Here is a 57,671-nt window from a genome sequence, read left to right on the forward strand (position 1 = left end):
TGTCGAAGGGCATGGGCTCCAAGTGAACATAAGCAAATTTTTCAAGCCCGAGTTTCGAGAATATCCAGCCTAGTATCTCGGTGTACTCTTCGTGGCTTTTTCCTGGAATATTATTCTCCACCTCTTGAATTAAATTGAGCAGTTGGCTTGAAATGGGCTTGAGCATAGTAGGCGCGCTCGAAAAATATTAATGTGAATACCTGTAGGTAGCAAAGGCTTCACCTTGATATTCGCCAAGCGGAGGAGGGAAGTTTTATAACGTTGCCATCAACATCCGCACGCTGCTTTGTGACCGCTATCGGGGCTGTGAAAGGGGCTGGAGTATCGGGCGGGGTTTTCCTGTTCATCGGGGTTCGCTTCAGGGCGCGATAATTACCCCTCATGCCGCCGTGTAATGCCTGCTCTCTCAATTGAGATGATGTCATTTTGCGTCCTTGCCGGTGTAACCTCAGCCCTTTGCCCCTGAGGTTGTAGTTAATTACGACTACTGAAACGATTAACTGGAGGACAGTATAGACAGCTTTTTCGCAACAGCGAGAAACATTAAAAAACCTTTATTTTTCACCGTGCAAAGCCCTTTTCAGGAAGGCTGCCGTTCGACTCTCCTGGCATTTCGTCACCGTTTCCGGAGCCCCGCAAACCACCACGTTTCCGCCCTGGGTGCCAGCCCCCGGGCCGATATCGATGACCCAGTCACTCTGCGCTACCACTCGCATGTCATGTTCCACCACAACCACCGTATGACCTTCCTCCACCAGGCGATTCAACTGCACCAGCAAGCGATCCACGTCCTGGGGATGCAGCCCATTGGTCGGCTCATCCAACACATACAAGGTTGCGCCCCGGGCCTTGCGCTGCAGTTCTGTCGCCAGCTTGATCCGCTGGGCTTCGCCGCCGGACAGCTCCGTGGCCGGTTGCCCCAGGCGCAGGTAGCCCAGTCCAATATCTTGCAGCACTTGCAACGAACGCCTGGCCGCCGCTTGTTCGGCAAACACCTCGAGTGCCTGGTTCACGGTCAGCTGCAACACCTGGGAAATGTCCAGGCCCTGCCAGCGAACTTCCAGGGTCTGTGGGTTGTAGCGGGCGCCGTGGCAGGTGGGGCAGGGGGCGTACACGCTGGGCATGAACAACAACTCCACGCTGACGAAGCCTTCACCTTCGCAGGTTTCGCAACGCCCCTTGGCGACGTTGAAGGAAAACCGCCCGGCATCGAATCCCAGTGCCTGCGCCTGTTCTGTGGCGGCAAACAGTTTGCGCACGTGGTCGAACAAACCGGTGTAAGTGGCGAGGTTGGAGCGCGGGGTACGGCCAATGGGTTTCTGGTCCACCTGGACCAACCGCTTGACCGCATCGAGCCCGGCAACAACGCGCCCGGCACTGGTTTGCACGGGTTCGTCTTCCAGGCTTTGCTCGTCGGGTTCGGCGTTGGGGCTGGCCTGGCCCAGGTGCGCGCCGACCAGATCCAGCAGGGCTTGGCTGACGAGGCTGGATTTGCCTGAGCCAGAGATGCCGGTGACGGCGGTGAAGCAGCCCAACGGGAAGGCCGCGTTCAGGTTGTCGAGGTTGTTGCGGGTGATGCCTTCCAGGCGCAGCCAATCCTTGGGTGCTCGTGGACTGCGTATCGCAGTGTTTTCTTCGCCAAAAAGATAGGCACGGGTGCGTGATTCCGGCACCTGGCCAAGGCCTGCCGGCGGACCGCTGTAGAGGACTTTGCCGCCTTGTTCGCCTGCGTCCGGGCCCACGTCGATGAGCCAGTCGGCGCGGCGCATGGTATCGAGGTCATGTTCGACCACAAACACAGAGTTGCCCGCTGCCTTGAGGCGTTGCAGGGCGCCAAACAATGCTTCGCTGTCGGCCGGGTGCAGGCCGGCGGAGGGTTCGTCCAGCACATAGATCACGCCGAACAACTGGGAATTTAGCTGGGTCGCCAGGCGCAGGCGTTGCAATTCGCCGGACGAAAGCGTCGGCGTGCTGCGTTCCAGGGCGAGGTAGCCGAGGCCCAGGTCGATCAGCGTGACGATCCGCTCCAGCAACTCGGCGGCGATGCGTTGGGCAGCCAGCCGTTTCTCCAGGGAGAGGTTGGGTGTGTGGCGGGCGTCGGGCCCGCCCGCATGGGGATTGTCGCCCCTGGCGGCGCGCTGCTCACGGGCCTCGCGGGTTTGCCGATGACTGAGGACTTCTCCCGTTTCTTCGGCCTGTGCAAGGTAGTCGGGCGCCAGGACCTGCTTGAGCACCTCGGCCAGTTCGAGCAGCGGCAGGTGCGACAGCTCGGCGATGTCCAGGCCGGCAAAGGTCACGGTCAGCGCCTGGCGCTTGAGGCGTTTGCCCTCGCACACCGGGCACGGGCTGGCGCGCATGTATTGCGCCACGCGTTTGCGCATCTGGGCACTTTGGGAATGCATGAAGGTGTGCAGCAGGTAGCGCCGGGCGCCGCTGAACGTGCCTTGGTAACTGGGTTCGAGCTTGCGCTTGAGGGCGGCGCGGGTCTGGGCCGGCGTCAGTCCGGCGTAGACGGGAACGGTGGGAGTTTCTTCGGTGAAGAGAATCCAGTCCCTTTGCTTTTTCGGCAGGTCGCGCCACGGGATGTCGACGTCATACCCCAGGGTCACCAGGATGTCCCGCAGGTTCTGGCCTTGCCAAGCCATGGGCCAGGCAGCCACGGCGCGTTCGCGGATGGTCAGCGATGGGTCTGGCACCATGGAGGCTTCGGTCACCTCATAGACCCGGCCCAGGCCGTGGCATTCCTGGCAGGCGCCCTGGGGCGTGTTGGGCGAGAAGTCCTCGGCGTAGAGCATGGGTTGGTCGGCCGGGTAGCTGCCGGCGCGGGAGTAAAGCATGCGAATCAGGCTCGACAAGGTGGTGACGCTGCCCACGGATGAACGTGCGCTGGGGGTACCGCGTTGTTGCTGCAAGGCGACTGCCGGCGGCAGGCCCTCGATGCTGTCCACGTCCGGTACGCCCACCTGGTCGATCAGGCGCCGCGCATAAGGCGCGACGGATTCGAAGTAGCGACGCTGGGCTTCGGCATAGAGCGTGGAGAAGGCCAGCGACGACTTGCCGGAACCCGATACGCCAGTGAATACCACCAGGGCATCGCGAGGGATGTCCACGTCGACATTCTTGAGGTTGTGTTCGCGGGCGCCACGCACTCGGACGAAACCGGTGGCGTGCGGCAATGAAGAGACGGTGGCGGGGCCGGAGCTTGCGGGCATGGAGCGTTCCTTGTGGGCGTCTGCTTAACGCGTTGGGGCTTTCAGGTGAAGCGGCGTCACGCAGAGAATGGAAGCTGGGTCACAGCGTTGACAATTATGCGACCGGGTTCGTCCATTCTCGTGCGATAAAAATTTACTCCGGACAAAAGAGATGAGAAAAGCTTCGCAGTTTTCCCCCGGATACGGACCTCCCCATGCCTCGTTCAAAACTGCTCTCTAGATTACTTGTCGCTCTGCTGGCCGGCGCGGCGCTGTGGTACATGTGGATGATCACCAGTGCCAAGCTGGAGTGGGGTGGCGATAGCCCCGATCAGCAGCAGGTGGGCGCCGTGAAGGATACCCGCTTGCGCGCGATGACCCAGTATTGCACGGGCGTGACGGTGACTCCGCAGGGGGCTTGGCTGGTGGGACGCCTGGAGGAAGAGGCCCAGGCGCTTGAACCGTCTGCTGATGTCGTGGACCTGGATGCGGTGGTCTATGGCAAGCCCGCGGAGGCTGAAGAAGCGGAGGAGCCCGGGACCTTTGCCCGATTGTTCTCTCGTGCCGAAAAGGAAACTTCCTTCATTTCCCGTCTGGATGCTCAAGGGCAATTTCAGCTCGTGGCCCATGTCAGCGGCGCCGCTTGTCTTGTGGCCAGCCCCGACGGGAGCAGTGTATTCCTGCTCACGGGCCTGCGTCGGCCTGAAACGGCGAATACCCATGAGCCCGATCAAACCGTGATCCTTCGCAGTGATGATCAAGGCCAACGCTGGACTTGGTTGACCAAAGGTTGGTTTCCCGAGGCCGATTCGTTGGCCTGGAACCTGGTTCCCTATTTCCACGGCTCGAATGAAGTCTGGGCCATGGGCACACCGGACGTGGCGGATGAAGACAGCGATGAGGAAAAACCGACAGCCGTTTCCACCGGCGTCTTTTACTCGGCCGATCGCGGTGCGAACAGCTCGCCGATAATGGCGCCCGAGTCGCTGCTGGTGTCCGCCGAATATGCCCGCGGCAAACGTCCTGACATCACTGATTGGGGCACGAACGCAGGCGAACAGGGGGAAACCCAGACCCATGTCCTGCAGCTCGATGCACAGACGGCCTTTATCTGGGTGTCCCAACGCTTCTGGGGTGGCCATCCCGATGGCGTCAGCCACAATATCGCGGTCAATGTCACGACACGGGCCCGATTGCAGGCCAAGGCAGGGCAGTGGCAGGTGGTGGACAAGCAGCGCCATGACAACTTGTTCGTGAGCAAGCTGCTACAGAACGATGCCGGGCGTGTGATTGGACTGATTGACCAGGGGGAGCGCGGGCAAGATGTGGTCGCCGAACTGGATACCGCCGCGCTGACCTGGACGCCCTTGAGCGACCTGCCCAGTGTGTTCGCGCCATTGGCGTCGGATAGCCAGGTGCGTGGCAGCAATTTCTGGATGGGGCAAAACACCCTGCTGATCAACACCACCAGCAATCACCATCCACCGCGCTGGCTCTACTGGTGGTCGGACGCGAACATCTCCGCCGATGGGGTGTTTTATTCCAAGGATTGGGGCCGCTCCTGGCAGCGCCTCGCCATCGGCGGTTACCTGGGCATCCTCGGTTTTCAAGCAGAGCAGGATCGGGTGATCTGGGCCAAGGGCAACTGGTACGACAATCATGACGGTCGCATCTATTCCTATGGGTTGCGCTGAGCAAAGATAGTCCCGGACACATTGCTGAACTGCTTGTGTGGCGAGGGAGCTTGCTCCCTCGCCACACAAGATGTCTTCATCTGTCTGCTCACGGATTCAGGGTTAAGTCTTCCAAGTTGATTTCAATCAAGGGGCCAAGCCAGGGACAGCCCCCACAATGACCGCCAAGATCCTGTCTTCAAGCCCTGGCGCTCATGACCCGTTCCTCTGCGATGTTGCACCCATCCCGCTCCTGGCTCCCCGGGCTGTTCGTTCTCCTGCTGATGTTCGCCGGAATCGCCCAGGCCAAGGACTACGGTGACATCCCGCAACAGCGTATCCACCACGTCCTGAACCAGACCGACTCGATCTCCGAGCCCGAAGGCTCCTTCAAGGTTCGCAAACTGTCCGCCGCCGGCAAGGTCGTGGGCTATGTGTTCCAGAGCCTGGATGTGGTGGACATTCCCGCTTATTCCGGCAAGCCGATCAATGTCCAGGTCATTCTCGATCCCGCTGGCGTGATCCTCGACGCCTATGTGCTGGAACACCACGAACCGATTCTGCTGATCGGCATCGCCGAAGAAAAACTCCACGCGTTCAGTGCGCGCTACAGCGGCATCAAGGTAAACCAGCGGGTGGTGGTGGGCCATTCCAGCGACCCGAATGCGGTGACTGTCGATGCGATCGCCGGCGCGACCGTGACGGCGATGGTGGTCAACGAAGTGATCATGCGCGCCGCCCACGATGTCGCGGTGTCCCTGGGCCTGGTCAAGAGTGACGCAGGCTTGGCTGTGGCGCCGGCGCGCGTGCGCGCGGATATCTACGAGCCCGCCGACTGGAAGACCCTGACCGGCAACGGCGCTATTCGTCGCCTGCACCTCACCCGCGGCCAGGTCGATGCGTCCTTCAAGGGCACTGAAGCCGAGCAGGTCGAAACCGCCAGCGGCGACCAAGTCAACGACACCTTCATCGACCTCTACACCACCCACCTCAACCCTCCCACCATTGGCCGCAACCTGCTGGGCGAGGCGCAATACCGCACGCTGATGGCCGAGCTCAAGCCGGGCGAACAGGCCATCGCAGTGATGGGCAGCGGGCGTTATTCCTTCAAGGGCTCGGGATACGTGCGTGGCGGTATTTTCGACCGGGTGCAGCTGCGCCAATCGGGCGACACCATCAGCTTTCGCGACCTGGATTTCCAGCGCCTCGATGATGTGGCCCTCGACGACATGCCGGACTTTGATGAAATGGCGATTTTCATCATCCGCGCCTCCCACCGTTTCGACCCCGGCTCGCCCTGGAACCTGGAGCTGCTGGTGCGCCGCCAGACCGGCCCGGTCAGCGGTACCTTCAGCAGCTTCGAGTTGGCCTATCAATTGCCCGAACCGTACCTGGAACGGCCATTGCCCACCGCCGAGCAACTGGCAGCCGCCGAGGAGGCCAGCCGGCCGATGTGGCTGACGCTCTGGTACCAGAAAGGTGTCGAAATCAGCGTGCTTGGCACAGCCTTGCTGGTGCTGACGGCCATCCTGTTTTTCCAGGACTCACTGGCCCGGCGGCCCAAGCTGCTGCACTGGGTTCGCCGCGGTTACCTGCTGTTCACCGTGGTGTTCCTGGGGGGCTATGGGCTGGCGCAGTTGTCGGTGGTCAATGTACTGACCTTCGTCCACGCACTGTTCGAAGGCTTTCGCTGGGAGCTGTTCCTCACCGATCCGCTGATCTTCATTCTCTGGGTGTTCACCGCCGGCAGCATCCTGTTGTGGGGACGTGGGGTGTTCTGCGGCTGGCTGTGTCCGTTCGGCGCGTTGCAGGAGTTGATCAACGAACTGGCGCGCAAGCTCAAGGTGCCCCAATACGAGCTGCCGTTCGCCGTTCACGAGCGACTGTGGGCGATCAAATACATCATTTTGCTGGTGCTATTTGGCGTCTCGCTGGAGTCGATGGCCACCGCCGAGCGACTGGCCGAAGTGGAGCCGTTCAAGACCGCCATCACCCTCAAGTTCGACCGCCAGTGGTGGTTCGTGGTCTACGCAGTGGGCCTGCTGCTGATCAACCTGTTTACCCGCAAAGTCTATTGCCGCTACGTCTGCCCGTTGGGCGCGGCCCTGGCGATGCCGACCCGGTTGCGGCTGTTCGACTGGCTCAAACGCCGCAAGGAGTGTGGCAACCCCTGCCAACTGTGCGCCAAGGAATGCGAGATCCAGGCGATTCATCCCGATGGCCGGATCAATGCCAACGAATGCCATTACTGCCTCGACTGCCAGATGACCTGGCACAACGAAAACAAATGCCCGCCGCTGATCAACAAGCGCAAGAAACGCGGCAGGGCGACCGTGACCGATGCGCAACTGATTCCCGTGGTGCAGGTGAACCCGGCGCCTTGAGGCACCCCAATGGCCTGTCCCTTGACCGTTTCATTCTTCATGGAGCACACAGCATGAGCGAAAAAAAAGACCAAACCCCTGACGCGGTAGAAGAACCCCGGGGTGTCAGCCGGCGCAGTTTTCTCGGCACCGGAGCGGTAACGGGGGCGGTGCTGGCCGGCGCGACGGCGCTGGGGGCCGGAACGTTCACCCGTGAGTCCTGGGCTGCGGCGGCCAAGGAAGCCAAGTCCAAGATCCACGTCGGCCCCGGTGAACTCGATGAGTATTACGGTTTCTGGAGTGGCGGCCATCAGGGCGAGGTGCGGGTGCTGGGCGTGCCATCGATGCGCGAGCTGATGCGCATCCCGGTGTTCAACGTCGATTCGGCCACCGGTTGGGGCCTGACCAACGAGAGCAAGCGCATCCTCGGTGACAGCGCCAAGTACCAGAATGGCGACTGCCACCACCCGCACATCTCCATGACCGACGGCAAATACGACGGCAAATACCTGTTCATCAACGACAAGGCCAACTCCCGGGTCGCGCGCATTCGCCTGGACATCATGAAGTGCGACAAGATCCTCACCGTGCCCAACGTGCAAGCCATCCACGGCTTGCGCCTGCAGAAGGTGCCCTACACCAAGTACGTGTTCGCCAACGCGGAGTTCGTGATCCCGCACCCCAATGACGGCCATACCTTCGACCTGCAAGACAAAAACAGCTTCACGATGTTCAACGCCATCGATGCCGAGAAGATGGAAATGGCGTTCCAGGTGATCGTCGACGGCAACCTGGATAACTCCGACGCCGACTACACCGGCAAGTACGCCGCCAGTACCTGCTACAACTCGGAGAAGGCCTATGACCTGGGCGGCATGATGCGCAACGAGCGCGACTGGGTGGTGGTGTTCAACATCCCGCGGATCGAGGCGGCGATCAAGGCAGGCAAGTTCATCCACCTGGACGGCTCCAAGGTGCCGGTGGTCGATGGCCGCAAGACCGATGGCAAGGACTCCGAGTTCACCCGCTACATTCCCGTGCCGAAGAACCCCCACGGGCTCAATACCTCGTCGGACGGCAAATACTTCATCGCCAATGGCAAGCTGTCGCCCACGGTCTCGATGATCGCCATCGACCGCCTGGACGATTTGTTCGCCGACCGTTTCAAGGACCCGCGCGAAGTGATCGTCGCCGAACCGGAACTGGGACTGGGGCCGTTGCACACCACCTTCGACGGGCGCGGCAACGCCTACACCACCTTGTTCATCGACAGCCAGGTGGTGAAGTGGAACATGGACGAGGCCATTCGCGCCTACAAGGGCGAGAAGGTCAATTACATCAAGCAGAAACTCGACGTTCAGTACCAGCCCGGCCACAACCACGCGTCCCTCACCGAAACCAGCGAGGCGGACGGCAAGTGGCTGGTGGTGTTGTGCAAGTTCTCCAAGGATCGCTTCCTGCCCACCGGGCCATTGCACCCGGAGAACGATCAGTTGATCGACATTTCCGGTGAAGAAATGAAGCTGGTGCACGACGGCCCGGCCTTCGCCGAACCCCATGACTGCATTCTTGCGCGGCGCGACCAGATCAAGACCCAGAAAATCTGGAACCGCAACGATCCGTTCTTTGCCGGCACCGTGGAGTTGGCGAAGAAAGACGGCATCAACCTGGAAACCGACAACAAGGTCATCCGCGACGGCAACAAGGTCCGGGTGTACATGACCTCGATGGCGCCGGCCTATGGCCTGACGGAATTCACCGTCAAGCAGGGTAACGAGGTGACGGTGACGATCACCAACATCGACCAGATCGAGGACGTCAGCCATGGCTTTGTCATGACCAACCACGGTGTGAGCATGGAGATCAGCCCGCAACAGACCTCATCCATCACCTTCACCGCCGATAAGGCTGGCTTGCACTGGTACTACTGCAGTTGGTTCTGCCACGCCCTGCACATGGAAATGGTCGGGCGCATGTTGGTTGAAAAGGCCTGATTCGGCTCAACAAGGAGGCAGGTGCAATGACCGGGAAAAAGCCGCAACACGCCCGCCAACCGGTCATTGCGCTGCTGCTTTGCCTGTTACCGGGCGGCGCGTTCGGCGCGCCGCAGCCGATCACCGATTTACCTCTACAGGCCGGAGGCGACCAGCAATGGCGCCTGCCTGCGGGCCAGTACCGGGGCTCGTTCAGCATCGACCAACCCATGACCCTTACCTGTGCGCCGGATGCGGTATTCCAGGGGCAGGGCGAGGGCAATGGATTGATCATTCGCGCCCCGAACGTCCAGGTCCAGGGCTGTACCTTCCTGGACTGGGGCCACGACCTCACGGCCATGAATGCTGCCGTGTTCATCCAGCCTGGGGCAAAAGGCGCCGTGGTGCGCGGGAGCCGGATGCAGGGCCAAGGCTTCGGTATCTGGGTCGATGGCACGCGGGACGTCAGCCTGATCGACAACCGCATCCAGGGCGACCCCAGCCTGCGCTCCCAGGACCGGGGCAACGGCATCCATCTCTATGCCGTGCACGGTGCCCGGGTCATCGGCAATCAGGTGCGCGAAACCCGCGATGGCATTTACATCGATACCTCCAGCGGCAACCTGCTCCAGGGCAATGTCCTGGAAGATTTGCGCTACGGCGTGCATTACATGTTCGCCAACGATAACCGCCTGCTGGACAACGTCACCCGGCGTACCCGCACCGGTTATGCCTTGATGCAAAGCCGCCAGCTGACGGTCATCGGCAATCGCTCCGAACAGGACCAGAACTACGGGATCCTGATGAACTACATCACCTATTCCACCCTGCGTGACAACTTCGTCAGCGACGTGCGCGACGGGTCCACCGGCGACACCATGATCACCGGCGCCGAGGGCAAGGCCCTGTTCATTTACAACTCGTTGTTCAACCGCATCGAAGGCAATCATTTCGAGCGCAGCGCCGTGGGCATCCATCTGACGGCCGGCTCCGAGGACAACCGCATCGCCGGCAATGCCTTCGTCCACAACCAGCGCCAGGTCAAATACGTGGCCACGCGGTTGCAGGAGTGGTCGGCGGACGGGCGCGGCAATTACTGGAGCGACTACCTGGGTTGGGATCGCAACGGCGACGGCCTGGGCGATGTGGCCTATGAACCCAACGACAACGTGGATCGCCTGCTGTGGCTGTATCCCCAGGTGCGGCTGTTGATGAACAGTCCGGGAATCGAACTGCTGCGCTGGGTACAGCGGGCTTTCCCGGTGATGAAATCCCCCGGGGTGATGGACAGTCATCCGCTGATGGAAACCCCTGTCCAGCCCCGCCACGCAACAGTGCCGAGGAGGACGCGTCTTGAACGTCGTCGAGATCGAAGGGGTCAGCCAGCGCTATGGTGATGTCGCCGTGCTGCGCGGGCTGGACTTGAACCTGGCCCAGGGCGAGGTGCTCGGGCTGTTCGGGCACAACGGCGCGGGCAAGACCACCACCATGAAGTTGATCCTAGGTTTGCTGCGGGCCAGCGAGGGCGAGGTTCGTGTCTTCGGTCGCGCGCCCAGCGACCCGAGCGTGCGGCAGATGCTCGGTTACCTGCCCGAGAACGTCATGTTTTACCCGCAATTGAGCGGGTTGGAAACCTTGCGCCATTTTGCCCGGCTCAAAGGTGCTGCCCCGGAGCAAGTGGCGCGTTTGCTGGAAGAGGTCGGGCTGGCGGGTGCCGCGACACGGCGCGTGAAAACGTATTCCAAGGGCATGCGCCAGCGTCTCGGTCTGGCCCAGGCGCTGCTCGGCCAACCGCGCCTGTTATTGCTGGACGAACCGACCGTGGGCCTGGACCCCATCGCCACCCAGGACCTCTATCAACTGCTCGACCGCCTGCGTTGGCAGGGCACCAGCATCATCCTCTGCTCCCACGTCTTGCCTGGCGTGGAAGCTCACATCAACCGCGCCGCGATTCTCACCCAGGGGCGTCTGTTGGCCTTGGGCAGCCTGGCCCGGCTGCGGGAGGACGCCGGGTTGCCGACGCTGATCCGTGCCTCGGGCCTGTCGCGGGCCGACTGGCTTCGCCAGCATTGGCGCAGTGAAGGGCACGCCACCCAAGGGTGGGGCGCCGAAGGGGTGCAAGTGTCCGCGCCGGACGGCAGCAAACTTAAACTGCTACGTCAGTTACTGGCCCAGGATGACCCGTCGGATGTCGAGATCAAGCCGCCGTCGCTGGAGGATTTGTACCGGCATTACATGCTCCGTGCCGCAGCCGAGGAGGCCAGCCTATGAACCCGGTCTGGAACATGGCCCGCAAGGAATTCAGCGATGGCCTGCGCAATCGCTGGTTGTTGGCGATCAGCCTGCTATTCGCGGTGCTGGCGATCGGTATCGCCTGGCTCGGCGCGGCGGCGTCCGGTCAACTGGGGTTTACCTCGGTGCCCGCCACGGTGGCGAGCCTGTCCAGCCTGGCGACGTTCCTGATGCCGCTGATTGCCTTGCTGCTGGCCTACGACGCGATTGTCGGTGAGGACGAGAACGGCACCTTGCTGCTGTTGCTGACCTACCCGTTGGGGCGCGGTCAATTGCTGCTGGGCAAGTTTGTCGGCCATGGCCTGATCCTGGCCCTGGCCACCTTCATCGGTTTTGGCTGCGCCATGCTGGCCATCGCCCTGTTGGTGGACGACGTCCAGTTGAGCCTGCTGCTCTGGGCCTTCGGTCGGTTCATGTTGTCCAGCACATTGCTGGGCTGGGTTTTCCTCGGGCTGGCCTATGTGCTGAGCAGCCTGTCGGCAGAGAAATCCACCGCCGCCGGATTGGCGCTGGGGGTGTGGTTTTTCTTCGTGCTGGTGTTCGACCTGGCGTTACTGGCGCTGTTGGTGTTGAGCGAGGGGCGGTTCAGCCCGGAGCTGCTGCCATGGTTGCTGTTGTTCAACCCTACCGACGTCTATCGGCTGATCAACCTGTCCGGGTTCGATGCGGCGTCCAGCGGTGCAGCGGTGCTGACCCTGGGCAGCGACCTGCCGGTGTCGGGGCCTTGGCTCTGGTTGTGCCTGGGCCTGTGGATGGCGGTCCCGCTGTGGCTGGCCTACCGGTTGTTCAATCGCCGGTGCCCATGATTTCTAAACTTGAACAAGGGAGCATGCAACGATGAACAGGGTGTCCTTCAAGGCGGGCCGTCTCTTGGCCGGGTTATTGGTGTGCCTGGCGCTGGCAGCTTGCGACAAGGCCGAGCCACCTGTGGCCAGCGAGGCGGCGCTGGCGTTCCATCCCAGTGACGAGTGCCATGTGTGCGGCATGGTCATCACTGACTTTCCCGGGCCCAAGGGCACGGCAGTCGGGGCAGGGGGCGTGAAGAAGTTCTGCTCGCCGGCGGAGATGCTGGGCTGGTGGCTGCAACCGGAAAACCATCGGGCCGACGTCAAGCTGTATGTCCATGACATGGGCCGCAGCCATTGGGATACGCCGGATGACGCTCACCTGATTGACGCCCGCACCGCCTACTTCGTCATCGGCAGTGGGCTCAAAGGCGCCATGGGCGTGGTACTGGCCTCGTTCTCCGATCCCCAGGCGGCACACAAACTCGCCAGCGATAGCGGCGGTCGGGTGCTGCGCCTGGAAGACATCGACCAGAAACTGCTGGGGCAGGCGAGCGCGATGGCGCCGATGAGTCACTGATATCGGGCAATGTTGCTTGTATGCCGAACCGCCTTTGTGGCGAGGGAGCTTGCTCCCGCTGGGCTCTGTAGGAGCTGTCGAGTGCAACGAGGCTGAGATCTTTCCCCAAACGCTTGAGTCTCAAGCGAAAGATCAAAAGATCGCAGCCTTCGGCAGCTCCTACAACCGAGCGGGAGCAAGCTCCCTCGCCACATTGCGCATCAACCTCATCCCATGGAAGCGTCCACCCACTACCCAAGTAGCATTCGTCGACTCGGCGCGGCTTCGTACACTCAGGGCTCCTATCACGCACCCGCCGGAGGCGACGATGCAGCAGGCCCAGAGCGAAGGTGTGGTGAGCGCCATGTCCCAGGCGAGCGATGTCCAGCAGGTGGCCCAGGCGCTGGCGCGGCAGTTGTTGCACCCGCACCTGGGGTTCGTGCTGTTTTTCTGTTCAGCCGAATACGACTTGCCGGCCCTGGGCCAGGCGCTGTCCCAGAGTTTCGGCGGGATTCGCCTGGTGGGTTGCACCAGTGCCGGGGAAATCACCCCCCAGGGCTACGGCCGCAACTGTGTGACGGCGGTGGGTTTCGATCATCGGCACTTTTCCATTGCCGCCGAGCTGATCGGGGAAATGGAACACTTCAGTCTGATCGACGCCCAGCAAATGGTCGAGCGCCTGGCCAGCGGTTGTCGCAGCAACGCCTTGGCGCCGATCAAGGGCCATAGTTTCGCCTTGACCCTGCTCGATGGCTTGTCCAGCCGCGAGGAAATGGTGCTGGCGGCCTTGAGCGCCGCCCTGGGGGACATCCCGCATTTCGGCGGTTCGGCCGGCGATGACAACTACCTGACCCACACCCACGTCTACTTCGAAGGCCAATTCCACAGTGGCGCGGCCGTGGTGGTGCTGATCAACACCTGGCTGGAGTTCGAAGTCTTCACCACCCATCACATCCTGCCTCGACAAGAGAAGTTGGTGGTGACCGGTGCGAACAGCGCCTCGCGACGGGTCTATGAGCTCAACGCCGAACCCGCCGCCGAGGAATATGCCCGGCACATCGGCGTGCCGGTGAGCGCGCTCGACTACCGGGTGTTCGCCGCCCATCCCTTGGCCGTGCGCATCAATGACCAGTACTACGTGCGGGCGATCCAGCAGGTGCACCCGGACTTGAGCCTGAGTTTCTACTGTGCGGTGGAGAACGGCATTGTCCTCACCGCGATGACCCCCGGTCCCTTGCTGCACAACCTGCAAACGCTGTTCGACGGTTTGCAGGCGCGCCTTGGCGACTTGTTGCTGACCATCGGCTGCGATTGCTTCCTCCGGCGCCTGGAGTTGGAAGATCGGGGCGGCCTGGAGCAGATCGGCCAGTTCCTGCGGGAACAACGGGTGATGGGGTTCAACACCTATGGAGAACAGTTCAATGGCATGCACATCAACCAGACGTTCACCGGAGTTGCCATTGCCCGACATCGCGTCCCCGGCCATCGCTGACCTACAGGCTCAGCTCGCCAGCCTGCAGCACGAAAACCGCAAGTTGCGGCGCATCAACGAGGCGCTGATCGAGCGGGTGGAGTCCGGCGTCACCCGGGGCAACGACCCCTATGCGGCATTCCAACACTCGGTGGTGCTGGCCGAGCAGGTACGTGAGCGCACCGATGCCCTGAACCAGGCCATGGCCGAACTCAAGGCCGGTAATCACTTACTGGGCGAGGCGCGGCTGCGGGCGGAAACCGCCCATCGACACCTGATCGATGCCATCGAAAGCATCTCCGACGCGTTTGTGCTGTTCGACGAGCAGCAACGCATCGTCCTGTTCAACAGCCGCTTCAAGGCCTTCTGGGCCAACAGCCGGGTACGGATCATCGCCGGCATGCGTCTGTCCGAGGTCAAGCGCCTGATGACCGCCAACGGCCTGTTCAGCGAAGAACCCCGGGGCCAGGCCGACGAGCACGTGTTGTATCGTTTGCAGAACGGGCGTTGGCTGCAAGTCAGCGAGCGGCCGACCCAGGAAGGCGGGCGGGTGATCCTGTTTACCGACATCACCGACGTCAAGCTCAGCGAAACCGTGCGCCGCGAGCAGGCCATCGCGCAGAAATCCCATCTGTTGCAGCGGGCGGTGGACAACCTGTCCCAGGGCGTGGCGATGGTCAATGCCCAAGGCGTGCTGGAGCTGTGGAACCGGCGCTTCCTCGAACTCAGCGGCCTGGCGCCGGTGGCGGCCCACCGGCCGTTCAACGAAGTGATTGCCGACAGTGAGTTGCAACTGCTGACCCCGGCCAGTCGCGACAGCAACGGCCGGCTGATCCACGAATGCGAGCAGCGCCTGTCCGATGGCCGGGTGCTGGAAATTCGCACGCATCCGTTGCCCACTGGTGGCTACGTCAACACCTTCACCGACATCACCGAGCGCTACCAGCACGCCGAGGCGTTGAGCGAAAGCGAGCGCTGGATCCGCCTGATCACCGACCATGTGCCGGCGCTGATCGCCTACCTCAACGCCGACCTGGTCTACGAGTTCACCAATAAGGTCTACGAGCAATGGTATTGCTGGCCCCGTGGCGTGATGCTCGGCCAGAGCCTGCGCGAAGCCCATAGCGAGCAGCATTACCAGCGCCTGGAAGCCTACGTGGCCCGGGCGTTGGCGGGTGAGAGCGTGACGTTCGAATTCGCCGAGACCAACATCAACAACCAGGAGCGCTACATGCTGCGCTCCTACGTGCCGAACCGTTTGGCCAACGGCGAAGTGGTCGGGATTTTCGTGCTGATCCGCGACATCACTGAACGCCGTCGCACCGCCGAAGCCTTGCACCAGGCTTACCAGAACCTGGAACAGCGGGTCCAGGAACGCACCGCCGAACTGACCACGCTCAATGACCAGTTACTGCGCGAGATCGACGAGCGCAGCCGGGTGGAATTGCGCCTGCGGGAGGCCAAGCGCGAGGCCGAGCAGGCCAACCTGTCCAAGACCAAATTCCTCGCGGCGGTCAGCCATGACCTGCTGCAACCGCTCAACGCTGCCCGGTTGTTCACCAGTGCCTTGCTTGAGCGCCGCGAGCCGGTCGCCAACGCGCAACTGGTGCGCAATGTCAGCAATTCGCTGGAGGACGTGGAGAACCTGTTGGGCACCTTGGTGGACATCTCCAAGCTGGACGCCGGGGTGATCAAGGCCGATGTCGCGCCGTTCGGCCTCAGTGAGCTGCTGGACAACCTGGCCGCCGAATACGCCCAGATCGCCCGCAGCGAAGGGTTGGAACTGCACTTTGTCGGCTGTTCGGTGCTGGTGCGCAGCGACATGCAACTGCTCGCGCGGATCCTGCGTAATCTGCTGAGCAATGCCATTCGCTACACCCCCAGCGGGCGGGTGGTGCTGGGCTGCCGCCGACATCGCCAGCGCGTGTCGATCCAGGTCTGGGACAGCGGCATCGGCATCGCCGAGAACCGCCTGGAGGAAATATTCCAGGAGTTCAAGCGCGGCGATGTGCAGCGCCCGAACCAGGACCGTGGGTTGGGCCTGGGCCTGGCGATTGTCGAGAAAATCGCCGGGATCCTCGGGCACCGGATCCAGGTGCGCTCCTGGCCGGGCAAGGGCTCGATGTTCGCCATCGACGTGCCGCTGAGCGCCACCGCGCCCAAACCGGCGCCGTGCCTGGACATGAGCGAACCAATGCTCGAACGACTGCGCGGGGCACGGGTCTGGGTGCTGGATAACGATGCGGCGATCTGCGCCGGCATGCGCACCTTGCTGGAAGGCTGGGGTTGTCGGGTGGTGACCGCGCTGTCGGAACAGGACCTGGCCCGCCAGGTGGACAACTACCACGCCGAGGCGGACCTGCTGATCGCCGACTATCACCTGGACCACGATCAGAACGGCGTCGATGCCGTGGCCCGGATCAACGCCCGCCGGGCTTCACCGATCCCGGCCATGATGATCACCGCCAACTACAGCAACGAACTCAAGCAGCAGATCCGCGAGCGCGGGCACACCCTGATGCACAAGCCGGTGCGGCCGATGAAGCTCAAGATTGCGATGAGTCATCTGCTGAATCCCCCCCGATCTTGAGCCAAACACTGTTGTGGCGAGGGAGCTTGCTCCCGCTGGGCTGCGAAGCGGCCCCAAAAGCCCGGCACCTCAGTGTGTCAGGCTCATTGAGTCAGCCTGATCGGGGCTGCTGTGCAGCCCAGCGGGAGCAAGCTCCCTCGCCACAGGATTGTCATGCCCTGATGATCAACGCCGCAAATAAGCCCCGAAATCAATATCCCCGGCACTGAGGATCGCCTGCACCCGGTTGTGCACATTGAGCTTGCGCAGGATCGCCGAGACGTGGGCCTTGACCGTGGTTTCGGCGATATCCAGGGTGTAGGCGATCTGCTTGTTCGACTCGCCCTTGGTCATGCGTTCGAGCACCAGCAGTTGCTTGCGGGTCAAGGCCTGGAGCAGTTCCGGCGGGAAGGCCGGGTTTTCGTTCAAGCGTCGGCCCACCGGGCTCTTTTGCGTGCGGATGATGTCCGGCGGCAGGTACACGTTGCCGTTGAGGATCTGCTCGATGGCATCGGTCATCTGCGAGCGTGGCGAGGATTTGGTGATGAAACCCACCGCGCCATAGGTGATGGCCTGCAACACCACTTGCTTGTCCTGCTCGGCGGAGACGATGACCACGGGAATGGTCGGGGCCTCGTTGCGCAGGTTGATCAGGCCATTGAGCCCGTGCATGCCGGGCATGTTCAGGTCCAGCAGGATCAGGTCCAGGTCGTCGTGCTCGGCGGTCAATGCCAGGGCACTGTCCAGGTCGGCGGTTTCCATGACCTCGCTGCCAGGAAAACCGTCGCTGATGACGTTGTGGATGGCTTCGCGAAACAGTGGGTGATCGTCGGCTATCAGGATTTTATACATGGCCATTCACCTCGTTATTGTCGTGTGGGGCAGGGCAGTTGCACGCATTTCTTTGCAAAATCAGGGAAAGGGTTCGGGGCGAGCCGCTTGCAGGGGCAGGTTGGCCGCCTCCCAGGCATCGAGGCCATCGCGATACCAGTACACTTGCTTATAGCCCATGGCAGCGGCGCGTTTTACCGCGTTCCAGCTCAACCAGCAATCGGCGCGGCAATAAAAGACCAGTGGTCGATCCGTCTGCCCGGCGGTGGCCTTGCGCAAGTGATAGGTGAAATAGTCTTGCCAGGCCGGCGTGAGGTCACCGTCGCCGGTATTGGCCAGCCACAGGCTGCCTGGAAGGTTGGCATGGGGTTCGTTGTCGATGAACTGCCCCTGGACCCAGGGCCGGCGGTACACGTCAATCAGCAGCGGGGGCGAGGCTTGGCCGAGCAGGCGTTGCAGGGCCTGGGTGTCGAGGGTCTGGGCGCCGTCGACGGTGACGGGCGTCGGACTGCGGTATTGGGCGATGCGGTAGCCCTGCGCGGAAAACAGCGCGGTCTCGGCCTGGGCGACATTCAGCGCCAGGCCCAGCAAGAGGATCGCCAGCAAACGGGGCATAGGATTTATCCTTTTTGTTATGCGCCCATTACATGCCAGGGTCGAGGTCTTGTGAATGCGACCATAGACAGGAAAACCGGTACTAAAGTAGTAATTTTGGATGCCTGCAAGGATGAGGACGACAGTTAACCCTGTGGGAGCCGAGCTTGCTCGCGATGGCTGCGGCACAATCAGCATCGTTGCAAGCTGATCCACCGTCATCGCGAGCAAGCTCAGCTCCCACAAAAGCTTTCTTCCAAGAGGATCGTTATCGGCAGGATCAATTGGCCTTGCGCAACGCCGCATGCTGCGGATTGAACGTCCACACCGCCAGCAGCGCGAACACCAGGGTCAACCCCACGCACACCGCCATCGCCAGGAGGTTGAACTGCTCATACAGCGCAAAGCGCACCAATTCCACGCCATGGGTGAACGGGCTCACTGCGCAGAGCCAGTACAGCCAGGGGCTGGCTTCCTGCATTTTCCACAGTGGGTACAGCGCCGAGGACAGGAAGAACATCGGGAAGATCACAAAATTCATCACCCCGGCAAAGTTCTCCAGTTGCCGGATGGCGTTGGACAGCAACAAGCCCAGGGCGCTGAGCATCAGGGCCACCAGTAGCAAGGCTGGCAAGGCCAGCAGCAGGCCCATGGTCGGTGGCTGGATGCCGTACAGCCAGGCGATGGCGAGAAACGCATAGACCTGTAACAGCGAGATCAGCGAGGTCGCCAGCAACTTGCTCGCCAGCAGGAAAGCCCGGGGCAGGGGGCTGGTGAGCAGGACGCGCATGCTGCCCATTTCCCGGTCGTAGACCATCGACAGCGAGCCCTGCATGCCGTTGAACAACAGGATCATGCAGGCCAACCCCGGCACGATGTACACCTCGTAGGGAATGTAGGTGTCATAGGGCGCGATGATGGCGATGCCCAGTGCCGCGCGAAAGCCGGCGGCGAACACCAGCAGCCACAGCAGTGGCCGGACCAGGGCGCTGAGCAGCCGGGTGCGTTGCAGCACGAAGCGCAGCCATTCGCGCACCACGATGCCGCTGAAACAGTGCCAGTAGGCGTTCATGGCCGGACTCCCGAGGCGGTCAAATGGCTGAAGGCCGAGCCGAGGGTGCCACCGTGTTCCAGGCTCACCGCGTCGGCCTGGCCGCTGGCGACCAGCCGGCCCTGGTGCACGATCAACAGGTCGTCGCTGGGTTGCACTTCGTCCAGCAGGTGAGTGGTCCATAGCACGCTGATGCCCTGTTCGCTGCACAGTTGCCGAACGTGCAGGCCGAGGGCAAGGCGGCTGGCCGGATCGAGACCGACGCTGGGTTCGTCCAGCAATAACAGGCGCGGTTCATGGAGCAGGGCGCGGGCGATTTCCACCCGGCGTCGATGGCCGCCATTGAGGTCGCGCACCCGCTCGTGGCGGCGCTCGGTCAGGTGCTGGCGGGTCAGTTCGGCATCGATGCGGGCACTGCCTTGGCGCCGCGAAAAACCATGCAGCGCCAGGTGATAGCGCAGGTTCTGTTCGATGCTCAGGTCCAGGTCCAGGGTGCTTTGTTGGAACACCACGCCCAACTGGCGCAAGGCCGGTCGTGGCGACTTGTGCAAGGAGTGGCCGCCGACGCGGATATCACCCCGTTGCAGGTCGTACAGGCGCGTGAGCAGGGCGATCAGCGTCGACTTGCCGGCGCCGTTGGGCCCCAGCAGCGCGGCGAAACGGCCGGCGGACAGGCTGAAATTCATCTGCTTGAGGGCTTCGCGTGGGCCATAGGCAAAGCTCAGGTCGCTGACTTCCAGGGCGTTCATGGCGTGACCACCACGCCCCAAGGGTAGCGCCCGACTTTCACCGACTTCAGGACTTTGCGGCTCGCTACATCGATCACCGAGACATCGCCGCTGACGCCGTTAGTCGCCAGCAGTTGCTTCTGGTCCGGGGTGAACGCCAGTTGCCAGACGCGCCGGCCCACGAGCAGGTAATCCAGCACTTCGAAGGTCTTGGCGTCGATCACCGCCACATGGTTGGCCGGGCCCAGGGCGACGAACGCCAGCTTGCCGTCGGCGCTGAGCTTGATGCCCACCGGCTGCACCTTGTCCGGATGCACGCCCTTGATCTGGAACGTCAGGGTCTTGAGCACCTGGCGCGTGGCGACGTCGAGCACGGTCAACGTGCCGCCGATCTCCGCCGAGGCCCAGAGCTGCGTTCCGTCGCGATTGAACTCGACGAAACGTGGCCGTTGGTCCACCAGGGTGTTGTCGGCCAGGGTCTGGGTGCTGGTGTCGATCCAGTGCAGCATGTTCGTGGTTTCACTGGTGTTGACCGCCCACTTGCCGTCGGGGCTGACGGCCATGCCTTCGGGCTCGACCCCCACGCCGATCTGGGCCAGCACTTCGGAGGTCTGGGTGTCGATCACCGTGACCAGGGCATCGTCTTCGTTGGAGACATACAGCCAGCGGTCGTTGGGGTGCAGGGCGAACTGCTCCGGGTCCTTGCCGGAGGGTAGCTCCTTGATGATCTTGCGGGTGGCGACGTCCATCACCTGGACCCGGTCCGAGTCGCTGGCGCAGATGTAGAGCAAGCGATTGTCATGGGACAGCAGCAGCCCCCGGGGGCGCTGGCCCACGGGTAAGGTTTCGATGACTTCCAGGCTCTGCATGTCGATCAGGCTCAGGCTGTTGTCTTTTTCGTTGGAGACCCAGGCGATGCTGGCAGCGGCAGGACCGGCAGCCAGCAGAACAGCACCCAGGGCAAGGACTTGGCAGAGCAGGGCCGGTTTGAACAGCGGGCGGCGCATGGCGGTTTTCCTTATTGTTGTTATCGATCAGGGGTAACGGCAGCTCACTTCGGGCCGGTCATAGCCCAGGCTGTCCATCTCATTGGAGGGGTGCAGAAAACCGTCCTGGGGCGAGGTGCTGACCAGGGCACGGGGCTGGACCAGGGGAATCGGTTGGCGTAGTTGGCCATTCCACGGCCGGTAGCTGAGCTTGCGGCCCTTGAAGCCGTCCAGGGGCAATTGGTCGCTGAGGGCCAGTTGGCGGATGGCGAACGGGTCGGTCTGACGCAGTTTGCTCACCGCGCTGGCGATGCTGCGCACGGCGATCCAGGCGGCGAAGTCGCGGTCGTTCATCCAGCGTCCGGCCAGGGCTTCGAAGCGTTTTTGCAACTGCGCCGCGCCGTAGGTTTCCACGGTCTTGTGCCAGCCGGTGGGTGTCAGCCCTTGGGTGCCGGCCACCGGCCGTGGGTACCAGGTCTGGTAGGGCAGGTATTCGCCGAAGTCGCCGCGCTCGTCGGCCACCAGCACCACGTCGTATTCGGCGGTCTGGGTGAACAGTGGCATGTCGGCCTGGGCGCTGCGGCGCTGGTCATTGTCGAACTGCCAGGCCTTCTCGGCGACGATCTTCATGCCGAAGCGTTTCATGGCCCGGCGCAATGCGGCGGCATAGGCCTGGTCCTCGGACGTCTGGCCGACGATCAACAGGGCCCGCTGCCATTTGCGCACCACGCTGAACTGCACCAGGGCATCGGCGAGCATGGCGCGGTCGGGCAGGCTGTGCAGCACGTTGCCCAGGCAGTCGGTGGTGCGCAGGCTGTCGTCGGGGCTGCCGGCGTTGAACAGCAGGCTGTCGGGCAGGGCGGCGCTGAGATCGCGCAGGCTGGCGGCCGGTGCATTGACCACGAACAGCCGCAGTCCTTGGTCGTGTTGGGCGCGGGCAGCCTGGAGCAGGGCTTCGGGGTTGTCGACGCTGGCACTGTCCAGGCGATAGTCGTGCTTGAGGAAGCGCCCGGTGCTGTTGCTGTCGATGATCGCCAATTCAGCGCCGCGCTGCCCGGCATCGGCAGGCTCGGCAATGACATTGGATAACAGCGGGCCGGGGTCGGGGCGATAGCCCAGGTAGCCGATGCGCACTTGCAGCGGTGTGGCATCGCCCGCGTGAGCGGTCGCCGCTGCCAGCAGAAAAACCAGGGCGTAACTGACGAGCCGGCGCATGACGTCCTCCATTGCGGGTAGCGCCAGCATAGGAAGGCTATGGCCCTGGGGAAATATGCAGAAAGTACCACCGGGGCAGTACCAAGGTAGTAACTCGCCTTGGAAGCCGGGGTTTTAGGATGCAAGGCAATCGTCATTGCCCAGGAAGGGACAGACCATGCGGATTCTCAAGACCCTGCTGCTGACGTTGCTGCTGATCCTGAGCTTGATCGGGGTGGATCGTCCCAAAGCCTGGCACTCTCCAACCCCTCCTGTGGGAGCGAGCTTGCTCGCGATAGCGGTGGTTCAGTCGGCCTCAGTACTGGCTGTGCCGTCGTCATCGCGAGCAAGCTCGCTCCCGCAGGGTGGGGGTATCAATCCAGGGGTGGAACACTAGCCATGTCAGCCCTCTGGCGCATCAACCTCTGGGTGTCAGCCTTCTTCGCCCTGGTCACCCTGGCCTGTGCCGTCCTGCTGTTGCACCAGGCCATGGCCGATGTGAAGCGAGAATTGCAATCGGCCGAGTCGGTGGTGCATTACCTGCGGGAAACCGCCGAGCGCGACCCGGCCAGTCTCCAGCCGCGGTTGACCGGCAGCCTGCGTCATGTGCGGGTCCGTTGGCTGGCCCCTGGGGAACGCTTCCCCGCGGATGAAGACGGGATGAAAGCCTGGCTCGGCCGCCAGCTACTGGACGACGGCCCCGCGGCCCAGGTGGTGGAGTTGCCTGACGGTCGGCGGGCCTGGATTGCCGTCGATCCGCGGGACGAGATCGACGAGATTCTCGATTCGTTGGTGCAACTGTTGTACGTCTGCGCCTTGGCGCTGTCGCTCAGCCTGTTGGTGATCCGCTGGGCGGTACGCCGGGGCATGCGTTTGCTCGATGAACTGCTGCAGGCTCTGCGTCAGGTGTCTGCCGGGAACCTGCAGGTGCGCCTGGGCACTGAAGGTGTGCCGGAAGCGCAGCAACTGGCAGGGCATTTCAATCGCATGACCGCCGCCCTGGCCGCGGCCCAGGCCGATAACGCCCGGCTCACCCAGGCCTTGCTGGCCGTGCAGGAGCAGGAGCGCACCCGGCTGGCCCAGACCCTGCACGACGACCTGGGCCAATACGTGGCCGGCATTCGTGCCCGCGCCTGCCTGTTGCGCCTGGTGATGGATCAGCCGTCGGCGCTGGAGCAGACCGTCAGCCAGCTCGAAGACCATTGCGAGCATTTGCAACAGGGTTTCCGGGCGCTGGTGCATGACTTGTACCCGGTGGTGTTGCAGCACCTGCCATTGTGCGAGGCCATCGGACTGTTGGCCGGGCAATGGCAGGCCAGCCAGGGCATCGCCTGTCAGCTGCGGATCGACGAAGCCTTGCCGCCCATGTCCGGATCGGACAAGACCCATCTGTATCGCCTGTTGCAGGAAGCACTCACCAACGTTGCCCGGCATGCCGGTGCCACGCAGGTGAGGATTCGCCTGCAACATCGCGCCGGGCGCTTGCGCTTGCTGGTGCGCGACAACGGCCGCGGTGCGACGCAACCACCGCGCGCCGGTGTGGGCTTGCACTCGATGTCCGAACGGGCCCGCAGCCTGGGTGGGGAGTTGCGCATCATCAGCCAGCCTGGCGCCGGTTGGGCGCTGGCCTTGAATATTGCCCTGGAGGCGTGATGAACATTTTGTTGGTGGATGACCATGCGGTGGTTCGGCAGGGCTACGCCAGCCTGCTACGGGCGCTGATGCCGGACCTGCAGGTCCGCGAAGCGGCCACTGGTGAAGAGGCGCTGAGCCAAGTACAGGAGCAGGTGCCGCACCTGGTGATCATGGACTTTGGCCTGCCCGGTATCAGTGGTCTGGAAACCACCCGCCGGCTGCGCCAGCGCCTGCCGCAATTGCGGGTGTTGTTCTTCAGCATGCACGACGAATTGCCACTGGTGCGCCAGGCATTGGACGCCGGCGCCGCGGGCTATCTGACCAAGAATTCGGCGCCCCAGGTGTTGGTGGAAGCGGTACGCCGAGTGCTGGCCGGCCATGCCTACATCGAACAGTCCCTGGCCACGCAACTGGCCTGCGCCAGCTCCCGGCAGGATGTCGACCCACGCCTGCAATGCATGACCCAGCGGGAGTTGGAGATCTTCGTCATGCTCGCCAAGGGCACTCCCGCCCGCACCATCGCCGAACAGTTGTGCATCAGTGCCAAGACCGTGTCCAACCACCTGACGTTGCTCAAGAGCAAGTTGCAGGTCAGCTCCCATGCCGAGTTGGTGCACTTGGGGATTGATATGGGGGTGGTGCGGGTGGCGGGGTGAATCCCAGGTTCATTGTGGCGAGGGAGCTTGCTCCCGCTGGGGCGCGAAGCAGCCCTGAAACCAGGCACCTCGGCAGGACGGATTGATTGAGTGGGCCGTGGGGAAGGGGCTGCTGCGCAGCCCAGCGGGAGCAAGCTCCCTCGCCACAGGGGTTTGTGGCAATCCTTACTGATCCCAGGAAGTCGGGCAGCCGGTGCAGCCTTCCATATTCGCATCCTGGAAATTTCCATAGTGCTGGCGAGAACCGCTCAGGTTGGCCTGTTCCAGGTTGCTTTCGCCGAGCTTGGCTTCCTGCAGGTTGGCGTCGTGCAGGTCGGCGCCCTTGAGGTCGGCCTTGCTCAGCCAGGCCATCTCCAGGTCAGCGGCCTGCAGGTTGGCACCCTGCAGTCGCGCGCCGGACAAGCGGGCGAACTGAAGGTAGGCGGCGGTCAGGTCGGCACGTTGGAATTGCGCGCCCTGGGCGAACAGCCCCCAGCCCTGGATCGCCTTGAGCGTGGCGCCGCTGAAGTCCGCCAGGCGCAGGTTGCTTTGTTGCAGGCTGGCGCGGGTCAGGTTGGCGCCCTGCAACTGGGCTTTCTCAAGGTTGGCCAAGTCCAGTCGCGCGTGCCGCAGGTCGGCGTCGCGCAGGTCGGCACCGCTGAGGTTCATTTTGCGCAGGTCCTGGTTCGCCAGTTTTGCGCCACGCAGGTTGGCGCCGGGGCATTGGCTGGCTTCGGCGATGACGCAGCCGTTGAGGGTGAGCGGGGTGTCGAGGTCGTCGGCGTTGGCAAAGGCGCCAACGAACAGAAGCAGCAATGACAAGCATCTCATGACATGAACTCGGGCAATTGTGGGGGCGAGCTGGCTCGCGATAGCGCAATATCAGTCAACATGAATGCCGGCTGAACGACCGCCATCGCGAGCGAGCTCGCTCCCACAGGGGTTGTGGTGTGTGTCAGGACCCAGGTGGGATCGGGCTACTTCTGCGCCGTCGCCTTGTCCCAACTCGGAATCTTGAACACCCAGAACGACCCACCCTGAGCCACGGGCTTGGTCAGTTCGGCCATGTCGCCGCCCCACAACGGTACGGCGCCGCCGTAGCCGACGGTCACGCCGATGTACTGCTCGCCGTCCTGTTCCCAGGTGATGGGCGGGGAGACGATGCCGCTGCCGGTCTGGAACTTCCACAGCTCCTTACCGGTTTTCGCATCAAAGGCCTTGAAGAATCCGTCGCCAGTGCCGGTGAACACCAGGTTGCCCTTGGTCGCCAGCACGCCGGCCCACAGCGGCAGCGCTTCCTTGTGCTCCCACACCACCTTGCCGGTGGTGGGGTTCATCGCCCGCAGGCTGCCGACGTGATCGTCATACATGCGCTTGATACGAAAGCCCATGCCGAGGTAGGCCGAGCCTTTCTTGTAGTTCACTTCTTCGGTCCAGTACTCCTCTTTCCACTGGTTGCCGGGGACGTAGAACAGGCCAGTGTCCTGGCTGTAGGCCATGGGGTTCCAGTTCTTGCCGCCGAGGAACGGAGGCGAGACTTCCACTGGCTTGCCCTTGGTTTCGCCGGGCAGTGGCTTGGCCGGACGCTGGCCGGGATTTTCCACCGGGCGGCCGGTCTTCAGGTCGATGTGGCTGGCCCAGGTGATGTTGTCGACGAAGGGGAAGGCGTTCTGCAGCTTGCCGTTGTTGCGGTCCACCACGTAGAAGAAGCCGTTGCGGTCGGCGTGGGCGGTGGCCTTGACCACCTTGCCGTCCTTGTCCTTGTAGTCGAACAGCACCAGCTCGTTGTTGCCGGAGAAGTCCCAGGCGTCGTTGGGCGTGTGTTGGTAGAACCACTTCACCTCGCCCGTGCTGGGGTCGACACCGACCTGGCCCGAGGTGTAGAGGCTGTCGTAGTCGTGGGGGTTGCCGTCCTTGGCCGTGCGCGCCCAGGTGTTCCACGGGCCGGGGTTGCCCGCGCCGACGATGATGGTGTTGGTCTCGGCGTCGAAACTGGCGCTCTGCCAAGGTGCGCCACCGCCATGACTCCAGGCTTCGACCTTGCCGGTTTCAGTGGTCTTGTCGTCGGGCCAGGAGGGCGCCTTGACGTCGCCGGTCGGGGTGCTGTCCTTGCCGTTGAGGCGGCCCATGTGGCCTTCGACGAACGGGCGCATCCAGACTTCTTCGCCGGTTTCCGGGTCGCGGGCGAACAACTGCCCGACCACGCCGAACTCGTCGCCGGAGCTGCCGTGGATCAGCAGCACCTTGCCGCTGGTCTTGTCCTTGATCAACACCGGGGCGCCGGTCATGGTGTAGCCGCCGGCGTGGTCGCCGAACTTCTTGTTCCACACCACCTTGCCGGTGTTCTTGTCCAGGGCCACCACCCGCGCATCCAGGGTGCCGAAGTAGATCTTGTCGCCATAGATCGCCGCGCCGCGGTTGACCACATCGCAGCATGGGCGAATGTTGTCCGGCAGCCGGTGGTTGTAGGTCCACAGGCGCTTGCCGGTCCTGGCGTCGAGGGCGAATACCCGCGAGTAGGAACCGGTGACGTAGACCACGCCGTCGCTGACGATGGCCTGGGATTCCTGGCCGCGCTGCTTCTCGTCACCGAACGAGTAGGACCAGGCCGGGGTGAGCTTGAACACGTTCTTGTCGTTGACCTGGGCCAGCGGGCTCCAGCGTTGGGCGTTGGTGCCCATGCCGTACTGCAGCACGTCCTGGGTGGTCAGGTGATCGTTGGCAATGTCTTCCCAACTGACCCCTGGCGCTGCGGCGTTGGCCAAGGGGCTCAGCGACAGACTGCCGGCCAGCAGCAAGGCAACAGTCAGGGCGGAGAGGGCGGGTAGCGTTTTTATTCTCATGGTGGCAGTTCCCAGTGAAGGTTTTGGCCTGACTAGGTTGGGTCGCGTCGGTGCCTGGCCGATACGGAAAAAATCCCGCCCTTGCCGGGAAGACTTCCCGAACCGCCTGTCTTTGCGACTTGCGTCGGATGGCCTGCTACCAAGGGACTAGACCCCGACCACCAAAGCAGCATTCGGCTGGCGCCCTAGCGTTCCTAAGATGACGGCACGGCTTCTTCAGAGAGGTCTTGCGTGCAATCCAGAGGGCATAACAATGACAACAAAACGCAACGCCATCATCGCTAGCGCATTGCTGATGGGGCTGATCGGCGCAGGCTCCGCGTGGGCCCACGGCAACGTAGTGCCCCAGGCAGTGGAAACCAAGGGCTTGACCCCGGTCAAGGACACCAACCTGCCGCTTGACGGCGATGGCTGGGCTTCGCAGAACCCATACCGCAGTTCTCCCGAGCGTGACAAAGCCGTAGAAATCGGCGCCTCGGCCTACAACCAGAACTGCGCCGCGTGCCATGGCCTGGAAGCCAAGTCCGGCGGGATCGCCCCGGACCTGCGCATGTTGGACGCCGCCGAAGCCGGAGACGAATGGTTCGTCGAGCGCGTGCGCCATGGCGCGGTGCGCGACGGTCGGGTCTACATGCCGAAGATGGCCGATTACCTGAGCCAGGAAGCCTTGTGGGCCGTGCGCACCTATCTCGACAGCGTGCACGTCGAGGAGTGATCGCCATGCGCTGGTTCGCCTGGGTAATCTGCTGCGTGTTGCTGGGTGCCCAGGCGGTTCAAGCCCAGGTGCGCAGCTACGATCAGATGATCGCCGCCGGGGAATTGAAGGTGGCGGTCTACAAGGATTTCGCCCCCTACAGCTTCGAAGACCAGGGCCAGCCCAGGGGCGTCGACGTCGAACTGGCCCAGGCCTTGGCCAAGGCACTGGGTGTGCGCCTGCAGCTGATCTGGGCGCCGCCCGGCGAGAAGCTCGATGACGATCTGCGTGATTACATCTGGCGCAGCAGCCCGCTGCATGACCGGCAGTTGGCCGACTTGATGATGCGTGTGCCGTACGATCACGACTACGTGCAAAAGCGCAACGACATCGGTGAGCTGGAGAACGCCCAGGTGGTGATGTTCGGGCCTTATCAGCAGGAGTGCTGGCAGGTGGCGTATGACCGTCGCCGGCTGGATTCGGTGGGCAGCGTCGCGGTGTTCCAGCAGCACCCTATCGGGGTGGAAGTCGACAGCGTGCCGTCGTTCTACCTGACCTCGGTATTCAACGGCATGCTCAGCGCCAAGACCCGTCATTACCCCAGCGTCGCCAAAGCCTTCGGGGCCATGCAGGCCGGGGAGGTCGACGCCGTCATGGCCATGCGCGGGGAAATCGACTGGCAAGTGCATGAAGCGGCCGATTCGCAACTGGCACTGGCGGAGAATGCCTATCCGAACATGGGCAAGCAACGCTGGGAAATCGGCATGGCGGTGCATGAAAGCAACCGTCAGTTGGCCTATGCGGTGGAAGAGGCGCTGGAAGATTTGATCCGCGATGGCAGCGTCAAGGCTGTCTACGCCCATTACGGCCTGCGTTACGAAGTGCCCGAGATGTACCAATAGGAGCGCAGGGATGAACTGGCGAGCGTATGGCCTGCTGTTGTGGTGCCTGCCGTGGCTGGCGATGGCGGTCGAGCCAGGAAAGGATCCGGTGCCGTCGGTGATGTGGGCCTTTTATCACAAGCAATTGTTGGGGGAGGCGCCGTTCGTGTTCGACGAGCGGGTACGGTTGCTGGCACCGCCCTTTGCCGAAGACGCGCGCCAGGTGCCGCTGGAAATCGATGCCCGGGCCTTTGCCGGCGACGTCGTACGGGTGCTGGCCTGGGCCGAGCTGAACCCGTTGCCGAAAATCGTCGACTTCCACCCGGGGGAGCGGGTGCTGCCCTGGTTGTCGATCCGTATTCGTATCGAACAGGCCACGCCGTTGCGGGCCGCCGTGCAGACCCGCGATGGCCTCTGGCACGTCGGTTCGACCCTGATCGACGCGGCGGGTGGTGGCTGTACCGCGCCCAGCGTGGTGCGCACCCAGCCGGGTTGGGAAGAGCACCTGGGCGAGGTGCTGGGTGGGCGGTATCCGCGAGGGGAGTCGAGTCGCTTGCGTCTGCAAATTGCCCACCCCATGGACAACGGCCTGGTGAGCGGCATCCCGGAATTCTTCATCAACCAGGCGCAACTGTTGGACGCCGACGGCAAGCTGCTGGCGCGCCTGGAGCTGTTCCCGGCGGTCAGCGAAAACCCCAACCTGGGCTTCGATATCCAAGGCCCGGGACAAACCCGCCTGGTGCTGCGCGACAACAGCGGCAACGCGTTCGAGGCGGCCATTCCCTGACCAGAAGGAACGCGCCATGCGCTGGCTGTTACTGATCTGTCTTGGCCTGTGCCTGCCGGCATGGTCCGCCACCGATTATTCACTCAAGCCCCGGCAGATCGCCGAAGGCACCTGGCTGCTGGAAGGCAGCACCGAGAACTTTGCCAAGGCCAACGGTGGCAACATCGTCAATACCGGCTTCATTGTCACTGATGCCGGCGTGGTGGTGATCGACACCGGGCCGTCGAAGCGCTACGGCGAGGCGCTGCGCCAGGCTATCGCGGCGACCACTGACAAACCGGTGGTTCAGGTCTTGCTGACCCATCATCACCCCGATCACGTATTGGGCAACCAGGCTTTCAGCGACGTGCCCATCGGTGCCTTGGCCGGGACCACGGACTTGCTGCGGCAGCAGGGCGATGCCATGGCGGAAAACATGTACCGCCTGGTGGGCGACTGGATGCGCGGCACTGAGGTGGTGCTGCCCAGCCAAGTGTTGACGCCCGGTGTGCTCAAGGTGGGCAATCACGGGTTGCGATTGCTGCAACTGGCCGGGCATACCGGGGCCGACCTGGCAATCCTCGACGAAACCACCGGCGTATTGTTCGCCGGCGACCTGGTGTTCTACGAACGGGCCCTGACTACTCCCAACAGCCCAGGGTTGGAGGTCTGGCTCAGAGACCTGGATACCCTGCAGGCCTTGCCCTGGAAACAGATCGTGCCCGGCCATGGCCCAGTGGCGACTGACGCCCGACCCTTTGCGCAGATGCGCGATTACCTGGGCTGGCTCGACCAACTGATGCGCGACGGCGCGGCCCGGGGCGACGACATGGCCGAGATGATCCGCAGCCCCATCCCCGAGCGCTTCGCCGGGATCAGCCTGAGTCGGTATGAGTTGATTCGTAGTGTCAGCCATCTCTACCCACGTTATGAGCGGGCGGTGATGAAACGGGTGGATGCCCAGCCGCAATAGCCTTGGTGGTATGAGGGCCCGTGGCGAGGGAGCTTGCTCCCTCGCCACGGGTGTGCGCAAGACCCACATGTACCAAGGAACTAGAAAACTCAACACAGCGGGCAATTGTTGGCAGCGGCCCCGAGGCCAAGAATCTGTGGCAGACCGGGAAAATTTCCCGGGTATAACAATAACCGCAGAGGTAGCCGTCATGAGTCATCCCGCACGTCGCCAACCCTTCGCCGTGAGCCTGCTGCTCAGTGCCATGCTGCTGTCCGGTTCGGCCCTTGCAGCCGTGACCGATCAGGAAATTCTCCAGGATCCGAAGAACCCCGAGCAGATTGTGACCAATGGCCTGGGCGTCCAGGGCCAGCGCTATAGCCCGCTCGGCACGCTCAACGACAGCAATGTCAAGGATCTGCGTCCGGTCTGGGCGTTCTCCTTCGGCGGTGAGAAGCAGCGCGGCCAGCAGGCCCAGCCGATGATCAAGGACGGGGTGATGTACCTCACCGGTTCCTATTCGCGGGTGTTTGCCGTGGATGCGCGCACCGGCAAGAAGCTGTGGCAGTACGACGCCCGCTTGCCCGATGACATCCGCCCTTGCTGCGACGTGATCAACCGCGGCGTGGCCTTGTATGGGGACCTGGTGTTCTTTGGCACCCTCGACGCCAAGTTGGTGGCATTGAACAAGGACACCGGCAAGGTGGTGTGGAGCAAGAAGGTCGCCGACCACAAGGAAGGCTATTCCATCAGTGCCGCTCCGCTGATCGTCAACGGCAAGCTGATCACTGGCGTGGCCGGTGGCGAGTTCGGCGTGGTGGGCCAGATCAGCGCCTATGATCCGAAGAATGGCGAACTGCTGTGGACCCGGCCGACCGTGGAAGGCCACATGGGCTACGTCTACAAGGACGGCAAGGCGGTCGAGAATGGCATTTCCGGTGGCGAGGCGGGCAAGACCTGGCCGGGCGATCTCTGGAAGACCGGCGGTGCGGCGCCTTGGCTGGGTGGCTACTACGACCCGGAAACCAACCTGCTGCTGTTCGGCACCGGCAACCCGGCGCCCTGGAACTCCCACCTGCGTCCTGGCGACAACCTCTATTCCTCCTCGCGTCTGGCCTTGAACCCGGACGACGGCACCATCAAATGGCACTTCCAGAGCACGCCGCACGACGGCTGGGACTATGACGGCGTCAACGAACTGATCTCGTTCAACTACAAGGAAGGCGGCAAGGACATCAAGGCCGCGGCCACTGCCGACCGTAACGGCTTCTTCTACGTGCTCGACCGCACCAACGGCAAATTCATCCGCGGCTTCCCGTTTGTCGACAAGATCACCTGGGCCACCGGCCTGGACAAGGACGGCCGGCCGATCTACAACGAGGCCAGCCGTCCGGGTGCTCCGGGCAGCGAAGCCAAGGGCAGTTCGGTGTTCGTGGCACCGGCGTTCCTCGGCGCGAAAAACTGGATGCCCATGGCCTACAACCAGGACACTGGCCTGTTCTACGTGCCGTCCAACGAATGGGGCATGGACATCTGGAACGAAGGCATCGCCTACAAGAAAGGCGCGGCGTTCCTCGGGGCCGGCTTCACCATCAAGCCGCTGAACGAGGATTACATCGGCGTGCTGCGGGCCATCGATCCGAAGACGGGCAAGGAAGTCTGGCGCCACAAGAACTTCGCGCCACTGTGGGGCGGGGTGCTGACCACCAAGGGTAACCTGGTCTTCACTGGCACGCCTGAAGGTTTCCTGCAGGCCTTCAACGCCAAGACCGGGGAAAAGGTCTGGGAATTCCAGACCGGCTCCGGCGTGCTTGGCTCGCCCATCACCTGGGAAATGGACGGCGAGCAATACGTCTCCGTGGTGTCCGGTTGGGGCGGGGCGGTGCCGCTGTGGGGTGGCGAGGTGGCCAAGCGGGTGAAAGACTTCAACCAGGGCGGCATGCTCTGGACCTTCAAGTTGCCGAAAGCGCTTGTCGCCAAGCGCTGAGCCAACCTTGGCAATGTAGAACCTGTGGGAGCGAGCTTGCTCCCGATTGCGGTGGGTCAGTTTGCGACGATGTTGGCTGTACCGGCGTCATCGCGAGCAAGCTCGCTCCCACAAAAAAGCTCCGGCTCATCCTCGGATCGCAGCAAAACCTACGACCAAATAACGAGAGTCCCCCCTGCCAACGACGCATTCGTCCGGCCGGCGGGGCTCTCTACCATCGGCCTATCGCTTGTCCCGTGACAGGCATCGACCAGGCAGAGGCCCCATCATGATCTACGCACAACCCGGAACCCCAGGCGCCGTCGTTTCCTTCAAGCCGCGCTATGGCAATTTCATCGGCGGCGAATTCGTCGCACCGGTCAACGGCGAGTACTTCACCAACACGTCCCCGGTCAATGGCGAAGTCATTGCCGAATTCCCACGCTCCAGCGCCGCCGACATCGACAAGGCACTGGATGCCGCCCATGCCGCCGCCGACGCCTGGGGCAAGACCTCGGTACAGGACCGCTCCCTGGTGCTGTTGAAAATCGCCGACCGCATCGAGCAGTACCTGGAAGTCCTCGCCGTTGCAGAAACCTGGGACAACGGCAAGGCCGTGCGCGAAACCCTCAATGCCGACGTGCCGCTGTCGGCCGACCATTTCCGTTATTTCGCTGGCTGCATCCGCGCCCAAGAGGGCGGGGCCGCCGAGATCAATGAACTGACCACGGCCTATCACTTCCACGAACCGCTAGGCGTGGTCGGGCAGATCATCCCGTGGAACTTCCCGCTGCTGATGGCCGCCTGGAAACTCGCCCCGGCCCTGGCCGCCGGTAACTGCATCGTGCTCAAGCCGGCGGAGCAGACGCCGCTGTCGATCACTGTGTTCATCGAACTGATCGCCGACCTGCTGCCACCTGGCGTGCTGAATATTGTCCATGGTTTTGGCCGCGAAGCCGGCGAAGCCCTGGCCACCAGCAAGCGCATCGCCAAGATCGCCTTCACCGGTTCCACCCCGGTGGGCTCGCACATCATGAAGTGCGCGGCCGAGAACATCATCCCGTCCACCGTGGAGTTGGGCGGCAAGTCGCCGAACATCTTCTTCGAAGACATCATGCAGGCCGAGCCGGCTTTCATCGAAAAGGCCGCCGAAGGCCTGGTACTGGCGTTCTTCAACCAGGGCGAGGTCTGCACCTGCCCGTCCCGGGCGCTCGTGCAAGAGTCGATCTATGCGCCGTTCATGGCCGAGGTGATGAAAAAAATCGCCAAGATCAAGCGTGGCAACCCACTGGATACCGAGACCATGGTCGGTGCCCAGGCTTCCCAGCAGCAATACGACAAGATCCTCTCCTACCTGGAAATCGCCCGGGAAGAGGGGGCCGAGTTGCTGACCGGTGGTGCGGCCGAGCACCTGGAAGGTGACTTGTCGAGCGGCTATTACATCCAGCCGACCCTGCTCAAGGGCCACAACAAAATGCGTGTGTTCCAGGAAGAGATCTTCGGCCCGGTGGTGGGTGTGACCACCTTCAAGGACGAAGCCGAAGCCCTGGCGATCGCCAACGACACCGAGTTCGGCCTCGGCGCCGGCCTGTGGACCCGCGACATCAACCGCGCCTACCGCATGGGCCGGGCGATCAAGGCCGGTCGCGTGTGGACCAACTGCTACCACCTGTACCCGGCCCATGCCGCGTTCGGTGGCTACAAGAAGTCCGGCGTGGGGCGTGAAACCCACAAGATGATGCTCGACCATTACCAGCAGACCAAGAACCTGCTGGTGAGCTACGACATCAATCCGTTGGGGTTCTTCTAACCCGATAACACAGCTACACCCTGTGGGAGCGAGCTTGCTGTGGGAGCAAGGCTTGCCCGCGATACAGACGACTCGGTCAAGCGGTCAAGCCGAGGCGACTAATCGCGAGCAAGCTTTGCTCCCACAGTAAGCCTTGCTCCCACAATGGGTTTTGTGGCTCTCCTGAAATTGCTACCAACGCACCCCACCCACCGCTTCGAAAGTAGCATTCGAGCCCCGGGCGTGGCGTGCATTAATGACCTTGCCGGAATGGCCCGGTACAAGAAGAGGAAAGACCCATGTGGACTAAACCCGCGTACACCGACCTGCGTATCGGCTTTGAAGTGACGATGTACTTCGCCAACCGATGAGTGCTGGCCCGGCCTGGAACATTCAGGCCGGGCTACCCATTGGTCTGATTGCATTCACAGCGGGATGCTTTAGGCTCAAGGTATCCCCTGACAATAACAACAGGCTTACCAATGAGCCACGTAACTGAAAAGATGAGCCTCAGCCCGCTGCGCAAGTTCGTTTCTCCTGAAATCATGTTCGGTGCCGGTTGTCGGCACAATGTCGGCAACTACGCCAAGACCTTCGGGGCACGCAAAGTGCTGATCGTCACCGATCCCGGGGTCATCGCCGCCGGATGGGTGGCGGACGTCGAAGCCAGTCTCCAGGCCCAAGGTATCGATTACTGCATCTACAGCGCGGTCTCGCCCAATCCACGGGTCGAGGAAGTGATGCTCGGGGCTGACCTGTACCGGGAAAACCATTGCGATGTCATCGTCGCGGTGGGCGGTGGTAGCCCGATGGATTGCGGCAAAGGCATCGGCATTGTCGTTGCCCACGGCCGCAGTATCCTCGAGTTCGAAGGCGTCGATACCCTGAACGTGCCCAGCCCGCCGCTGATCCTGATACCCACCACGGCGGGGACGTCGGCTGACGTGTCGCAATTCGTGATCATCTCCAACCAGCAAGAACGCATGAAGTTCTCCATCGTCAGCAAGGCGGCGGTGCCGGACGTGTCGCTGATCGACCCGGAAACCACCCTGAGCATGGACCCGTTCCTGTCCGCCTGTACCGGCATCGATGCGCTGGTGCATGCCATCGAGGCGTTCGTGTCCACCGGTCACGGCCCGTTGACCGACCCCCATGCCCTGGAAGCCATGCGCCTGATCAATGGCAACCTGGTGCAGATGATCGCCAACCCGGCGGACATCGCCCTGCGGGAAAAAATCATGCTGGGCAGCATGCAGGCCGGGCTGGCGTTCTCCAACGCGATCCTCGGGGCCGTGCACGCGATGTCCCACAGCCTGGGCGGGTTCCTCGATTTGCCCCATGGCCTGTGCAACGCGGTACTGGTGGAGCACGTGGTGGCGTTCAACTACAACTCGGCACCGGAGCGTTTCAAGGTGATTGCCGAGACCCTGGGCATCGATTGCCGGGGGCTCAATCACCGGGAGATCCGCACCCGGCTGGTGGAGCACCTGATTGCCCTCAAGCACACCATCGGTTTCCACGAAACCCTGGGCCTGCACGGCGTGAGCACCTCGGACATTCCGTTCCTGTCGCAACATGCGATGCATGACCCATGCATCCTCACCAATCCTCGGGAGTCGAGCCAGCGGGATGTCGAGGTCGTCTATGGCGAAGCCCTCTGACGAGCAGCAAAAAGCCCTGGCCGGGCTGCTGGGGCTGGGCAATCACTCGACGCGCAAGAGTCACTATCCGGAACTGACGGCGCGCCTCGACGAGCTGGAACAGGCCCGGCGACACCTGCAACAGCTCAACGACCAACTGGAGCAGCGGGTGGCCGAGCGCACCGATGCGCTGTTGGAAGCCAACCACAACCTGCAGCAGCAGATTGCCCAGCGCGAACGGGTAGAACAGCAATTGCGCGATGCCCGGGACGTCGCCCAGGCCGCCAACCGCAGCAAGGACAAATACCTGGCCGCCGCCAGCCATGATCTGTTGCAGCCACTGAACGCGGCCCGCCTGTTGATCGCCACGCTGCGTGAACGCGAACTGCCTGCCGCCGAGCACGTGTTGGTCGAACGCACCCACCAGGCGCTCGAAGGCGCCGAAGACCTGCTCACCGACCTGCTGGACATTTCCCGGCTGGATCAGGCCGCCGTCAAGCCTGACCTGGCGCCGTATCGGCTGGATGAGTTGCTGGGGCCACTGGTGTCGGAGTTTCAATCAGTGGCCGGTGCCGCCGGGTTGGAGCTGCGAGTGCGGTTTGGCGACGAAGCGGTGCTGACCGACCTGCGATTGATCAGCCGTATCTTGCGCAACCTGCTGAGCAATGCCTGCCGCTACACCGACCAAGGCGGCATTCTCCTGGCGGCCCGGCGCCGGGGAGGGCGCCTGAGCCTGGAAGTCTGGGACACGGGGCGGGGGATCGCCGCCGATTGCCTGGAGTCGATTTTTCTCGAGTTCAACCAACTGGACGTCGGCCGGGCGGCGGATCGCAAAGGCGTGGGCTTGGGGTTGGCGATTGTCGAACGCATCGCCCATATCCTCGGCTATCGGGTGCAGGTGCGTTCGCGGCCGGGACGGGGCTCGGTGTTCAGTATCGAGGTGCCGCTGTCCAGTGAAAAACCACTGCCCGTGTCGCTGGCCCCGGTACAGGCGGTCGCCGGCAACCCGCTGCCGGGGCGGCGCTTGTTGGTGATCGACAATGAGCTGAGCATCCTGCAGAGCATGGCCGCGCTGTTGGGGCAATGGGGCTGCGAGGTGTTGACCGCCACCGACGAGGCGGGCGCCCTTGACGTGCTGCAGGGGCGTGCGCCGGAGCTGATCCTGGCGGATTTCCACCTGGATCATGGGGTCGTGGGCTGTGAGGTAGTCAAGCACCTGCGTGAGCATTTCCACCAGGCGATCCCGGCGGTGATCATCACCGCCGACCGCAGCGACCAGTGCCGCCGGGCCTTGCGCAAACTGGATGCACCGCTGCTCAACAAACCGGTCAAGCCTGGCAAGTTGCGGGCGGTGTTGAGTCAGATGCTCGGGTAGCGCAAAACTCGGGTACTCCCCGAGATCGCATCAACCTTGTGGGAGCGAGCTTGCTCGCGATGACGCCGGTACAGCCAACATCATCGCAAACTGACCCATCGCTATCGCGAGCAAGCTCGCTCCCACAGGGGGGTGGGAGGTCATGAAAATCGCATTCGCTGCCAGCTCTCGTGGGGGCGAGCCTGCTCGCGAAAGTGATTTTATGTTATGTTATCCGATTTCGTTTGACAGGAATTCTCATTCCTGCCTTACAGGGACCAACAACCTTCCATCCGAGTAATGCCATGAGCCAATTTCCAAGCATGACGAGCCCGTCCGGCGTCATCGCGCCTGCACTTGCAGCCAGTACCGCCAAAAACCATGTGCGCATGCTCGCCATCGATGCCCTGCGGGGGTTCGTCATGCTGCTGATGCTGGTGGATCACGTTCGCGAGACGTTTCTGTTGCACCGTCAGGTCACCGATCCCATCGATGCGCTGAGCGTGACCCCGGATCTGTATTTCACCCGTCTGCTCAGTACGCTCTGTGCCCCGGTCTTTATCTTCCTCACCGGTTTGTCGGCCTGGCTCTACAGCCAGAAACACAGCGCCGGCCAGACCTCGTTGTTCCTGCTCAAGCGCGGCCTGTTCCTGGTGTTTCTGGAGCTCACCTTCGTGTGTTTCGCCTGGAACGCCGAATTCCCGCCCAAGACCTTGTGGTTGCAAGTGATCTGGTGCATCGGCATCTGCATGATCGTCCTGGCCGCGTTGCTGCACTTCAAGCGCCGTTGGTTGATCGTCCTTGGGGTGACCATCGTCGCCGGGCACAACCTGCTGGACGGTGTGGTGCTGGGGCCCGATTCTCCGTTTTTCGTGCCGTGGTCGATTCTTCACCAGCGGGCGTTCATCGATATCACCGAGTTCACCCGCGCTCGCACCACGTATCCGGTGCTGCCGTGGATCGGCGTGATCCTGCTGGGATGGGCCATCGGGCCGTGGTTCGGCAAGGACGTCGAGCCCGCCGTACGTTTGCGCCGGCTGTTCACGATGGGCTTGGGCTTGCTGCTGGCCTTCGTGTTCATCCGGTACCTGAATGTGTACGGCGACAAGCCCTGGGTCCAGACCGGCGACGTGCTGCGCACCTTCATGAGCTTCATGAGCGCGACGAAGTACCCGCCGTCGTTGATGTTCCTGATGCCGACCCTGGGAATAGGGCTGATGTTGCTGGCACTCTTTGAAAAAGCCCAGGAGCGGGGAGCCATTGCGCTGTTGGCGGTCTACGGCGGCGCACCGATGTTCTTTTATCTGCTGCACCTATACGTGCTCAAGGCGCTGTACCTGATTGCAGTTGCCGTCTGGGGGACCAACCAGGGGACCTATTTCGGGTTCGATGATTTGCCTATGGTGTGGTTATGGAGTGTGCTGCTGGGTGTGGCGCTGTTTTTCCCGACACGTTGGTTTGCCGGGTTCAAACAGCGTCGTCGTGATATCGCGATCCTCAAGTACTTCTGACCGGAAGGGCCCCGACCCCACGGAAGGCGCCGATCAGGGCCAGTAAAATGCCGTCATTTGGTCGACGTTTTTGCCAAGAATGTAAAAATGCGCTTCGGTCTGTTTATTTCCTTATGTAAACTCCCCCCGCTGCGACAATCGGGCGCGGCTATGCCAGCTCGATAATCACCGTTTCGCAGCGTCCCTCACCCAGCTGAAGCCAAGACCTACAAGAAGTCAGCGCCGGAGAGACATAAACGAGAGGCCGACGAATCTGCTCGGCCCTGTAGGTCCATCCTCCAGTCCGTCTCGATCCCATCCCCCTGGCTTTGCTGGCCGTGGATGTGGTCTATCATTGATCAGGACCGGAGGGCGGAATGGCGTTCCATCCTAGGGATACACACATGTTGAAGAAAACACACACGGCGCTACTGGGCCTGGCGATGGCGATGGGTCTTGCGACCACGCACGCCGCCGAGCCAAAAAAAGTGGATGTCTTGCTCATCGGTGGGGGCATCATGAGCTCGACACTCGGCGTCTGGCTCAATGAGCTGGAGCCGGGCTGGACCATGGAAATGGTCGAGCGCCTGGACGGTGTTGCCGAAGAGAGCTCTAACGGCTGGAACAATGCCGGTACCGGTCACTCTGCGCTGGCTGAACTGAACTACACGCCGGAAGACAAGAACGGCAAGGTCGATATCTCCAAGGCCATCGAAATCAACGAAGCCTTCCAGATCTCCCGCCAGTTCTGGTCCTGGCAGGTCAAGAACGGTGTGCTGAAGAACCCGCGCTCGTTCATCAACTCCACGCCGCACATGAGCTTTTTGTGGGGCGACGAGAACATCGCGTTCCTGAAGAAGCGCTACGAAGCCCTCCAGGCCAGCCCGTTGTTCGCCGGCATGCAGTATTCCGAAGATCGCGAGCAGATCAGCAAGTGGGTTCCGCTGATGATGCAAGGGCGTGACCCGAGCCAGAAAGTCGCGGCCACCTGGAGTCCCCTGGGTACTGACGTGAACTTCGGCGAAATCACTCGTCAATTCGCGGCTTACCTGCAAACCAAGCCGAACTTCTCCCTCAAGCTGTCCAGCGAAGTGGAAGACATCACCCGCAACGAAGACGGCACCTGGCGCGTTTCGTACAAGAACCTGAAAGACGGTACCGAAACCGAGACCGACGCCAAGTTCGTGTTCATCGGCGCCGGTGGCGGTGCGTTGCACCTGCTGCAGAAGTCCGACATCCCGGAAGCGCGTGAATACGCAGGTTTCCCGGTGGGTGGTTCGTTCCTGGTCACCGAAAACCCGACCGTTGCCCAGCTGCACCTGGCGAAGGCGTACGGCAAGGCTTCGGTGGGCGCACCGCCGATGTCGGTTCCACACCTGGACACCCGTGTGCTCGATGGCAAGCGCGTGATCCTGTTTGGCCCGTTCGCAACGTTCTCCACCAAGTTCCTGAAGAACGGCTCGTACTTCGACCTGCTGACCAGCACCACCACCCACAACATGTGGCCGATGACCAAGGTCGGTATCGAACAGTACCCACTGGTCGAATACCTGGCCGGCCAGCTGATGCTGTCGGATGAAGATCGCTTCAACGCCCTGAAAGAGTACTTCCCGGAGGCCAAGCAAGAAGATTGGCGCCTGTGGCAGGCCGGCCAGCGCGTGCAGATCATCAAGCGTGACGAAGAGAAGGGCGGCGTGCTGAAACTCGGCACCGAAGTGGTTGCCTCCCAGGACGGCAGCATCGCCGGCCTGCTGGGTGCTTCGCCTGGCGCCTCGACCGCTGCACCGATCATGCTGACCGTGCTTGAGAAGGTCTTCAAGGACAAGGTCGCCAGCCCGGCCTGGCAGGAAAAACTGCACCAGATCGTGCCGAGCTACGGCACCAAGCTCAACGATAGCCCTGAGCGCGTAGCCCAGGAATGGGCCTACACCAGCGAGGTCCTGCAACTGGACCCGCCACCGGCCATCGGCAAGCCAGGCGCCCCTGCGGCACCGGCCAAGCCGGCGGAAGCCCGTGAAGCCAACCCAGCGGCTGATATGGCGCTGTAAGCCGGACGCTGTCTGGTGAGGTACAAAAACGCCGCTCATTGAGCGGCGTTTTTTTTGGCTCGGTTAACCCTGTGGGAGCGAGCTTGCTCGCGATGGCGCTACACCCACCAATATCAATGCCCCATCCGCGAAAGGTCAGCCCCGTCCTCTGCGCAAACCTGTCGAAACCGCAGATCAAAATCCTCTGCCAACTGCGCCAGGGTAATCGCCCCCAAACGCTTGAGCAGCAATGCCTGGGCCTCATCGAACGCATCCGTCAACGCCGCATTCACCGCTTGTTCCACCAGGCATTGCGGATGATCGGTGGACAGGCCGATGGCGAAGATCGACGTGCTGCCCAAGGCCTGATGGATATCCAGCAAGGTCATCTCCGACAGCGGCTTGCTCAAGGTCCAGCCGCCGCGATGGCCTTTTTCCGACGTGACATAGCCCTTTTCCTTGAGCAAGGCCATGGTCCGACGCACCACCACCGGGTTGGTGCCGAGCATCTGCGCAATGGTATCGGAGGTGGCGGATTGCTGGTGGCGGTCCATGTGGATCAACACATGCAGCATGCGGGACAGGCGGGTGTCGGTTCTCATGATCGTTGCGGTATTCCATGGCGGAGGCGGGTGTGAGTATCGCCTGTAATGGCAAAAGTTACGAGATCGTTGACAGGTGCTTTTCAAGGAACTTACGATGTGTCGTGACATTGCCGCACCCGTCGAAACCTTTCTTGGAGAATGATCATGCGCTATGACGTCATCATCGCAGGTGGCAGCTACGCCGGTATGTCCGCAGCCCTGCAACTGGCCCGTGCCCGCCGCAAGGTATTGGTGATCGATGCCGGCCAGCGTCGCAATCGCTTCGCGGCCAGCTCCCATGGCTTTCTCGGTCAGGATGGCCGGGCTCCCGGGGACATCGCCGAGGATGCGCGCCGCCAACTGATGGCCTATCCGACCGTTGAATGGGTATCGGGCACCGTGATCAATGCCAGCAAGGTGGCGGACGGCTTTACCCTGGCAACGAGCGACGGGCAGTGCTTCGATGCCCGCCGGCTGCTGTTGGCCACCGGTGTGATCGATGAGCTGCCCGACGTGGAAGGGTTGGCGCAGCGCTGGGGCAAGAGCGTGTTTCATTGTCCGTATTGCCATGGCTATGAGCTGGAGCAAGGGCCGATCGGCGTGCTGGCGACCTCGGAAATGTCCTTGCACCATGCGCTGATGCTTCCGGACTGGGGACCGACCACGTTCTTCACACGCGGCGTGTTCGAGCCCGACCCTGAGCAGCGTGCCAGCCTGGAGCGACGCGGAGTCACGATGGTGCCCGAGCACGTCGAGCGCATCGAAGGCGACCGGGCCGACGTGGTGTTGGCCAATGGTCGAGTGGTGAGCATCGAAGGCCTGTTTGTCCTGCCTCGCACCCGCGTCGCCAGTCCGTTGGCCGAGTCCCTGGGATGTGAATTCGAGGACGGGCCGATGGGGGCCTTCATCCAGAGCGACATGACCCGGGAAACCAGCGTGCCAGGGGTGTTCGTCTGTGGCGACGCGGCCATGCCCTTCGGCTCGGTGGCGCTGTCGGTGGGGGACGGGGTGAGGGCGGGTTCAGGCGTGCATCGATCATTGATCTTCGGGGGGCATTGAATCGCGAGCAGGCTCGTTCCCCTATTGAGGCACTGAGCCCTGTGGGAACGAGCTTGCTCGCGATGGCGCCGGTGCTACTGGGTGCCAAACATTGCCGTCCAATAGATCCCGGCATCGCTTTTCGGATCGGTCGCATACCCGGCGCCCAATTCGCGGAACTGCGGGTTCATCAGGTTGGCGCAGTGCCCCGGGCTGGCCAGCCAGCCGTCCACGACCTTGAGGGCCGTGTCCTGTCCGGCGGCGATGTTCTCGCCGATCAATTGGCCCAGATAGCCGGCCAGTTCGGCGCGGTCGCCTGGCGTGCGGTTGTCGCGGTCCTTGTGGTCGAAGAAATTGTTGTTGGCCATGGCCCGGGTGTGGGTGACGGCGGCCAGGGCCAAGGTGGCGTTCCAGGCCAGCGGCGTGGTGGCGGCGAAGGCTTCGGTGCCGCAGCGACGCGGTTGGGCGCGGGCGCTGTTGATCAGTTTCAGCAGTTTCTGGCCTTCGGCTTGCCAATCACCCAGGCGCGCCGACAACAACGGGCGCGCCAGCACGATGCGCCATTCGCGATCCAGGCGGCTGACGCCGATGTCGACGAACTGCGGGTCGAGCACCACCTGGCAGAAGCTTTCCTGCACCGCTTTCATGGCCGATTGCGCATCGCGCGGCCCGGACAGGCTGATGGCTTGCACGTTGACCATGGGATAGGCCGCCCGCGCCAGCGCCTGTTGCAGGTCGCCGATGCCATTGGCCGACAGGATCAGCCGGGAGTCCATGGCCAGCGGCGGCAACTCCAGCGAAGCCTGGCCGGCACAGCTTTGGGATTGGCTGCGGTAAAGGTTGATGGACTCGACCAGTTGCGTCTCTTCGGTGGCCGTGGCGCTGGTGGCGAACACCAGGCCCAGCGACAGCACGACAAGGCCCATGACGGATGAAATGGCACGCATGTAAATCTCCCTTGAGCGGACGGCGCCTATGATGCGCAATTTTTGCCCCGCTGGGGCAACGGTATTCACGCTCTCTTGAAATCCCTTGGAACGGCACCGTTGGGTACCGTTCGGGACAATCCTCAAGTAGTGGGATCAATTTTCAAGCGAATAAGTCCATTTCCGTCGTTTCAAGGCCATAAAAACTCGGATTATTAGCTCATCCAGTTACCGCCATCGACGTTATACGTCTGCGCCACCACGTATTCGCTCTCCGCCGAGGCCAGGAAAATCGCCATTCCGGTGAGGTCCTGCGCAGTGCCCATCCGGCCATAGGGCACCTGTTGCCCGACCTGGCGCTTTTTTTCCCCCTGCGGCAGGTTTTCGTGGCGGGCGAACAGCGCGTCCACGCCATCCCAATGCTCGCCATCCACCACGCCGGGGGCGATGGCGTTGACGTTGATCCGATGCTTGATCAGATCCAGCCCGGCGGACTGGGTCAGGCTGATCACCGCCGCCTTGGTGGCGCAATAGACCGCCACCAGGGCCTCGCCACGCCGGCCGGCCTGGCTGGCCATGTTGATGATCCGCCCGCCGTGGCCCTGGCGGATCATTTGCCGCGCCGCCGCCTGCAGCGTGAACAGCGTGCCGGCGACGTTGATGGAAAACAGCCGCTCGTAGCTTTGGCGGGTGATGTCCACGATGGGCGCCAGGTCGAACAGCGCGGCGTTGTTGATCAGGATATCCAGCTTGCCCGCCCGGGCCACCACGGCCGCGATGGCCTGGTCGATGGACGCTTGATCGGTCACGTCCATTTTGACCGCGTAGGCGCTGTCGCCCAGTTCGGCGGCGGTGGCATTGGCCCGCTCCAGGTCGATATCGGCAATCGCTACCGTGGCGCCTTCTTCGATGTAGGCCTGGGCAAACGCCCTGCCGATACCCCGGGCGGCGCCGGTCACCAGGGCACTTTTTCCTTCCAGTCGTTTCATGGGGCTTGGTCCTTGCTGCAATGGCATCAGAGGGTAATCAGCGTCGCACTCACCAAATGGCGATGGCAGGCCGATTACAGCAGTGCCGTTGAAAACCGACAAACCCGCGCAGGATGGTGAGGTGGTACTTTTTTAACTTGTGCCGGTGTCTCCAACCTGGGTTAAAAAAGTATCGGTGGGTGGGCGGGCCGAGGCTGGCGAAGCGTTGCGCACTCGGCGTAAGGTGCCCGCTATAACGATAAAAGAGGCGCGACATGCCTGATCACAGAACGCCCCTGTTCGAGCAGCGACCGGCCGAACTGGAAGTCATCCTGCCCGAGCCCGAACGCAGTTTTCGCTGGTACGAGCATGACTACCCGTACCCGCTGGCGCGCTGGAACCATCATCCTGAATTTGAAATCCACCTGATCCGCCAGGGCAGCGGCAAACTGTTGGTGGGCGATTACATTGGCCCGTTTGGCCCAGGCCATGTGGCGATGATCGGTCCGGACTTGCCCCACGATTGGATGGGCGACCTGGCGCCGGAGGAGCACTTGGCCGGGCGCGACGTGGTGTTGCAATTCGACGGCGCCACGCTGCTGGCCTTGCGTCGCACCTTGCCTGAACTGGGGGATCTGCAGGGGCTGTTCGAACGCGCTCGCCGTGGCCTGGCCTTCGGTGGCAATACGGCACAGCAGGCCGCGCACCTGCTGGAAGCCATCGGCCCGGCCCAGGGACTGGCGCGATTGACGCTGTTCCTGGAGCTGCTCCACACCCTCAACCAAGCTCCCGGCGACGAGGCCCTGAGCCTGGCAAGCCCTTGCTATGCACCGACCTTGGATGCGCGCAGTTCCGAGCGCATCCACAAAGCCTTCGAGTACCTGCAAGCCGAACTCACCGGCGACCTGCGCCTGTCGGTGATCGCCCGCCAATTGGCCATGAGCGAGCCGGGCTTCTCGCGGTTCTTCAAGCGCATCACCGGGCACGGTTTCATCGATTTGATGCGCAAGCTGCGGGTCCAGCGCGCCTGCCGTTTGTTGTTGCAGAGTGAGATGCCGGTGACCGACATCTGTTTTGAAGTGGGCTATAACAACCTGTCCAACTTCAACCGGCATTTCCGCATCGAGATGAACCAGACTCCCAGCGAGTATCGACGGGGCGCTTTTGCCCTGCTTGACGGAGCCGCCACCCGGTAACCTCTGTGGGAGCCGAGCTTGCTCGCGATGACGTCAACACAGCCAATATCAATGCCAACCGACCCACCGCCATCGCGAGCAAGCTCGGCTCCCACAGGGGAATGACGGTGGACGCGGTGCAAGGAGGAACGCCACCGATCCATTGTGGGAGCGAGCTTGCTCGCGATGACGTCAGCACAGCCAATATCAATGCCAACCGACCCGCCGCCATCGCGAGCAAACTCGGCTCCCACAGGGGAATGACGGTGGACGCGGTGCAAGGAACACCACCGATCCATTGTGGGAGCGAGCTTGCTCGCGATGACGTCAACACAGCCAATATCAATGCCAACTGACCCACCGCCATCGCGAGCAAGCTCGGCTCCCACAGGGGAATGACGGTGGACGCGGTGCAAGGAACACCACCGATCCATTGTGGGAGCGAGCTTGCTCGCGATGACGTCAGCACAGCCAATATCAATGCCAACTGACCCGCCGCCATCGCGAGCAAGCTCGGCTCCCACAGGGCAATGACGGTGGACGCGGTGCAAGGAACACCACCGATCCATTGTGGGAGCGAGCTTGCTCGCGATGACGTCAACACAGCCAATATCAATGCCAACCGACCCACCGCCATCGCGAGCAAGCTCGGCTCCCACAGGGCAATGACGGTGGACGCGGTGCAAGGAACACCACCGATCCATTGTGGGAGCGAGCTTGCTCGCGATGACGTCAACACAGCCAATATCAATGCCAACCGACCCGCCGCCATCGCGAGCAAGCTCGGCTCCCACAGGGGAATGACGGTGGACGCGGTGCAAGGAACGCCACCGATCCATTGTGGGAGCGAGCTTGCTCGCGATGACGTCAGCACAGCCAATATCAATGCCAACTGACCCGCCGCCATCGCGAGCAAGCTCGCTCCCACAGGTAATGTTGTTACACACCCGTGGCGAGGGAGCTTGCTCCCGCTGGGTCGCGAAGCGGCCCCAAGACCTGCCTTGGCAGCATCTCCCAGGTTCGGTGTTCAGCCCGGGACACCTTTTTGATGCTTCTTCAAGCGATACGCGAACTGCGCCCGGCTCAGCCCCAGCGAGCGGGCGGCCGCCGCGAGGTTGCCGCTGCTCAGTTGCAGGGCTTCGTTGATCAGGCGTGATTCCAGGCCGTCAATGGAGAAGTCCGCGTCCAGTTGGCTGAGGGACTGGAGCAGCGCCGGTTTTTCCACGGCATCGTTGGCGGCCAGGCCCATCGGCGAGAGGCCGCCGAGGTGGTCCACCGAGTAGGCGTCCACCGGCAATTGCTCATTGCGAAACAGATGGACCAGGTCAATGGCCTGGCCTTCTTCGCTGGCGATCAGGCCCCGCTCGATGAGGTTCTGCAATTCCCGCACGTTGCCCGGAAAGTCATAGCGCAACAGTACCTTCAAGGCGCGCATGGTCAGGCCCATCGGTGTGCGGCCGTACTCCTGGCAAAAGCGCTTGAGAAAGGCGTTGATCAGCAACGGTATGTCATCGCGGCGCTCGCGCAAGGGCGGCAGGGCGATGGGGTAGACGTTGAGCCGGTAGAACAGGTCTTCACGGAACGCGCCGTCCGCCACGGCCTTGCGCAGGTCGATGTTGGTGGCCGCCACGACGCGCACGTCGACCTTGATGCCATGGCCGCCGCCGACCCGTTCGATTTCCCGCTCCTGCAAGGCACGCAGCAACTTGCTTTGCCCGGCCAGGCTCAGGCAAGTGATCTCATCCAGGAACAACGTGCCACCGTGGGCACGCTCGAAACGACCGGGACGTGAATGAGTGGCGCCGGTGTAGGCTCCGCGCTCGACGCCGAACAGTTCAGCCTCGATCAGATTGTCGGGGATGGCCGCGCAGTTGAGGGCAATGAACGGTCCATCACGGCGACGGCTCAGTTGGTGCAACTGGCGGGCGAACATCTCCTTGCCCACACCGGATTCGCCGCTGACCAGCACGGTGGCCGGGGTCAAGGCCACCCGTTGCAAGGCCTGGGTCGCGGCGTTGAAAGCGGCGCTGGCACCGATCAGTGGCTGTTCGCTGTCCGGCAACGGGACAGTTCCGGCCACGCTGTCGGACTGAGTGTCGGCGCGGGCGACGACGGTCGGCGGCGAGGCGTTGAGGTAATTCAGGTCCTGCTCGATGTCGCCCCATTGTTCAGCGGTCTTGCCGACGACTCGGCAGCGTTCGTGGCCCATGCCCCGGCATTCCACTTCGCGAAAGACCACCAGTTGCCCGAACAGCCCGCTGACGAAACCGATGGCGTAGCCCAGTTCGGTCCAGCACACCGGATCCTGCCCGGTGCCATAGGCGGCGACATGCTCGTCGGCCTCGCAGGAGTGATGCCAGAGAAACTCTCCCTCATAGAACCCCGAATCGGCGTCGAACTTGAAATGCAGCGGTTCGACCTTGGTCATGCCTTCGAGGGTGTGCAGATGCGTGCCGGCGCGAAACACCGCCGCGGCATCGGCGTGGGGCCAGCGTTCGCGAATCAGCCGGGCGTCGCGGGCGCCGGAGGAGTAACCGGTGCGGGTGAGCATGCCTCGGGCCTGCTCCAGCCCCTGGCGTTCGATGATTTCCCGGCGCAACGCACCGAAGGAAGAACTGTGCAGCAGCAACATGCGTTGGTCGTTGAGCCAGATACGGCCATCGTCGGGGGAGAAGAAGAGGCAGGCGGTGAGTTCTGCCGGCGTGGGCGAACTGCTGTCGCTCAACTCGTTGCTATCCCCCCGTGGATGGAAATGCTCGGTGGCGATTCGATGATCCGGCAACTGGCAGTGGGGATTATTCATTGTTATGCCCCTGATGGCGGGGTGATCGAAATGATCACCTGGCGAGATAGTTATTAAGCATAACTTTATCAAATGAACAAGCGGCAGATGGCCAACGGCCAGATCGACGCAGGCGCCCGGTGCGTCATGCCTGGCGAAGAACCTTGAGCCAGAGCCTTGCGCCAGGTTTATCAAGGCCTGCGGGCAAAACCGGCACAGCGCTTGCTCAAGCACTTGCACGGCGTTTGCGTCGATACCTTCCAGGTGCGGCAAACGATGACAACAACAAAGAGCCGGGAGTGTTAAATGTCTGCACCCAAAAGCCACCTGCTGTCCCAGGTGATCGAATCGGAATGCGTCTTCAACGGTGACTGGGTGCCTGCCTCGGGCCCGCTGCAATCGATCATCGAGCCGGCCACCGGTGAGCGGCTGATGCGCTGTGCCATGGCCGACTCCGCCGACATTGCCAAGGCCAGTCGCGACGCGGCCCTGGCGCAGCCGGCGTGGGCGGCGCTGGGCCCGCGGCAACGGGCGGCGATCTTCCGCAAGGCCGCCGACGTGGCCGAGCAGTCCTTCGACGAGCTGGCGCTGTACGTGGCCCGGGAGACCGGTGCCGCGCTGTTCAAGGGCCAGCACGAAATGCGCGAAGCCATCGTGCTGTTGCATCAGGCCGCCGGCCTGCTGTCCCAGGCCCATGGGATTGTCCTGCCCAGCGAGGCAGGGCGCCTGTCCTATGCGCGGCGCCAGCCCCATGGCGTGGTCGGGGTGATTTCGCCCTTCAACTTTCCCCTGGTGCTGTCCATGCGCTCCGTCGCGCCGGCCCTGGCGGCAGGCAACGCGGTGGTGCTCAAGCCGGATCCACAGACCCCGGTGAGTGGCGGTTTCCTCATCGCCCGGTTGTTCGAAGTGGCAGGCCTGCCCAAGGGCTTGCTGCAAGTGCTGCCCGGCGCGGCGGATGCCGGAGAAGCGCTGTGCCGCGACCCTAATGTGCGCATGATCGCCTTCACCGGTTCCACCGGCGCCGGTCGCAAGGTCGCTGAAGTGGCCGGGCGCAACCTGAAGAAGGTCGCCCTGGAGTTGGGCGGCAAGAACCCACTGATCATTCTCGAAGACGCCGACCTCGACCTCGCGGCCCGGAACGCGGCCTGGGGCGCCTGGCTGCACCAAGGGCAGATTTGCATGGCCACTGGCTTGATTCTCGCCCATGAATCCATTGCCGCCGAGCTGACCCGCAAACTGGTGGAAAAGGCCCAGGCCATGACCCTCGGCAACGCCGCTCGGGAAGAAGCCGCCATGGGGCCCCTGATCAATCAGCGGCAGTTGCAACGGGTGCACGACATCGTCAGCGACACCGTGCTCGCCGGGGCCCGACTGGAGGCCGGCGGCGATCACGATCGGCTGTTCTACCAGGCCACGGTGCTCAGCGGTGTGAAGCCGGGCATGCGCGCCTTCGACGAGGAGGTCTTCGGGCCGGTGGCAACGGTAGTCAGCTTCGCCACCGATGACGAAGCCATCGAATTGGCCAATCGCACCGAATACGGTTTGGCGGCGGCGATCATTTCACCATCCGTGGGCCGGGCCATGGCCATCGGTGAGCGGTTGCAGTGCGGCATGTTGCACATCAATGACCAGACCGTCGCCGATGAATGCGTCAACCCGTTCGGCGGGCGCGGCGCCTCGGGCAATGGCGGCAGTGTCGGCGGCCCGGCGGACTGGGACGAATACACCCAATGGCAATGGGTGACGGTCAAGGACACGGCGCCGATCTACCCATTCTGACAGGCCGGTCTTCACCGGGCCCGATGAGCTGAGGGCCCTGCGAGTACACAAAAATAATAAGAGGACTCAACATGAAACTCGACAACAAGATTGTGCTGGTGACCGGTGTCTCGTCGGGTATCGGTGCTGCCACGGCGAGCCTGCTGCGCGCACACGGCGCCCAGGTGATTGGCGTGGACCTCAAGGCGCCGCACATGACCCTGGACGGTTTTGTGCAGGGCGACTTGAGCAGCGCCGAGAACATCGAACGGTTGCTGCCACAGCTGCCCGCACGGCTTGACAGCCTGTGCAACATCGCCGGCGTGCCGGGCACTGCCAACCCGCGACTGCTGGCGCGGGTCAACTACCTTGGGCTGCGCCACCTGAGCCGTGCGCTGCTGCCGCGCATCAGCGCTGGTGGCAGCATCGTCAACATCGCCTCGATCCTCGGTGCCGAGTGGCCGTTACGCCTGGAACAGCACAAGGCGCTGGCGCGCATCGAAGACTTTGCCGCCGCGCAAGCCTGGCTGGCCGATCACCCGGTGCCGGACCAGACCTGCTACCAGTACTTCAAGGAAGCCTTGATCGTCTGGAACTACCTGCAGGCCCAACCCTGGTTCCTTGAGCATTCGGTGCGCATGAACAGTGTCGCGCCAGGCCCGGTTTTCACGCCGATCCTCGATGACTTCGTGAGCATGCTCGGCGAGGCCCGGACCCAGGCCGATGCCCATCGCATGAAACGTCCCGCTTATGCCGATGAGGTGGCGGCGGTGATCGCTTTCCTGTGTGCCGACGAGTCGCGCTGGATCAACGGCGTCAACCTGCCGGTCGATGGTGGATTGGCCTCCACCTACATCTGAATGCGCACCCGCGCAAAGCGGCGCGAGCCGCGACCTGAGCGTGTTGGCTGGCAAAGCCATGCCCAAAAATAACAATAATGAGAAGCGTCCATGGATAACCTCAAAGATAGCTTTCGTTTCAAGCATTGCGCCCTGTTCCTGGCGTTGTGCAGTACCGGCGTGATGGTCGATCGGGTCGAGGCCATGCAAATGGACCTGGGTGACTCCGATTGGAAACTGCGCTGGGACAACACCATCAAGTACAGCCAGGCCTGGCGCCTGCAAGGGCAGGACAGCCGCTTGGTCAACGCACCAACCGCCAACGGCCTGTACCCCTCGATCCAGAGCCAGGGCGATAAGAACTTCAGCAGCGGCCTGGTCTCCAACCGCCTGGACCTGTTCTCCGAGATGGACCTGAGCCGGCAAAACTACGGGCTGCGCGTGAGCGGCGCGGCCTGGTACGACGATATCTACAACCAGGACACCGACAGCAGCGAGCAACCGCATTTTCTCAGCGAAACCCGCAAGCTCCACGGTCGCGACGCGGAAATTCTCGATGCCTTCGTGTTCCTGCGCGGTGACCTCGGTGAAGACTCCCAGGGCGTGGCGCGCCTGGGCCGACACAGCCTGATCTACGGGGAAAGCCTGTTCTACGGCGGCAACGGCATTGCCAATGCCCAGGGCCCGACCGATGTCGTCAAGTTGCTCAGCGTGCCGGGGACTCAGTTCAAGGAGATCCTGCGGCCGGTCAATCAAATCTCCGGGCAATTGCAGATCAACCCGCAGTTGTCGGTGGGTGCTTACTATCAGTTCGAGTGGGAACGTTCCAATCTCCCCGGCGCCGGCAGCTACCTGAGCGATGCCGATGCCATCGGTTACGGCAGTGGTCCGTTGCGCGAAGTGTTCGGCAACGACACGGTCAATGGCGGCGATCTGAAACCGCGCAATTCGGGGCAGGGCGGCATGCAGATCCGCTTCAAGCCCAGCGGCACCGAACTGGAGCTGGGTTTCTACGCGGCCCAGTACCACGACAAGGCGCCGATCGGGTTGTATGCGTACCTGGACGGTCCGGCGGCAGCGGCCACCGGGTTGCCGATCCTGGGTTCCTATCGGCAGGTCTACGCCGAAGACATCAAGACCGCCGGCGTCAGTTTCTCCACCGCCTACGGCCCGTTCAACTTCGCCGGTGAAACGTCCGTGCGCTGGAACGCACCGCTGGTGAGCAACCTGCAAGTGGTGACCCCCGGCATGGAGGCCGATGGTGGCGACAATGAGTTGTTCGCCAGGGGCAAGACCGCCCACGCCAACCTGTCGGCGATTTACCTGTTATCGCCCACCTCGTTCTGGGACGGCGGCTCGGCCCTGGCCGAACTGGCCTGGAACCGCACCTTGAGCGTGACCAAGAACGCTGCCGCGCTGGATTCCAACACCACCCGCGATGCCACGGCGCTGCGGGTATTGATCGAGCCGGCGTACTTCCAGATCGTCGACGGAATCGACCTGACCGTGCCGATCGGCATGGGGGTGGTGCTCGATGGGCGTTCATCGGCGGTCAACAAATCCGGCTTCGGCAACACCCATTCCGGTGACTGGAGTGTCGGGCTCAAAGCCACCTATCTGCAACGCTGGGACGTCGGCCTCAACTACGTGAACTTCTTCGGCGCACCGAAAGCCGGCCTGCGCGAAGACGGCAATTTCAGTTACGGACAGTCGTTGGCCGACCGCGACTTCGTCTCGCTCTACGTGAAAACCTCATTCTAATAAGGTGGATTCGCCATGCAGAACACAGCATTCCTGAACACGTGCGTCCTGACCCTGGCCCTCGCCGGCATGGGGCTGGCGCAAGCGGCGGTGTCGCCCGAACAGGCCGCACGCTTGAAAACCGATCTGACCCCCCTGGGCGGCGAGCGTGCCGGCAATGCCGATGGCAGCATCCCGGCCTGGCAGGGTGGTTACACCCAGGTCACGCCCGGCTACAAACCGGGAGACAAGCGCCCCGATCCATTCGCCAGCGAGAAACCGCTGTATTCGATCAAGGCCGCGAACATGGAGCAGTACGCCAGCGAATTGGCCGAAGGCACCAAGCTGCTGCTCAAGAAATACCCGGACTATCGCCTGGACGTATACCCGACCCATCGCTCGGCCGCCGCGCCGCAATGGGTGTATGACAACACCAGCAAGAATGCCACCCGCGCCACGCTGGACGTGGATAGTGAGAAGGTCTCCAACGCCTACGGCGGCATCCCGTTCCCGATCCCGGAAAACGGTGCGCAAGTGCTGTGGAATTATCGATTGTCGTGGCAGGGCGGCGACACCATCAGCTCGCCTTTCGATACCTGGCTGATGACCGCCGGCGGCAAGAAAGTCCAGGCGACCCGGGCGCAATACACCTATCAGTTTCCTTACTACGTCGAAGGCGGCAGCCTGGAAAACTATTCGGGCAAGTACCTGCTGGGCAAGCTGTTCACTGAGTTGCCATCGTCCAAGGCCGGCGAAGGCCTGATGACTCATTGGGACCTGGACCCGGGCAATCGGGCGGCCTGGCAATATCTGGTCGGCCAGCGCCGGGTTCGTCGGGCGCCGAACATTGCCTATGACACGCCGGATTTCGTGACCTCCGGCGTCGGCCTGTTCGACGAGGCGTTCATGCTGTTCGGGCCGACCGATCGCTATGACCTCAAGCTGGTGGGCAAGAAAGAACTGATCGTCGGCTACAACAATAACCGCGCCGCGCTGGCCAAGAGCGACGACCTGGTCAAGGCGAACTTCCTCAACCCGGATCTGGTGCGTTGGGAGAAGCATCGGGTCTGGGTGGTCGAGGCCACGCTCAAGTCCGGCAAGCGCCATGTCGTGCCGCGTCGGACCTACTACGTCGACGAAGACTCCTGGCAGATCCTGATGGCCGACGGTTACGACGCCCAGGGCAAGCTCGGCCGGCAGATGTATTCGTTGACGCTGCTGGCACCGGACCTGCCGGCCCTCACCGCACAGGTCATGTGGGGCAGCTACAACCTCGACACTGGCGCTTACTTCCTCAACTCATCGAGCAACGACCTGGCGGTTCAGTACCAGAAGGTCGCGAAGCCTTCGGCGTCCTACTTCACGCCGGATGCCATGGCCAACGAAAACATGCGTTGAACCTGTGGCGACCGTGGCGAGGAGGCGGTTCGTCGCGGTCGCTTACGATTTTCCAGGCGGAATAACGATATGAACGTTGAAAAAATCTTTGCGCGCCGAGTTCCGCTATGGGGTGTTTGCGCCCTGGTGGGGTGCCTGTTGGCGAGTGTGCCCTGGGTCGCACAGGCCACGACATTGGCGGTGCTGCAGCAACCGGCACTGCCGACGACCAAGGCCCCGCGCGCGGTATTGCTCGGGCTGGCCCGGGCCGGCGAGCGCCTGGTTGCAGTGGGCGAGCGCGGGATCGTGCTGCTCTCGGATGATGCTGGCGTGAGTTGGCGCCAGGCCAGGGTACCGGTCAGCGTCAGCCTGACGGCGGTGCAATTCGTCGATGCCGAGCAGGGCTGGGCGGTCGGTCATCTGGGGGTGGTGCTGCACACCCAGGACGGCGGGGAAACCTGGCAGAAACAACTCGACGGTGAGCGCGCCATCGCCCTGGCGGTGCAAGTCGCCGAGCGCGATGCCAATCAACCCGACGGTGCCAGCCAGTTGGTGCAGGCACGGCACATGCTTGATGACGGACCGGATAAACCGTTTCTCGACCTGTACTTCAGTGACCGTCTGCACGGCTACGTCGTGGGCGCCTACAACCAGATCTACCGCACCGATGACGGCGGGCGAAGCTGGCAACCGTGGATGCGGCATGTGGACAATCCCCAGGGCTTGAACCTGTATGGCATCCGCGCCTTGGGCAAGGATTTGCTGCTGGTGGGGGAGCGCGGCCTGCTGTTGCGTTCGACCGATGCCGGGCAGTCATTCCAGGCCTTGAAGTCACCTTATGAAGGCAGCTTTTTCGGCCTGCTCGGCACGCGCGATGGGGCCTTGATTGTCTATGGCTTGCGCGGAAACGCCTGGTGGTCCGATGACCGGGGTGGCAGTTGGCGACGCCTCGACACGGGCATCGAATCAACACTGGCGAGCGCCCTTGAACTGCGCGACGGCGGCCTGTTGTTGGCCAGCCAGAGTGGTGAGCTTCTCTTCAGTCATGACCAGGGCCGCAGCTTTGACAAGCGTCAGAGCCGCAGTGGCGGGACGGTCGCTGCCGTGCAACAGGCGGTCGACGGCAGCCTGGCCAGCGTCGGTTTGACCGGCGTGGCCGCTGACCAGGATCCGCGGGCCTCCGGTAAACCTTGAAACTTCACGGTGTAGCGCTATCGGGCCACGGCTCGTGCAACAGGAGTCAAACTTGAAAGACGACAGAACCCAAACCGTGATCGGCCGCCAGGAAGACTTCGACCGGGCGTCGGGCAACTTCGCCGAGCGGGCGATCTTCAACCATCGACCGCTGGTGATCCTGCTATGCCTGCTGGTGACCTTGGTGCTTGGTTGGCAAGCCACGCGCATCGGCATCAATGCCAGTTATGAGAAAACCATTCCCACCGGGCATCCCTACGTCGCCAACTTCCTCGAGAACCGCAGTGAGTTGAGCGGCCTGGGCAACTCGCTGCGCATCGCCGTGGAGGTCAAGCAGGGGAGCATTTTCACCAAGGATTACCTCGATACCCTGGCCAAGCTCAACGACGAACTCTACCTGCTGCCGGGGGTCGACCGCCCCTACATGAAATCGTTATGGACCCCGACCACGCGCTGGACCGCCGTGACCGAAGAAGGGCTCGACGGCGGCACGGTGATCCCCGACGACTACGATGGCTCGACCACCAGCATCGAGCAGGTGCGGACCAATGTGGCCCGCTCCGGGGAAGTCGGTCAATTGGTCGCTGGCAACTTCAAGTCCAGTGTGATCTTCGTGCCGTTGCTGGAAATCAATCCGCAGACGGGCAAGGCGCTGGACTATGGCGAGTTTTCCCGGCAGCTGGAGGCATTGCGGGACAAGTACCAGACCGATGACCTGCGGATTCACATCACCGGCTTCACCAAGATCGTCGGCGACCTGATCGAGGGGATGACCCAAGTCCTGCTCTTCTTCGTGGTGGCGGTACTGGTGACGGTACTGGTGCTGTTTGGCTACACCCGCTGCGCGCGCAGCACCCTGGTGGTGGTGACCTGCTCACTGGCGGCGGTGCTCTGGCAACTGGGGCTGCTGGCGCTGCTCGGTTATGAGCTGGATCCCTACTCGGCACTGGTGCCGTTCCTGGTGTTCGCCATTGGCATGAGCCACGGCGCGCAGAAGATGAACGGCATCATGCAGGACATTGGCCGTGGCACCCACCGGGTGGTCGCCGCGCGCTACACCTTCCGCCGACTGTTCGCCGCCGGCATCACCGCTTTGCTCTGTGACGCGGTGGGATTCGCGGTGTTGCTGCTGATCGACATTCGAGTGATCCAGGACCTGGCGATCACCGCCAGCCTCGGGGTGGCGGTGCTGATCTTCACCAACCTGATCCTGCTGCCGATCCTGCTCAGCTATATCGGCGTCAGCCCGGCGGCGGCGCAACGCAGCCTGAGTGCGGAAACCACCGAGCAACAGGCGCAGATCAAACATCCCCTGTGGCGGGCGCTCGACCTGTTCACCCAACGGCGCTGGGCCATTGGTGCCATGTTGGCGGGTCTGTTGTTGGCCGCGTTTGGTTTTGCCGTGAGCCTGCACCTGAAAATCGGCGATCTGGACCCCGGCGCCCCGGAGTTGCGTGCCGACTCGCGCTACAACCGCGATGCGTTGTTCATGACCCAGAACTACGCGGCCAGCTCGGATATCTTCGTGGTCATGATCAAGACCCCGGAGGATCAATGCACCCGTTACGCCAGTCTGTCTGCGGTCGATGCGCTGGCTTGGCAACTGGAGCAATTGCCCGGCGTGGAATCGACTACCTCGATGGCGGCGCTGAGCAAGATCGCCACGGCCGGTTATAACGAAGGCAACTTCAAATGGTATGAACTGATCCCCAATGACGGCGCACTGGGGGCCGTGCAGACCCGTGCTCCGCGAGAGCTGTTCAATCAGGGCTGCTCGATGCTGTCGCTGTACGTCTACCTGGCCGATCACAAGGCTGACACCTTGAACCGGGTGGTGGAGGCCAGCGAGCAATTCATCGCCGGGCATCAGCTGCCGGAGGTCAAGTTCATGCTGGCGGCCGGCAGCGCGGGGATCGAAGCGGCGACCAATATCGTGGTGAAGAAGTCCATGCGCGAGATGCTGTTCTGGGTCTACGGTGCGGTCAGCCTCCTGTGTTTGCTGACCTTCCGCAGTTGGCGCGCGACCCTGTGCGCGATGCTGCCGCTGATGCTCACTTCGATCCTGTGCGAGGCGCTGATGGTGGGGCTGGGCATGGGAGTCAAGGTCGCGACACTGCCGGTCATTGCACTGGGCGTGGGCATCGGGGTCGATTATGCGCTCTATGTGTTGAGCGTGATCCTGGCGCGGATGCGTGCCGGCGACACCTTGGCCCAGGCGTATTACCAGGCGCTGCTGTTCACCGGCAAAGTGGTGTTGCTGACGGGCATGACATTGGCTGTGGCGGTGTCGACCTGGGCCTTTTCACCGATCAAGTTCCAGGCTGACATGGGGATTCTGCTGGCCTTCATGTTCCTGGT

Annotated in this window: 46 protein-coding genes (2 of these 46 only partly in view); 32 read left to right on the forward strand and 14 right to left on the reverse strand. The window is 62.7% G+C overall.

The window, feature by feature from the left end:
* Positions 1 to 166 carry the start of a helix-turn-helix transcriptional regulator gene (locus ACZ5M5_RS13870; protein WP_464739234.1) on the reverse strand. Its footprint begins 563 nt before the window's first position, so 166 of the gene's 729 nt are visible here — the first part of the coding sequence; its start codon is at positions 164 to 166; the stop codon falls past the left edge of the window.
* Between the two features lie 388 nt (positions 167 to 554).
* Positions 555 to 3,212, reverse strand: a complete 2,658-nt coding sequence (locus tag ACZ5M5_RS13875; RefSeq protein WP_464739235.1) for an excinuclease ABC subunit UvrA — start codon at positions 3,210 to 3,212, stop codon at positions 555 to 557.
* A gap of 194 nt (positions 3,213 to 3,406) precedes the next feature.
* On the opposite strand from ACZ5M5_RS13875, the gene ACZ5M5_RS13880 reads away from it, so the two are divergent.
* The 9 genes from ACZ5M5_RS13880 to nahK all read left to right on the forward strand — a co-directional run bounded on the left by ACZ5M5_RS13880 (position 3,407) and on the right by nahK (position 16,897).
* A complete protein-coding gene (locus tag ACZ5M5_RS13880) occupies positions 3,407 to 4,885 on the forward strand; it encodes a hypothetical protein (protein ID WP_464739236.1) in 1,479 nt (492 codons plus the stop codon).
* Positions 4,886 to 5,097: 212 nt separating this feature from the next.
* The gene (gene nosR / locus ACZ5M5_RS13885) at positions 5,098 to 7,248 is read left to right on the forward strand and encodes a transcriptional regulator NosR (RefSeq protein WP_464739371.1); all 2,151 of its coding nucleotides are present in this window, start codon (positions 5,098 to 5,100) and stop codon (positions 7,246 to 7,248) included.
* A 53-nt stretch (positions 7,249 to 7,301) separates the two neighbouring features.
* The gene (gene nosZ, locus ACZ5M5_RS13890; protein WP_464739237.1) at positions 7,302 to 9,221 is read left to right on the forward strand and encodes a TAT-dependent nitrous-oxide reductase; all 1,920 of its coding nucleotides are present in this window, start codon (positions 7,302 to 7,304) and stop codon (positions 9,219 to 9,221) included.
* Between the two features lie 26 nt (positions 9,222 to 9,247).
* A complete protein-coding gene (locus ACZ5M5_RS13895; RefSeq protein ID WP_464739238.1) occupies positions 9,248 to 10,597 on the forward strand; it encodes a nitrous oxide reductase family maturation protein NosD in 1,350 nt (449 codons plus the stop codon).
* On the forward strand, positions 10,554 to 11,471 hold the full coding sequence (locus ACZ5M5_RS13900; RefSeq protein WP_060742612.1) for an ABC transporter ATP-binding protein: 918 nt from the start codon (positions 10,554 to 10,556) through the stop codon (positions 11,469 to 11,471). Before ACZ5M5_RS13895 ends, ACZ5M5_RS13900 begins: the two co-directional genes overlap by 44 nt.
* Positions 11,468 to 12,298 carry an ABC transporter permease gene (locus ACZ5M5_RS13905; RefSeq protein ID WP_060742611.1) on the forward strand — a complete coding sequence of 277 codons (831 nt, stop codon included), beginning with the start codon at positions 11,468 to 11,470 and terminating at the stop codon, positions 12,296 to 12,298. The genes ACZ5M5_RS13900 and ACZ5M5_RS13905 overlap by 4 nt, the downstream gene beginning before the upstream one ends.
* A gap of 31 nt (positions 12,299 to 12,329) precedes the next feature.
* Positions 12,330 to 12,857, forward strand: a complete 528-nt coding sequence (locus ACZ5M5_RS13910) for a nitrous oxide reductase accessory protein NosL (RefSeq protein ID WP_464739239.1) — start codon at positions 12,330 to 12,332, stop codon at positions 12,855 to 12,857.
* A 307-nt stretch (positions 12,858 to 13,164) separates the two neighbouring features.
* A complete protein-coding gene (gene nosP / locus ACZ5M5_RS13915; protein ID WP_464739240.1) occupies positions 13,165 to 14,328 on the forward strand; it encodes a nitric oxide-sensing protein NosP in 1,164 nt (387 codons plus the stop codon).
* Entirely contained in the window at positions 14,258 to 16,897 is a 2,640-nt protein-coding gene (nahK, locus tag ACZ5M5_RS13920; RefSeq protein WP_464739241.1) for a hybrid sensor histidine kinase/response regulator NahK/ErcS', read from the forward strand. Before nosP ends, nahK begins: the two co-directional genes overlap by 71 nt.
* 165 nt (positions 16,898 to 17,062) lie before the next feature.
* Here the strand turns inward: nahK and ACZ5M5_RS13925 are convergent, their stop codons facing one another.
* The 6 genes from ACZ5M5_RS13925 to ACZ5M5_RS13950 form a co-directional block, all read right to left on the reverse strand.
* Complete coding sequence (locus ACZ5M5_RS13925; protein WP_060742607.1) at positions 17,063 to 17,728, reverse strand: response regulator transcription factor; 666 nt, start codon at positions 17,726 to 17,728, stop codon at positions 17,063 to 17,065.
* Positions 17,729 to 17,788: 60 nt separating this feature from the next.
* Positions 17,789 to 18,322 carry a PQQ-dependent catabolism-associated CXXCW motif protein gene (locus ACZ5M5_RS13930; protein ID WP_103310525.1) on the reverse strand — a complete coding sequence of 178 codons (534 nt, stop codon included), beginning with the start codon at positions 18,320 to 18,322 and terminating at the stop codon, positions 17,789 to 17,791.
* A gap of 259 nt (positions 18,323 to 18,581) precedes the next feature.
* Entirely contained in the window at positions 18,582 to 19,373 is a 792-nt protein-coding gene (locus tag ACZ5M5_RS13935; RefSeq protein ID WP_060742605.1) for an ABC transporter permease, read from the reverse strand.
* Positions 19,370 to 20,101, reverse strand: coding sequence for an ABC transporter ATP-binding protein (locus ACZ5M5_RS13940; protein WP_464739242.1), 732 nt, complete (start codon positions 20,099 to 20,101; stop codon positions 19,370 to 19,372). The genes ACZ5M5_RS13935 and ACZ5M5_RS13940 overlap by 4 nt, the downstream gene beginning before the upstream one ends.
* Positions 20,098 to 21,087 carry a YVTN family beta-propeller repeat protein gene (locus ACZ5M5_RS13945; RefSeq protein ID WP_060742603.1) on the reverse strand — a complete coding sequence of 330 codons (990 nt, stop codon included), beginning with the start codon at positions 21,085 to 21,087 and terminating at the stop codon, positions 20,098 to 20,100. Before ACZ5M5_RS13945 ends, ACZ5M5_RS13940 begins: the two co-directional genes overlap by 4 nt.
* A 27-nt stretch (positions 21,088 to 21,114) precedes the next feature.
* A complete protein-coding gene (locus tag ACZ5M5_RS13950; RefSeq protein ID WP_060742602.1) occupies positions 21,115 to 22,281 on the reverse strand; it encodes an ABC transporter substrate-binding protein in 1,167 nt (388 codons plus the stop codon).
* 378 nt (positions 22,282 to 22,659) lie between these two features.
* Here ACZ5M5_RS13950 and ACZ5M5_RS13955 point away from each other — a divergent pair, with 378 nt between their 5' ends.
* Both ACZ5M5_RS13955 and ACZ5M5_RS13960 read left to right on the forward strand, forming a co-directional pair.
* Entirely contained in the window at positions 22,660 to 23,913 is a 1,254-nt protein-coding gene (locus ACZ5M5_RS13955; RefSeq protein ID WP_464739243.1) for a HAMP domain-containing sensor histidine kinase, read from the forward strand.
* Positions 23,913 to 24,551, forward strand: coding sequence for a response regulator (locus ACZ5M5_RS13960; RefSeq protein ID WP_060742599.1), 639 nt, complete (start codon positions 23,913 to 23,915; stop codon positions 24,549 to 24,551). Before ACZ5M5_RS13955 ends, ACZ5M5_RS13960 begins: the two co-directional genes overlap by 1 nt.
* Before the next feature lie 165 nt (positions 24,552 to 24,716).
* Here ACZ5M5_RS13960 and ACZ5M5_RS13965 read toward each other — a convergent pair whose 3' ends face one another.
* Both ACZ5M5_RS13965 and exaA read right to left on the reverse strand, forming a co-directional pair.
* Entirely contained in the window at positions 24,717 to 25,361 is a 645-nt protein-coding gene (locus tag ACZ5M5_RS13965; RefSeq protein WP_464739244.1) for a pentapeptide repeat-containing protein, read from the reverse strand.
* 146 nt (positions 25,362 to 25,507) lie between these two features.
* Complete coding sequence (gene exaA, locus ACZ5M5_RS13970; RefSeq protein ID WP_103310776.1) at positions 25,508 to 27,373, reverse strand: quinoprotein ethanol dehydrogenase; 1,866 nt, start codon at positions 27,371 to 27,373, stop codon at positions 25,508 to 25,510.
* Positions 27,374 to 27,626: 253 nt separating this feature from the next.
* On the opposite strand from exaA, the gene pedF reads away from it, so the two are divergent.
* From pedF to mqo, 11 genes are all read left to right on the forward strand, one after another.
* A complete protein-coding gene (pedF, locus tag ACZ5M5_RS13975; protein WP_060742596.1) occupies positions 27,627 to 28,088 on the forward strand; it encodes a cytochrome c-550 PedF in 462 nt (153 codons plus the stop codon).
* Positions 28,089 to 28,093: 5 nt separating this feature from the next.
* Positions 28,094 to 28,969, forward strand: a complete 876-nt coding sequence (locus ACZ5M5_RS13980) for a substrate-binding periplasmic protein (RefSeq protein WP_464739245.1) — start codon at positions 28,094 to 28,096, stop codon at positions 28,967 to 28,969.
* Between the two features lie 10 nt (positions 28,970 to 28,979).
* Positions 28,980 to 29,735: a quinoprotein dehydrogenase-associated SoxYZ-like carrier gene (locus ACZ5M5_RS13985; RefSeq protein WP_103310773.1), complete on the forward strand. Its 756-nt coding sequence runs from the start codon at positions 28,980 to 28,982 to the stop codon at positions 29,733 to 29,735.
* A 16-nt stretch (positions 29,736 to 29,751) separates the two neighbouring features.
* Positions 29,752 to 30,687 (forward strand): quinoprotein relay system zinc metallohydrolase 1, encoded by a 936-nt coding sequence (locus tag ACZ5M5_RS13990; RefSeq protein ID WP_103310772.1) that lies wholly within the window; start codon positions 29,752 to 29,754, stop codon positions 30,685 to 30,687.
* A 190-nt stretch (positions 30,688 to 30,877) separates the two neighbouring features.
* Positions 30,878 to 32,653 (forward strand): PQQ-dependent methanol/ethanol family dehydrogenase, encoded by a 1,776-nt coding sequence (locus tag ACZ5M5_RS13995; RefSeq protein ID WP_464739246.1) that lies wholly within the window; start codon positions 30,878 to 30,880, stop codon positions 32,651 to 32,653.
* 268 nt (positions 32,654 to 32,921) lie between these two features.
* Positions 32,922 to 34,442 (forward strand): acetaldehyde dehydrogenase ExaC, encoded by a 1,521-nt coding sequence (gene exaC / locus ACZ5M5_RS14000; protein ID WP_092475329.1) that lies wholly within the window; start codon positions 32,922 to 32,924, stop codon positions 34,440 to 34,442.
* Between the two features lie 278 nt (positions 34,443 to 34,720).
* A complete protein-coding gene (gene pqqA, locus ACZ5M5_RS14005; RefSeq protein ID WP_003243383.1) occupies positions 34,721 to 34,792 on the forward strand; it encodes a pyrroloquinoline quinone precursor peptide PqqA in 72 nt (23 codons plus the stop codon).
* A gap of 132 nt (positions 34,793 to 34,924) precedes the next feature.
* Positions 34,925 to 36,082 carry an alcohol dehydrogenase-like regulatory protein ErcA gene (gene ercA / locus ACZ5M5_RS14010; RefSeq protein WP_103311405.1) on the forward strand — a complete coding sequence of 386 codons (1,158 nt, stop codon included), beginning with the start codon at positions 34,925 to 34,927 and terminating at the stop codon, positions 36,080 to 36,082.
* A complete protein-coding gene (locus ACZ5M5_RS14015; protein ID WP_060742589.1) occupies positions 36,066 to 37,436 on the forward strand; it encodes a hybrid sensor histidine kinase/response regulator in 1,371 nt (456 codons plus the stop codon). Before ercA ends, ACZ5M5_RS14015 begins: the two co-directional genes overlap by 17 nt.
* A gap of 284 nt (positions 37,437 to 37,720) precedes the next feature.
* The gene (locus ACZ5M5_RS14020) at positions 37,721 to 38,926 is read left to right on the forward strand and encodes an acetyltransferase domain-containing protein (RefSeq protein WP_464739247.1); all 1,206 of its coding nucleotides are present in this window, start codon (positions 37,721 to 37,723) and stop codon (positions 38,924 to 38,926) included.
* Between the two features lie 383 nt (positions 38,927 to 39,309).
* Positions 39,310 to 40,953 carry a malate dehydrogenase (quinone) gene (gene mqo / locus ACZ5M5_RS14025; RefSeq protein WP_103310770.1) on the forward strand — a complete coding sequence of 548 codons (1,644 nt, stop codon included), beginning with the start codon at positions 39,310 to 39,312 and terminating at the stop codon, positions 40,951 to 40,953.
* A 113-nt stretch (positions 40,954 to 41,066) separates the two neighbouring features.
* On the opposite strand, the gene ACZ5M5_RS14030 is transcribed toward mqo, so the two are convergent.
* On the reverse strand, positions 41,067 to 41,534 hold the full coding sequence (locus ACZ5M5_RS14030) for an Rrf2 family transcriptional regulator (RefSeq protein WP_060742586.1): 468 nt from the start codon (positions 41,532 to 41,534) through the stop codon (positions 41,067 to 41,069).
* A 147-nt stretch (positions 41,535 to 41,681) separates the two neighbouring features.
* Here ACZ5M5_RS14030 and ACZ5M5_RS14035 point away from each other — a divergent pair, with 147 nt between their 5' ends.
* Positions 41,682 to 42,575: an NAD(P)/FAD-dependent oxidoreductase gene (locus tag ACZ5M5_RS14035; RefSeq protein ID WP_060742585.1), complete on the forward strand. Its 894-nt coding sequence runs from the start codon at positions 41,682 to 41,684 to the stop codon at positions 42,573 to 42,575.
* A gap of 74 nt (positions 42,576 to 42,649) precedes the next feature.
* Here ACZ5M5_RS14035 and ACZ5M5_RS14040 read toward each other — a convergent pair whose 3' ends face one another.
* Both ACZ5M5_RS14040 and ACZ5M5_RS14045 read right to left on the reverse strand, forming a co-directional pair.
* A complete protein-coding gene (locus ACZ5M5_RS14040; protein ID WP_060742584.1) occupies positions 42,650 to 43,501 on the reverse strand; it encodes a CAP domain-containing protein in 852 nt (283 codons plus the stop codon).
* Positions 43,502 to 43,695: 194 nt separating this feature from the next.
* The gene (locus tag ACZ5M5_RS14045) at positions 43,696 to 44,469 is read right to left on the reverse strand and encodes an L-iditol 2-dehydrogenase (protein ID WP_464739248.1); all 774 of its coding nucleotides are present in this window, start codon (positions 44,467 to 44,469) and stop codon (positions 43,696 to 43,698) included.
* Between the two features lie 254 nt (positions 44,470 to 44,723).
* Between ACZ5M5_RS14045 and ACZ5M5_RS14050 the strand changes: the two genes are divergently transcribed.
* The 3 genes from ACZ5M5_RS14050 (at position 44,724) to ACZ5M5_RS14060 (ending at position 46,519) form a co-directional block, all read left to right on the forward strand.
* On the forward strand, positions 44,724 to 45,644 hold the full coding sequence (locus tag ACZ5M5_RS14050; RefSeq protein WP_464739249.1) for a cupin domain-containing protein: 921 nt from the start codon (positions 44,724 to 44,726) through the stop codon (positions 45,642 to 45,644).
* A gap of 5 nt (positions 45,645 to 45,649) precedes the next feature.
* Complete coding sequence (locus tag ACZ5M5_RS14055; RefSeq protein ID WP_464739250.1) at positions 45,650 to 45,979, forward strand: hypothetical protein; 330 nt, start codon at positions 45,650 to 45,652, stop codon at positions 45,977 to 45,979.
* Positions 45,980 to 46,159: 180 nt separating this feature from the next.
* Positions 46,160 to 46,519 (forward strand): hypothetical protein, encoded by a 360-nt coding sequence (locus ACZ5M5_RS14060; RefSeq protein ID WP_464739251.1) that lies wholly within the window; start codon positions 46,160 to 46,162, stop codon positions 46,517 to 46,519.
* 131 nt (positions 46,520 to 46,650) lie between these two features.
* Here ACZ5M5_RS14060 and ACZ5M5_RS14065 read toward each other — a convergent pair whose 3' ends face one another.
* Positions 46,651 to 48,426 (reverse strand): sigma 54-interacting transcriptional regulator, encoded by a 1,776-nt coding sequence (locus ACZ5M5_RS14065; RefSeq protein WP_464739252.1) that lies wholly within the window; start codon positions 48,424 to 48,426, stop codon positions 46,651 to 46,653.
* Positions 48,427 to 48,711: 285 nt separating this feature from the next.
* Between ACZ5M5_RS14065 and ACZ5M5_RS14070 the strand changes: the two genes are divergently transcribed.
* From ACZ5M5_RS14070 to ACZ5M5_RS14095, 6 genes are all read left to right on the forward strand, one after another.
* Positions 48,712 to 50,184, forward strand: coding sequence for a benzaldehyde dehydrogenase (locus ACZ5M5_RS14070; protein ID WP_464739253.1), 1,473 nt, complete (start codon positions 48,712 to 48,714; stop codon positions 50,182 to 50,184).
* Between the two features lie 71 nt (positions 50,185 to 50,255).
* Positions 50,256 to 51,023 carry a coniferyl-alcohol dehydrogenase gene (locus tag ACZ5M5_RS14075; protein WP_060742578.1) on the forward strand — a complete coding sequence of 256 codons (768 nt, stop codon included), beginning with the start codon at positions 50,256 to 50,258 and terminating at the stop codon, positions 51,021 to 51,023.
* A gap of 90 nt (positions 51,024 to 51,113) precedes the next feature.
* Positions 51,114 to 52,763, forward strand: coding sequence for a DUF1302 domain-containing protein (locus tag ACZ5M5_RS14080; RefSeq protein ID WP_060742577.1), 1,650 nt, complete (start codon positions 51,114 to 51,116; stop codon positions 52,761 to 52,763).
* Positions 52,764 to 52,778: 15 nt separating this feature from the next.
* Positions 52,779 to 54,140, forward strand: coding sequence for a DUF1329 domain-containing protein (locus tag ACZ5M5_RS14085; RefSeq protein ID WP_060742576.1), 1,362 nt, complete (start codon positions 52,779 to 52,781; stop codon positions 54,138 to 54,140).
* A gap of 69 nt (positions 54,141 to 54,209) precedes the next feature.
* A complete protein-coding gene (locus tag ACZ5M5_RS14090; protein WP_464739254.1) occupies positions 54,210 to 55,313 on the forward strand; it encodes a WD40/YVTN/BNR-like repeat-containing protein in 1,104 nt (367 codons plus the stop codon).
* A 52-nt stretch (positions 55,314 to 55,365) separates the two neighbouring features.
* On the forward strand, positions 55,366 to 57,671 hold the 5' portion of the coding sequence (locus ACZ5M5_RS14095; RefSeq protein WP_464739255.1) for an efflux RND transporter permease subunit. The gene runs 115 nt beyond the window's last position; 2,306 of the gene's 2,421 nt are visible here — the first part of the coding sequence; its start codon is at positions 55,366 to 55,368; its stop codon lies off the right edge, out of view.

This window comes from Pseudomonas sp. Van50 (genome assembly GCF_055390755.1).

Coding starts and splice junctions, on each gene's coding strand:
- ACZ5M5_RS13875 (WP_464739235.1), bottom strand. CDS start 3,212: ATGCCCGCAAGCTCCGGCCCCGCCACCGTCTCTTCATTGCCGCACGCC.
- ACZ5M5_RS13880 (WP_464739236.1), top strand. CDS start 3,407: ATGCCTCGTTCAAAACTGCTCTCTAGATTACTTGTCGCTCTGCTGGCC.
- nosR (WP_464739371.1), top strand. CDS start 5,098: ATGTTGCACCCATCCCGCTCCTGGCTCCCCGGGCTGTTCGTTCTCCTG.
- nosZ (WP_464739237.1), top strand. CDS start 7,302: ATGAGCGAAAAAAAAGACCAAACCCCTGACGCGGTAGAAGAACCCCGG.
- ACZ5M5_RS13895 (WP_464739238.1), top strand. CDS start 9,248: ATGACCGGGAAAAAGCCGCAACACGCCCGCCAACCGGTCATTGCGCTG.
- ACZ5M5_RS13905 (WP_060742611.1), top strand. CDS start 11,468: ATGAACCCGGTCTGGAACATGGCCCGCAAGGAATTCAGCGATGGCCTG.
- ACZ5M5_RS13910 (WP_464739239.1), top strand. CDS start 12,330: ATGAACAGGGTGTCCTTCAAGGCGGGCCGTCTCTTGGCCGGGTTATTG.
- nosP (WP_464739240.1), top strand. CDS start 13,165: ATGCAGCAGGCCCAGAGCGAAGGTGTGGTGAGCGCCATGTCCCAGGCG.
- nahK (WP_464739241.1), top strand. CDS start 14,258: ATGGCATGCACATCAACCAGACGTTCACCGGAGTTGCCATTGCCCGAC.
- ACZ5M5_RS13925 (WP_060742607.1), bottom strand. CDS start 17,728: ATGTATAAAATCCTGATAGCCGACGATCACCCACTGTTTCGCGAAGCC.
- ACZ5M5_RS13930 (WP_103310525.1), bottom strand. CDS start 18,322: ATGCCCCGTTTGCTGGCGATCCTCTTGCTGGGCCTGGCGCTGAATGTC.
- ACZ5M5_RS13935 (WP_060742605.1), bottom strand. CDS start 19,373: ATGAACGCCTACTGGCACTGTTTCAGCGGCATCGTGGTGCGCGAATGG.
- ACZ5M5_RS13940 (WP_464739242.1), bottom strand. CDS start 20,101: ATGAACGCCCTGGAAGTCAGCGACCTGAGCTTTGCCTATGGCCCACGC.
- ACZ5M5_RS13945 (WP_060742603.1), bottom strand. CDS start 21,087: ATGCGCCGCCCGCTGTTCAAACCGGCCCTGCTCTGCCAAGTCCTTGCC.
- ACZ5M5_RS13950 (WP_060742602.1), bottom strand. CDS start 22,281: ATGCGCCGGCTCGTCAGTTACGCCCTGGTTTTTCTGCTGGCAGCGGCG.
- ACZ5M5_RS13955 (WP_464739243.1), top strand. CDS start 22,660: ATGTCAGCCCTCTGGCGCATCAACCTCTGGGTGTCAGCCTTCTTCGCC.
- ACZ5M5_RS13960 (WP_060742599.1), top strand. CDS start 23,913: ATGAACATTTTGTTGGTGGATGACCATGCGGTGGTTCGGCAGGGCTAC.
- ACZ5M5_RS13965 (WP_464739244.1), bottom strand. CDS start 25,361: ATGAGATGCTTGTCATTGCTGCTTCTGTTCGTTGGCGCCTTTGCCAAC.
- exaA (WP_103310776.1), bottom strand. CDS start 27,373: ATGAGAATAAAAACGCTACCCGCCCTCTCCGCCCTGACTGTTGCCTTG.
- pedF (WP_060742596.1), top strand. CDS start 27,627: ATGACAACAAAACGCAACGCCATCATCGCTAGCGCATTGCTGATGGGG.
- ACZ5M5_RS13980 (WP_464739245.1), top strand. CDS start 28,094: ATGCGCTGGTTCGCCTGGGTAATCTGCTGCGTGTTGCTGGGTGCCCAG.
- ACZ5M5_RS13985 (WP_103310773.1), top strand. CDS start 28,980: ATGAACTGGCGAGCGTATGGCCTGCTGTTGTGGTGCCTGCCGTGGCTG.
- ACZ5M5_RS13990 (WP_103310772.1), top strand. CDS start 29,752: ATGCGCTGGCTGTTACTGATCTGTCTTGGCCTGTGCCTGCCGGCATGG.
- ACZ5M5_RS13995 (WP_464739246.1), top strand. CDS start 30,878: ATGAGTCATCCCGCACGTCGCCAACCCTTCGCCGTGAGCCTGCTGCTC.
- exaC (WP_092475329.1), top strand. CDS start 32,922: ATGATCTACGCACAACCCGGAACCCCAGGCGCCGTCGTTTCCTTCAAG.
- ercA (WP_103311405.1), top strand. CDS start 34,925: ATGAGCCTCAGCCCGCTGCGCAAGTTCGTTTCTCCTGAAATCATGTTC.
- ACZ5M5_RS14015 (WP_060742589.1), top strand. CDS start 36,066: ATGGCGAAGCCCTCTGACGAGCAGCAAAAAGCCCTGGCCGGGCTGCTG.
- ACZ5M5_RS14020 (WP_464739247.1), top strand. CDS start 37,721: ATGAGCCAATTTCCAAGCATGACGAGCCCGTCCGGCGTCATCGCGCCT.
- mqo (WP_103310770.1), top strand. CDS start 39,310: ATGTTGAAGAAAACACACACGGCGCTACTGGGCCTGGCGATGGCGATG.
- ACZ5M5_RS14030 (WP_060742586.1), bottom strand. CDS start 41,534: ATGAGAACCGACACCCGCCTGTCCCGCATGCTGCATGTGTTGATCCAC.
- ACZ5M5_RS14035 (WP_060742585.1), top strand. CDS start 41,682: ATGCGCTATGACGTCATCATCGCAGGTGGCAGCTACGCCGGTATGTCC.
- ACZ5M5_RS14040 (WP_060742584.1), bottom strand. CDS start 43,501: ATGCGTGCCATTTCATCCGTCATGGGCCTTGTCGTGCTGTCGCTGGGC.
- ACZ5M5_RS14045 (WP_464739248.1), bottom strand. CDS start 44,469: ATGAAACGACTGGAAGGAAAAAGTGCCCTGGTGACCGGCGCCGCCCGG.
- ACZ5M5_RS14050 (WP_464739249.1), top strand. CDS start 44,724: ATGCCTGATCACAGAACGCCCCTGTTCGAGCAGCGACCGGCCGAACTG.
- ACZ5M5_RS14065 (WP_464739252.1), bottom strand. CDS start 48,426: ATGAATAATCCCCACTGCCAGTTGCCGGATCATCGAATCGCCACCGAG.
- ACZ5M5_RS14070 (WP_464739253.1), top strand. CDS start 48,712: ATGTCTGCACCCAAAAGCCACCTGCTGTCCCAGGTGATCGAATCGGAA.
- ACZ5M5_RS14075 (WP_060742578.1), top strand. CDS start 50,256: ATGAAACTCGACAACAAGATTGTGCTGGTGACCGGTGTCTCGTCGGGT.
- ACZ5M5_RS14080 (WP_060742577.1), top strand. CDS start 51,114: ATGGATAACCTCAAAGATAGCTTTCGTTTCAAGCATTGCGCCCTGTTC.
- ACZ5M5_RS14085 (WP_060742576.1), top strand. CDS start 52,779: ATGCAGAACACAGCATTCCTGAACACGTGCGTCCTGACCCTGGCCCTC.
- ACZ5M5_RS14090 (WP_464739254.1), top strand. CDS start 54,210: ATGAACGTTGAAAAAATCTTTGCGCGCCGAGTTCCGCTATGGGGTGTT.